The 57,671-nt window shown below is 45.5% G+C and carries 43 protein-coding genes (2 of these 43 cut by a window edge); 27 read left to right on the top strand and 16 right to left on the bottom strand.

Annotation, left to right across the window (positions count from 1 at the left end; genetic code table 11):
• From BLU80_RS00185 to obgE, 6 genes are all read right to left on the bottom strand, one after another.
• Positions 1-289, bottom strand: the 5' portion of a protein-coding gene (locus BLU80_RS00185; protein ID WP_091391939.1) for a pyridoxal phosphate-dependent aminotransferase. It extends 902 nt beyond the left edge of the window; only the first 289 of its 1,191 coding nucleotides appear in the window; it begins with the start codon at positions 287-289; its stop codon lies beyond the left edge, outside the window.
• A gap of 109 nt (positions 290-398) precedes the next feature.
• Positions 399-1,148, bottom strand: coding sequence for a DUF4397 domain-containing protein (locus BLU80_RS00190; protein ID WP_091391941.1), 750 nt, complete (start codon positions 1,146-1,148; stop codon positions 399-401).
• Between the two features lie 63 nt (positions 1,149-1,211).
• Complete coding sequence (locus tag BLU80_RS00195; protein ID WP_091391942.1) at positions 1,212-2,642, bottom strand: L-serine ammonia-lyase; 1,431 nt, start codon at positions 2,640-2,642, stop codon at positions 1,212-1,214.
• A gap of 188 nt (positions 2,643-2,830) precedes the next feature.
• Positions 2,831-4,057: a pyridoxal phosphate-dependent decarboxylase family protein gene (locus BLU80_RS00200; RefSeq protein WP_091391944.1), complete on the bottom strand. Its 1,227-nt coding sequence runs from the start codon at positions 4,055-4,057 to the stop codon at positions 2,831-2,833.
• A 321-nt stretch (positions 4,058-4,378) separates the two neighbouring features.
• Positions 4,379-5,281 (bottom strand): ribonuclease Z, encoded by a 903-nt coding sequence (locus BLU80_RS00205; RefSeq protein ID WP_091391946.1) that lies wholly within the window; start codon positions 5,279-5,281, stop codon positions 4,379-4,381.
• A gap of 112 nt (positions 5,282-5,393) precedes the next feature.
• Entirely contained in the window at positions 5,394-6,395 is a 1,002-nt protein-coding gene (gene obgE, locus BLU80_RS00210) for a GTPase ObgE (protein WP_091391948.1), read from the bottom strand.
• A gap of 183 nt (positions 6,396-6,578) precedes the next feature.
• On the opposite strand from obgE, the gene BLU80_RS00215 reads away from it, so the two are divergent.
• The 10 genes from BLU80_RS00215 to BLU80_RS00265 all read left to right on the top strand — a co-directional run bounded on the left by BLU80_RS00215 (position 6,579) and on the right by BLU80_RS00265 (position 23,575).
• Positions 6,579-10,976: a hybrid sensor histidine kinase/response regulator transcription factor gene (locus BLU80_RS00215; protein WP_091391950.1), complete on the top strand. Its 4,398-nt coding sequence runs from the start codon at positions 6,579-6,581 to the stop codon at positions 10,974-10,976.
• A gap of 435 nt (positions 10,977-11,411) precedes the next feature.
• Positions 11,412-14,333 carry a glycoside hydrolase family 31 protein gene (locus BLU80_RS00225; protein ID WP_091391953.1) on the top strand — a complete coding sequence of 974 codons (2,922 nt, stop codon included), beginning with the start codon at positions 11,412-11,414 and terminating at the stop codon, positions 14,331-14,333.
• Between the two features lie 138 nt (positions 14,334-14,471).
• Complete coding sequence (locus BLU80_RS00230) at positions 14,472-17,624, top strand: SusC/RagA family TonB-linked outer membrane protein (RefSeq protein WP_091391955.1); 3,153 nt, start codon at positions 14,472-14,474, stop codon at positions 17,622-17,624.
• A 29-nt stretch (positions 17,625-17,653) separates the two neighbouring features.
• Positions 17,654-19,234 carry a RagB/SusD family nutrient uptake outer membrane protein gene (locus tag BLU80_RS00235; RefSeq protein ID WP_091391957.1) on the top strand — a complete coding sequence of 527 codons (1,581 nt, stop codon included), beginning with the start codon at positions 17,654-17,656 and terminating at the stop codon, positions 19,232-19,234.
• An 18-nt stretch (positions 19,235-19,252) separates the two neighbouring features.
• On the top strand, positions 19,253-20,146 hold the full coding sequence (locus BLU80_RS00240) for a hypothetical protein (protein ID WP_091391958.1): 894 nt from the start codon (positions 19,253-19,255) through the stop codon (positions 20,144-20,146).
• Between the two features lie 546 nt (positions 20,147-20,692).
• The gene (locus BLU80_RS00245; RefSeq protein WP_091391960.1) at positions 20,693-21,172 is read left to right on the top strand and encodes a hypothetical protein; all 480 of its coding nucleotides are present in this window, start codon (positions 20,693-20,695) and stop codon (positions 21,170-21,172) included.
• A gap of 189 nt (positions 21,173-21,361) precedes the next feature.
• Positions 21,362-21,871: an ankyrin repeat domain-containing protein gene (locus BLU80_RS00250; RefSeq protein ID WP_091391962.1), complete on the top strand. Its 510-nt coding sequence runs from the start codon at positions 21,362-21,364 to the stop codon at positions 21,869-21,871.
• A 224-nt stretch (positions 21,872-22,095) separates the two neighbouring features.
• A complete protein-coding gene (locus BLU80_RS00255) occupies positions 22,096-22,581 on the top strand; it encodes a hypothetical protein (RefSeq protein WP_091391964.1) in 486 nt (161 codons plus the stop codon).
• A 39-nt stretch (positions 22,582-22,620) separates the two neighbouring features.
• Complete coding sequence (locus BLU80_RS00260) at positions 22,621-23,034, top strand: hypothetical protein (protein ID WP_091391966.1); 414 nt, start codon at positions 22,621-22,623, stop codon at positions 23,032-23,034.
• 103 nt (positions 23,035-23,137) lie between these two features.
• A complete protein-coding gene (locus BLU80_RS00265) occupies positions 23,138-23,575 on the top strand; it encodes a hypothetical protein (RefSeq protein WP_091391969.1) in 438 nt (145 codons plus the stop codon).
• Between the two features lie 365 nt (positions 23,576-23,940).
• On the opposite strand, the gene prfA is transcribed toward BLU80_RS00265, so the two are convergent.
• Positions 23,941-25,011, bottom strand: coding sequence for a peptide chain release factor 1 (prfA, locus tag BLU80_RS00270; protein WP_091391971.1), 1,071 nt, complete (start codon positions 25,009-25,011; stop codon positions 23,941-23,943).
• A gap of 228 nt (positions 25,012-25,239) precedes the next feature.
• Complete coding sequence (gene tsaE, locus BLU80_RS00275; protein ID WP_091391973.1) at positions 25,240-25,662, bottom strand: tRNA (adenosine(37)-N6)-threonylcarbamoyltransferase complex ATPase subunit type 1 TsaE; 423 nt, start codon at positions 25,660-25,662, stop codon at positions 25,240-25,242.
• 147 nt (positions 25,663-25,809) lie between these two features.
• Between tsaE and BLU80_RS00280 the strand changes: the two genes are divergently transcribed.
• The 8 genes from BLU80_RS00280 to BLU80_RS00315 all read left to right on the top strand — a co-directional run bounded on the left by BLU80_RS00280 (position 25,810) and on the right by BLU80_RS00315 (position 35,484).
• A complete protein-coding gene (locus BLU80_RS00280; protein WP_091391975.1) occupies positions 25,810-26,460 on the top strand; it encodes a gluconate 2-dehydrogenase subunit 3 family protein in 651 nt (216 codons plus the stop codon).
• A 162-nt stretch (positions 26,461-26,622) separates the two neighbouring features.
• Positions 26,623-28,323 carry a GMC oxidoreductase gene (locus tag BLU80_RS00285; RefSeq protein ID WP_091391977.1) on the top strand — a complete coding sequence of 567 codons (1,701 nt, stop codon included), beginning with the start codon at positions 26,623-26,625 and terminating at the stop codon, positions 28,321-28,323.
• 117 nt (positions 28,324-28,440) lie between these two features.
• Complete coding sequence (locus BLU80_RS00290) at positions 28,441-29,598, top strand: Gfo/Idh/MocA family protein (RefSeq protein WP_244518628.1); 1,158 nt, start codon at positions 28,441-28,443, stop codon at positions 29,596-29,598.
• A gap of 21 nt (positions 29,599-29,619) precedes the next feature.
• Entirely contained in the window at positions 29,620-30,675 is a 1,056-nt protein-coding gene (locus BLU80_RS00295) for a sugar phosphate isomerase/epimerase family protein (RefSeq protein WP_091391981.1), read from the top strand.
• Positions 30,676-30,710: 35 nt separating this feature from the next.
• The gene (locus tag BLU80_RS00300) at positions 30,711-32,186 is read left to right on the top strand and encodes a Gfo/Idh/MocA family protein (protein WP_170831087.1); all 1,476 of its coding nucleotides are present in this window, start codon (positions 30,711-30,713) and stop codon (positions 32,184-32,186) included.
• Between the two features lie 155 nt (positions 32,187-32,341).
• Positions 32,342-33,586, top strand: coding sequence for a nucleoside permease (locus tag BLU80_RS00305; protein WP_091391984.1), 1,245 nt, complete (start codon positions 32,342-32,344; stop codon positions 33,584-33,586).
• A 20-nt stretch (positions 33,587-33,606) separates the two neighbouring features.
• Positions 33,607-34,515 (top strand): hydroxypyruvate isomerase family protein, encoded by a 909-nt coding sequence (locus BLU80_RS00310; RefSeq protein WP_091391986.1) that lies wholly within the window; start codon positions 33,607-33,609, stop codon positions 34,513-34,515.
• Between the two features lie 75 nt (positions 34,516-34,590).
• Complete coding sequence (locus BLU80_RS00315) at positions 34,591-35,484, top strand: sugar phosphate isomerase/epimerase family protein (protein ID WP_091391988.1); 894 nt, start codon at positions 34,591-34,593, stop codon at positions 35,482-35,484.
• Between the two features lie 150 nt (positions 35,485-35,634).
• On the opposite strand, the gene BLU80_RS00320 is transcribed toward BLU80_RS00315, so the two are convergent.
• The gene (locus BLU80_RS00320) at positions 35,635-36,426 is read right to left on the bottom strand and encodes an alpha/beta hydrolase (RefSeq protein WP_091391990.1); all 792 of its coding nucleotides are present in this window, start codon (positions 36,424-36,426) and stop codon (positions 35,635-35,637) included.
• Between the two features lie 971 nt (positions 36,427-37,397).
• On the opposite strand from BLU80_RS00320, the gene BLU80_RS00325 reads away from it, so the two are divergent.
• On the top strand, positions 37,398-38,360 hold the full coding sequence (locus BLU80_RS00325) for a TolB family protein (protein ID WP_091391992.1): 963 nt from the start codon (positions 37,398-37,400) through the stop codon (positions 38,358-38,360).
• Positions 38,361-38,425: 65 nt separating this feature from the next.
• Here BLU80_RS00325 and BLU80_RS00330 read toward each other — a convergent pair whose 3' ends face one another.
• Positions 38,426-39,862 carry an AAA family ATPase gene (locus BLU80_RS00330; protein WP_091391995.1) on the bottom strand — a complete coding sequence of 479 codons (1,437 nt, stop codon included), beginning with the start codon at positions 39,860-39,862 and terminating at the stop codon, positions 38,426-38,428.
• 270 nt (positions 39,863-40,132) lie between these two features.
• On the opposite strand from BLU80_RS00330, the gene BLU80_RS00335 reads away from it, so the two are divergent.
• From BLU80_RS00335 to BLU80_RS00365, 6 genes are all read left to right on the top strand, one after another.
• Positions 40,133-42,328 carry a heavy metal translocating P-type ATPase gene (locus BLU80_RS00335; RefSeq protein WP_091391998.1) on the top strand — a complete coding sequence of 732 codons (2,196 nt, stop codon included), beginning with the start codon at positions 40,133-40,135 and terminating at the stop codon, positions 42,326-42,328.
• 196 nt (positions 42,329-42,524) lie between these two features.
• Positions 42,525-44,411, top strand: coding sequence for a glycoside hydrolase family 35 protein (locus BLU80_RS00340; RefSeq protein WP_091392001.1), 1,887 nt, complete (start codon positions 42,525-42,527; stop codon positions 44,409-44,411).
• 176 nt (positions 44,412-44,587) lie between these two features.
• Positions 44,588-45,733 carry an endonuclease/exonuclease/phosphatase family protein gene (locus BLU80_RS00345; protein ID WP_091392003.1) on the top strand — a complete coding sequence of 382 codons (1,146 nt, stop codon included), beginning with the start codon at positions 44,588-44,590 and terminating at the stop codon, positions 45,731-45,733.
• 223 nt (positions 45,734-45,956) lie between these two features.
• The gene (gene cysS, locus BLU80_RS00355) at positions 45,957-47,465 is read left to right on the top strand and encodes a cysteine--tRNA ligase (protein WP_091392008.1); all 1,509 of its coding nucleotides are present in this window, start codon (positions 45,957-45,959) and stop codon (positions 47,463-47,465) included.
• Between the two features lie 45 nt (positions 47,466-47,510).
• Positions 47,511-47,912: a cupin domain-containing protein gene (locus BLU80_RS00360; RefSeq protein WP_091392011.1), complete on the top strand. Its 402-nt coding sequence runs from the start codon at positions 47,511-47,513 to the stop codon at positions 47,910-47,912.
• A 225-nt stretch (positions 47,913-48,137) separates the two neighbouring features.
• Complete coding sequence (locus BLU80_RS00365) at positions 48,138-50,576, top strand: ABC transporter permease (RefSeq protein WP_091392013.1); 2,439 nt, start codon at positions 48,138-48,140, stop codon at positions 50,574-50,576.
• 140 nt (positions 50,577-50,716) lie between these two features.
• Here the strand turns inward: BLU80_RS00365 and BLU80_RS00370 are convergent, their stop codons facing one another.
• The gene (locus BLU80_RS00370; protein ID WP_091392016.1) at positions 50,717-52,816 is read right to left on the bottom strand and encodes a peptidylprolyl isomerase; all 2,100 of its coding nucleotides are present in this window, start codon (positions 52,814-52,816) and stop codon (positions 50,717-50,719) included.
• A gap of 91 nt (positions 52,817-52,907) precedes the next feature.
• Between BLU80_RS00370 and BLU80_RS00375 the strand changes: the two genes are divergently transcribed.
• Positions 52,908-53,192, top strand: coding sequence for a hypothetical protein (locus BLU80_RS00375; RefSeq protein WP_091392019.1), 285 nt, complete (start codon positions 52,908-52,910; stop codon positions 53,190-53,192).
• Positions 53,193-53,241: 49 nt separating this feature from the next.
• Here BLU80_RS00375 and BLU80_RS00380 read toward each other — a convergent pair whose 3' ends face one another.
• A complete protein-coding gene (locus BLU80_RS00380; protein WP_091392021.1) occupies positions 53,242-54,150 on the bottom strand; it encodes an ATP-binding protein in 909 nt (302 codons plus the stop codon).
• 69 nt (positions 54,151-54,219) lie between these two features.
• Here BLU80_RS00380 and BLU80_RS19355 point away from each other — a divergent pair, with 69 nt between their 5' ends.
• Positions 54,220-54,480: a hypothetical protein gene (locus BLU80_RS19355; RefSeq protein WP_139188057.1), complete on the top strand. Its 261-nt coding sequence runs from the start codon at positions 54,220-54,222 to the stop codon at positions 54,478-54,480.
• A gap of 33 nt (positions 54,481-54,513) precedes the next feature.
• On the opposite strand, the gene BLU80_RS00385 is transcribed toward BLU80_RS19355, so the two are convergent.
• The 4 genes from BLU80_RS00385 to fabF form a co-directional block, all read right to left on the bottom strand.
• The gene (locus tag BLU80_RS00385; RefSeq protein ID WP_091392023.1) at positions 54,514-55,284 is read right to left on the bottom strand and encodes a Bax inhibitor-1/YccA family protein; all 771 of its coding nucleotides are present in this window, start codon (positions 55,282-55,284) and stop codon (positions 54,514-54,516) included.
• A 114-nt stretch (positions 55,285-55,398) separates the two neighbouring features.
• Positions 55,399-56,403, bottom strand: coding sequence for a polysaccharide deacetylase family protein (locus BLU80_RS00390; protein WP_091392025.1), 1,005 nt, complete (start codon positions 56,401-56,403; stop codon positions 55,399-55,401).
• A gap of 207 nt (positions 56,404-56,610) precedes the next feature.
• A complete protein-coding gene (rnc, locus tag BLU80_RS00395; RefSeq protein ID WP_244518629.1) occupies positions 56,611-57,324 on the bottom strand; it encodes a ribonuclease III in 714 nt (237 codons plus the stop codon).
• 5 nt (positions 57,325-57,329) lie between these two features.
• A protein-coding gene (gene fabF / locus BLU80_RS00400) for a beta-ketoacyl-ACP synthase II (RefSeq protein WP_091392028.1) crosses the window boundary here: on the bottom strand, positions 57,330-57,671 show its 3' portion. It continues 912 nt past the right edge of the window; only the last 342 of its 1,254 coding nucleotides appear in the window; its start codon lies beyond the right edge, outside the window; its stop codon occupies positions 57,330-57,332.

The raw sequence follows: 57,671 nt of genomic DNA on the forward strand, positions 1-57,671 counted from the left end.
TAGAAGCAACAATCTGCGTCGGTTCATAACTCAGATTATTATCTCTTTTTAATTTAGTCACCACGGCTTCTCTTAAGTCCAGAAAACCCGGTACCGGCGTATAATGGCTCCAGTTATCCTGGATGGCTTTAATAGCCGCCTCTTTAACATGTGCAGGCGTGTCAAAATCCGGCTCTCCAAGACTCAGATCAATGACATCGATTCCCTGCGCCCTGAGTTCGCGACCCAGTTTGGCCATTTTTAGGGTTTCCGGCTCTGCAAACCGGTCCAGTAAAGAAGAAAGTTGCATAGTTTTTTATTTGCTTATTGATGATTGGTGCAAAGATATACATTATTTACGCTTCCGGGCCGCCAATCTTTGTCAGAAATCAGACAAAACCGGAGGCTGCTGACGGTCTTTATTGTTCAGAAACAATCACGACCGGCTTACGCATATAGTCTCCGGTATTCAGGCTGTCATAGCCTTCATAATAACAGGTATAGAACTTACCTTTCTCCACAGGCATGGAAAAGGAGTCAATAATCACGCCCGGGTCGTTGGTCTTTAAAAATAAAAACAAATACTCCGCCTGGAAAGGATCTGTATAGATGGATTTATATTGCCCCAGCGTACTGTTCAGGCTATTATCCAGATAGGTCCTGCCAATACCCAGATAGGGGAAAATGGTATCATAACTGGTGGAGATACCCTTTCTTTTCAGACGCACAACGGACACGGACGTCGTATCGGGGGCAAAATTAAAAAAGCGGAACTTGGCAGAGTCATATAAAGGCGCGGTTTCATTATCGGTAACCACCGAGAGCTTTACGCCATCTACCCGGTTACTGCTATCCGGAATTAAAAACAGGGAATATTTTTCTCCCGCCTGCAGATACTGATTGCCATTGATCAGCGTATCCGTACTGCCGTTTTCATGGATTAGTAATTTATAAAAACCGGCAGGTCCGTTTAAAAACGGTGTCGCGGAATCATAGGGGATATTATCCTGCAGGGTCTCGCTGTTTAACACCAGGTCAAAACTTTTGGCCGGCATGGCATTAATCAGCCTGATCCTGGTCGGGGACTGGTTGCCCGTTACGGATGATTTCGTACAGGCCCATAGTGTGAGCCCGATAAAAACAATAAGTAATAAATAGATGCGTCTCATCGCTGGATTTAAGAGAATCAATATTTGCCTAGCAAATATAAGGCAGAAAACACCGACTATCCGCTAACATTCACTTAAACCTAAGGGAATATGCACGGCCAGCCCGCCGTCGGAGGTCTCTTTATACTTGCTGTTCATATCCAGCGCCGTATCCCACATGGTTTTTACGACCTTGTCCAGGGAAACTTTCGCATAATCCGGGCCGCTCTGCAGTGCCAGCTGGCTGGCCGTGATGGCTTTGATGGCACCCATGGTATTTCTTTCAATGCAGGGGATCTGCACCAGCCCGCCGATAGGGTCGCAGGTGAGTCCCAGATGATGTTCCATGGCGATTTCTGCTGCCATCATACTTTGTTTCTGCGTTCCGCCCAGCGCTTCGGCAAGCGCCGCCGCTGCCATGGCTGAAGAGACGCCTATCTCTGCCTGACAGCCGCCCATCGCCGCAGAGATGGTGGCGCCCTTTTTAAAGATGCTGCCGATTTCTGAAGCGGTGAGTAAAAACTGAATGATCTTTTCGTCGTCCACATCCTCGCAAAAAGCGATATAATAGCATAAAACGGCAGGGATAACCCCGGCTGCGCCGTTGGTAGGCGCCGTTACGACGCGGCCGAAAGCCGCATTTTCTTCATTCACCGCCAGGGCAAAACAACTGAGCCAGTCCAGGATCTCATTAAAATTTCCTTTTGATTGCCTGACAATGGCCAGCCACTGGTCAAAGCCCTCATAGGTTTGTTTTTTGGTCAGCCTTTTATTGAGTTCGAAAGCTCTTCGTTTAACGTTCAGGCCTCCGGGCAGCACGCCCTGGTGATGACAACCTCTGTATATACAGGCTTTCATGGTCTCCCAGATATGCAGTACGCCGGCCTTGGTTTCTTCTTCCGGGCGCCAGGCGGATTCATTTTCCAGTACCACGTCGTGAATGGACATACCGGTTTTCATGCACCAGAATACCAGGTCTTTGGCATCCTGAATCGGGAAAGGAAGCTCCACCAGCTGACTGGCATCCGGGCCTTTTTGTCCCTCTTTGACCACAAAACCGCCCCCGATGGAATACCAGGTTTCACTGATGGCCTCTGCCGTTTCAAACTGAATCAAAAAGGTGAGCGCGTTGGGATGAAAGGGTAAAGATTCACTGAATAAAAAGGAAATATCCGTTTTAGGATCAAAATCAATATAATGACTGCCTGCGAGTGCCAGCTTTTTCTCCCGGGCCAGCTGGTCCATTTTCTCTGTGATCAGACCTACATCCGTGGTCTCGGGATCTTCTCCCAGCAGGCCCATTTTGACAGCGATATCCGTACCATGTCCATGCCCGGTTTTGGCAAGTGACCCATATAAAAGCACTTCAATATGCGTTACCTGACCGGTCAGGTCCTGCTCTTTTAAATCTTCCAGCACCTTTAAGGCAGCCTTCCAGGGGCCTAATGTATGGGAACTGGATGGCCCTACCCCAATCTTAAACATATCAAAAACCGATATCGCCTCGTTTGCCATATATAAATGACTGATTATTTATAGTTAGTATATTATTGAACCTGAAGCAGGTCTGTCCTGACAGAGAATGCCTGCACAAAACTAACTATTGTTTTTGTATTTCAACCAGCGGGCTGCGTTAAATTAAAGATTTAGCCCCTTAAAGACCGGGAGCTGTAATTTTTAACTGGATTTCTCTGCTGTATTGATCAGCGGTCTATATCTGAAAGGAATTGTAAAAGTCTTGGCCTATCCACATGATCCATCACAACGATCTTAAACCAGTCCGCCGGGCCGGTATGCTGATCCGGGACCAGGTAATATTTCTCAGCGGTGCGGGGATCCAGGTCCTCACTGTTTATCGTAACAATATTCATGTCCGGATGCCGGTAAAACCGGATCTGCCTACGGGTCAGCTCCTGACAGAGCCAGTTTGTTCTGTCCAGCAGCATTTTTATCTTTTCCTGCCAGCCGTAATAGCCATAGGTTTTTAAAATCATCCAGACAGCCACGGCATTCGCGCCGGAGCGGCTGCCGGACAGCGTCAAATCCATCCCGTTTACATAGGCTGCCTGTTCAGTATAAACATACCCCATCAGGTTTTTTCTGACTAAAAAAACGCCGGTGCCATAAGGCGCCTGTAACATCTTATGGGCATCAAGGGTAATGGAACTGATATCGGGGTTAGAAAAATCCAGCTGACTTTGACTGGCCGTCATGGGATAGATAAATCCGCCGAAGGCGGCGTCCACATGCAGTTTAAAGGGCAGGCCTGCCGCCTGAAGGCGCCTGGTATATACCCCCGGGTCATCTATACTGCCAAACATGGTAGTGGCCATATTGGCCACCACAATAAAGTAACGGATGCCTGCCTCAGATGCTTTTTCAATCATCTTTTCCAGGGCAGACTCATCTATGAGCCGCGTCTGAAAATCCACCGGAACGCTGTAGTACGTAAGCCCGAAGATCCCGGCTCCCTTTACCATGGAATAATGTGCGTCAGCTGATGAGATCACGGCGATCTGGGCGCAGTCGGCACCATATTCCTTTTGAAAGTAATTACGGTAAATCCAGATGGCCTGCAAGTTAGCCTCCGTCCCTCCGGCCGCAATATACCCATCCGTGCTGTCCGCTGCCGCTGCTAATAAATCTTCGCTGAGTAAACGGATGACTTCCGTTTCCAGGGCCTGGGTTCCTTTAAAGAAAGGCTCTGAATCACCCAGGGTATGACAACCGATATGATTGGGGTTTTGGACATAGAGCCTCAGCCAGGGCGAATCCTTTAAAAAACTGGCCTGACCATAGAAGACCTTATCATCGAGTACCGAGGCAGGAACACCCAGAGAGCCTCCGTCCTGATAATTGACATTCTGCCTGAGCGCTTCTGTTATAATGAGATCCTGCTGGGCGCTGGAAAGTTTATTCCAATATTTCATGGGAAGAACCTGTTTTTCTTTTCTTAGTTAATACGCTTGCTGACCCTAAAAGTAGGGAAAAAAATAATGTGCGTGCTTACAAATCCTCCCTGGTTTTACCGTGGCCATTCCCTCCGCTTACGTTTCAAATCCGGCGGTTGCAGTTGGCGGCTGAACCAGGAACTGTTTACAAATAAAAACGGTGTTCAGTGTACTTAATTATTGCTATGTCCATACTGCACTTTTTTGGGTGTACCCGTAAATAAATAATTAAATGAATGGCTTTGTTTTTCAATATTACCGCTGCCAGCCGCTTTTTTCAACGCCTGTCAGCGTTTACGCTTACACCAGATAGGTAACGCCTTCCTGGCTCAGATCGGTATAGGGAAAGACTTCTCTGGCCTCGGCCTCAAACGCCTCCACATATTTAAACTTACTGCTGAAATGACCCAGCAGCAGATGTCCGGCACTAGCCTTCTCTGCAATCATGGCCGCCTGTCTGGCAGTGGAATGAAACCGGTCTTTTGCCTGCAGTTCAAAATCATCCAGGTAAGTAGACTCATGATAGAGCAAATCCACATTCTGAATATATGGTAAAAAGCTGTCCGTGTATAAGGTATCGGCGCAGTAGGCATAACTGGCATTGTTTTTACCGGGCAGCGTCAGCATCTCATTAGTTAGCAGCCTTCCATCCTTGGTCTGATAGTCAGCTCCCCATTGCAGTTTTTCAAAGTAAGCATGCGGGATCTCATATTCTCTGGTTTTCTGAGGATCGATCTTCCGGGGTGCATGGTTTTCTCTGATCAGAAAACCATAGCATTCTATTCTGTGTTCTACCGGGAAAACCTCTACTTTGTATTTAGCCGTCGTAACCAGCGTTTCTGCTCCACTCAGCGGATGAAAAATAAGTTCATAAGGTAAAACACTGTCGGAGATACTGAGCTGCAGATCGATCAGCTCCTTTAAGGGCGCAGGGGCATACAAATGCAATGGCGTAGCGCGGTTGATCAGGGCCATGGAACTGATCAGGCCTATCAGGCCAAAATAATGATCTCCGTGTAAATGGGAGATAAAGATGCGGGTAATCCGGCTACGTTTGACAAAGTAGTTTTTAATCTGCAGCTGTGTTCCCTCCCCGCAATCCAGCAGTAAGACTTCACCCGCAATGGTAACAGCCTGTGCGGTCGGGTGCCGGTCATGGGCCGGTACAGCAGAATTGTTTCCTAATATCGTTACGCCAAACATAGTTATTACTTAAATGTTTTTACCCCCCTGGACCTGTAGTACCAAAGAAAAGTAAACTGATCAGCGGCGGCACCCGGGTTATGGCAAATAGCTCCCTGGTTCGTCCCTGCTATTATTTCTCCGTTTGGTTCAGCTTGGCCCAAAGCTGATCTTTCAGCTGCAGGATGCCCTGGCCGGTAACTGAAGAGATAAAGATATGCGGCAGATCTGTCGGAAGCTCTGCTGCAATCTCCGTTTTCAGTTCCTCATCCAGCATGTCGGATTTACTGATGGCAATCAGCATGTCTTTTTGCAGGAGTTCCGGATTATACTCTTCCAGTTCATTATACAATACTTTAAACTCTTTGCCGTGATCCTCACTGTCGGCAGGTATTAAAAACAGCAGGACCGCATTGCGTTCAATATGTCTTAAAAACCGGTGTCCCAGCCCCTTGCCTTCAGATGCGCCTTCGATGATACCGGGTAAATCTGCCATGCAAAAAGATTTGCCGTCCCGGTACTCCACCATCCCCAGGTTGGGTATTAAAGTGGTAAAGGCATAATTGGCGATTTTGGGTTTAGCCGCACTGACAACGGACAGCAAGGTTGATTTTCCCGCATTGGGAAAGCCAACGAGTCCGACGTCAGCCAGGACCTTTAACTCCAATAGCTTATAGCCTTCCACCCCTTCCTCTCCGGGCTGGGAGTGCTCAGGTACCTGATTGGTAGGTGTGGCAAAATGCTGGTTACCCAGACCGCCACGGCCTCCTTTCAGCCAGATAATCTCCTGGCCGTCTTCTAAAATCTCTGCTTCGATTTCTCCGGTCAGCTCATCTCTGGCAATCGTGCCCAAAGGCACTTCAATAATCACATCTTTCCCAAATTTACCGGTACAGTTATTTTTCATCCCGTTTTCACCATCCTCGGCGACTACGTTTTTAAAATACCGCAGGTGTAAAAGGGTCCATAACTGTTTGTTGCCTTTTAGAATTACATGACCTCCCCGGCCTCCGTCACCACCATCAGGGCCCGCCTTGGCATTAAATTTTGTCCGCATAAAATGCGTTATGCCTCTGCCGCCCTTGCCACTGTGGCAAAAGACACGGATATAATCAATAAAGTTCTTTTCTGACATGAATTCGTCTTTCTCTGTGTTATTAGCAGCGAAGATAAATCAAAAATGGCCGTTTTTAGCTTTTAGCGCAGCTTTTAACCGAACCGGTTGCCCGGAGCCGGCGCCGGGAAGGACTAAAGGATTATCAAAAAAAGAACTATTTTTAACAGCTCCTTTTAATTCAATCCTAAACAAAAATAAAAAATGGTGCTGGCAAGGCGTAAATGGCGTTTTTTACTCACTGGTTGTGTTCTTCTGGAAAGTATCAGCTGTTTAGCGCTGCAGCGTCAGCTTAGTTTTACGCATCTGGATATCGGAGACGGGCTTATCCATAATCAGGTCAACTGTATTATAAAAGACACCAAGGGGTTTGTCTGGATGGGCACACCTTCAGGACTGAGTCGTTATGACGGGAAACATTTTATCAGTTTTGGCCATAATAGCAGTGACAGCACAACACTGTCGGACAACTACATAGAGGATCTTTTCAATCTGCCGGGAGGCAAACTATGGATCAAATCAAGATCGGTCAGTGATATTTTTGATCCCCGGGAGATGACTTTTGCCCATAATGAGAACGCCTTTTTACAAACGCTGGGACTGCCGGCAGGCGTCGTTACCCAGATTAAACAAATCTCAGCCACCAAGTATCTGTTTATTTATCCGGATAAAGGCGTAGCCATTTATCAGATGCCGGGAGCCCTTAGCCCACTGCCTGAGGTGCAGTGGTTCGGCGCGGCGGCGGGCTTTCTGACAGCCGACGCCGCCATAGACAGCAAGGGTAATCTATGGGTCATCTCCCAATCTGGCGTACTGCTGCAATATAATACCGCTACCCGTCACTGGCAGCGGGGTGGCCGGCTGCCAGCGGGCGCTGCCCGGTCCTTTACTAAAAATGCCGGCCAGGGCACGCAGCCTTACCGCATTTTTTCTGATAGCCGTGGCAGTATCTGGATTTATAATGACGGAGTGCCCGGCCCATTATATAATCTGGTGGCGGGAGATTCCACCTTTACTATTTATCAGCAGGGCAGCCTCAGCCGGACCGGGGCCGCCCTGAACAACAATATTATTAATGCACTGACAGAAGACGACCAGGGCAATATCTGGGTAGGCACCGATCACGGCGGCGTCAATATTATCAATCAGCAAAAAGGTACCGTGCGTTATCTGATGAATAACCCGGAGAACCAGAAGTCCCTGGCACAGAACTGTGTCTATGATTTATATAAAGACGATAACGGGCTGATCTGGGTAGGCACCTATAAAAAAGGTATCTGTTATTATAATGAAAGAATGGACCGGTTTCCTTTATATAGCCATGACCCCAATGCCACCCACCCGGACAGAACCCTTCCCTATGAAGATGTTAACCGGTTTCAGGAAGACGAGCTCGGCAACCTATGGATCGGCACCAACGGCGGCGGCCTGATTTATTACAACAGAAAGGACTCTACCTTTACCCGTTATACCCATAACCCTGCTGACCCGGCAAGCCTCTGTGCGGATGTGATTGTAGGTCTTTGTTATGACAGTCACCACCGGCTCTGGATTGGTACCTATTACGGTGGCCTGGATCTTTTTGAAAACGGTCATTTTACCCATTTCAGGCACCAGATGGGAGAGCCGGAAAGTTTAAGCGATGACAGGGTCTGGGATATTGTGGAAGATAAAAACGGCGGTATCTGGATTGCCACCCTGGGCGGCGGTTTACAAAAGCTGGATCCCGTCACCGGAAAGTTCACGACTTATGCGCCCGGTAAGCCAGGGCTTGACGGCATAAAATATGTGCTGATCATGGATCAGCTCAAAAACGGAGACCTCTGGGCCGGGACAGCCGCAGGCATAGACATCTATCCGGCGGGCAGCCTGACAGCCACGCATCTGGGCAGTACTCCCAGGGACAAACATACCCTTAGCAACGATAACATCAACGCTATATATGAAGATGAGAAAGGTTATGTCTGGGTGGGCACCAGAGAAGGACTTAACTGCGTGGATCCGGCCACCCGGCAAATCAGAAGATATACCACCAGGGACGGACTTCCGGACAATACGGTGTTGACCATTTTAGAGGATAAAAACGGCTATTTATGGATGAGCAGCCCCAGCGGGCTGATCCGTTTTGACCCGCCCGATTCCTTTAATGACAGCATAAGACCTTCCGCTTTTCGTAAATTTGATGAATCCGACGGGTTGCAGGGACGGGAATTCAATGAAAAATCTGCTTTTAAAACCAGGTCCGGCTTATTGATTTTTGGGGGTGCCGGCGGCTTTAATCTGTTTAACCCGGACTCTGTGAGTATTGATTATCATACGGCACCCATTGTCTTTACAGAACTGCAGATCGGCGGCAAGCCTGCTGCCATAGCAGAGAAATACGGTGGCCGGGTGATTTTATATCAGGCCGCTTCCTGGACCAGTCATTTGACACTACCTTACGGTGCCAGTGATTTCTCTTTATCTTTTATGGCGCTCGGCTATGGTCATTCACCCCGTATTAAATACGCTTACCGGCTAAAAGGCTTTAACGACGAGTGGATATTAATTGAAAAGAGTGCGGACAACAGGGCCACCTATACCAACCTGAACCCGGGGGATTATACGCTGGAAGTCAGAAGCTGCAATCAGGACGGCATCTGGAATAAGGTTCCGGCCACCATGCAGCTCAGCATCCTTCCTCCCTACTGGAAGACCTCCTGGGCTTACCTGATTTATCTGCTGGCACTGGCAGCGCTGTTATATCTGGCCAGAAGCATCCTGCTCTATAGGGCAAGGATGCGTTTTGAACTGGAGCAGCAGCGCCAGCAGGCCAGCCACACCCATGATATGGATATGCTGAAAATCAGGTTTCTGACCAATATCAGCCATGAGTTCAGAACACCTTTGAGTTTGATACTGGCGCCCCTGGATAAAATCATGACCGAGGTAAGGGAACCCGGGCTTAAAAACCAGCTGGATATGGTGCGCCGTAATGCCAAAAGGCTGCTGCACCTGGTCAGCCAGTTACTGGATTTTCGTAAAATGGAGGTCCAGGAGATACAACTCCACCCAAGGACGGGAGATATTGTGGACTTCGTAAAAGAGACCGCCATCTCTTTTACCGATATCGCCGAAAAGAAAAATATTGACTTTACGATTATCAGTGAAATCCAGGACCTGAAAGCCCGTTTTGATCCGGACAAGCTGGAAAGGATCTTATTTAACCTGCTATCCAACGCTTTTAAATTTACCCAGGAAAAAGGGAAAATAACTCTTTTGATGACCCAAGCATCTCCCCCTGCAGATCCTGCCCGGCCGGAAGGAGCGGGTCCCTGCGACTGGCTTAAAATAAGCATTACCGATAATGGCATCGGGATCCCGGAAGATAAGCTCCATCAGATATTTGAGCGTTTTTTCCAGCATGACCTACCCTATCAGATGGTGAACGCCGGCAGCGGCATCGGTCTATCCATAACCCAGGAATTTGTCCGGCTGCATGGCGGTAAAATAGAGGTTTCCAGCAAAGAAGGGCAGGGCAGCTGTTTTACGGTGTGGCTGCCATTATTAAGCGCCGCAGATCAGGCCGAAAAGACACCGCAACCCGCCACTCTCACCACCACGGCTTTAACAGCCGCAGATCAAGAGAGCATCCACACTGCTGCCACAGACCCTGTGAGTTTGCCACAAAGAAAGGAGCAAACAGCCGCAAATGCCGCAGCCGACCGGATAAAGGAATCGAAAACGGAAAAAATACATATTGAAGCCCTGAGCGCCGACAGATCTTCTGAGCTGCCCCGGGAGACATTCAGGCTGGATGGCCGCAAAAAAACGATCCTGCTGGTCGAGGATCATGAAGATTTCAGGTTTTACCTGAAAGACAACCTGAGTGTGCAGTTTAATATTCTGGAAGCTTCTAACGGTCAAAAAGGCTGGGAACGCTGTTTACAGTCCAGGCCCGACCTGGTCGTCAGTGATATAATGATGGAGGAACTGGACGGACTGCAGCTCTGCCGTAAGATTAAAAAGGATCCCAGAACAGCTGCCATCCCGGTCATCCTGTTATCAGCCAAAGCCAGCCAGGAGCAGCAGGTGGAGGGGCTTAAACAAGGGGCGAACGACTACATGACCAAGCCTTTTAATTTTGAGGTGCTGCAGGCAAGAATCCTTAATTTATTGCAACAAGCCAAGCAGACCAGAAAAGAGACACCGGCCAAAATAGATATCCAGCCCACACACTCAGCGATAGATAGCCAGCAGGAGCAGTTCCTGCAGGCAGCAAAACAGGCCGTTGAAGCGTCCATGGAAGACAGCGACTTCTCCGTAGAACACTTAAGTCAGGCCCTGTTTGTCAGCCGGGTAACCTTATATAAAAAGCTGGTCGCCATTACCGGCAAAACGCCTATTGAGTTTATCCGGACCCTCAGAATCAAAAAGGCAGCCGAGTTCCTGCAAAAAGGCATGAATGTGGCCCAGGCCGCCTATGAAGTCGGATACAACAATCCTAAAAACTTCACCAAGCACTTTAAACAGGAATTCGGGATTTTACCTTCCGAGTACAGTAAAAACCAAAAGTTAAGCGACCTGCTGAGCTCCGGCGATAAAACGAGTCCGCAAGACTAATCCCGCCTGGTCACAAATATGGTCGGGAGCCCTCAGATACCGTCTTTTTTGTTGTATCTGAAGGCTCCTGTTTTTTTATGCAACCGGAATATCTATGCCGGCCTTCCTTTTTTCGGGGACCCGCCCCCCTTTTCTCTGCTTATAACGCTGATGGCCTTAACCTCAGCTTTGCATATGCTCCGCACTCTTAACAAAAGATTTAACCCCTATGACTATCCTTAAAATCTGCTGATTCTGGGGTAAAATTCCACCGGTTAACAAAAAAGACCCCTTAAAGCAACAATACACACCTCTTACTTTACAAAAGAGACCCCTATTGCGAACGCAGAAACCGATTGTTAGTCTTTGTTAAGGATAGCTTTGGAATGTTAATAGAAATTTAATATACAGCCCTTTAAAACGGCTTTCATCATTATCCTAACAATCTTATAAAGCATGCGAGGCAACTTATCCTTAAAAAAGAAGAAAAACGGGAAGCTTACCTGGAAAACAGCCCTGGGGCTGATGGCCATGGCCACCTTCAGTTATTGCAGTGGCCAGGTAACCGCCCAAAACCTTCACCCCACCTATACCAAAATCCAGAACGGGATTATCCTTCCCATTCATCAGGCAAATAACGGCGCTCAGTTTCTTAAACTCCAGTTTGTAAGCCCTGACATCCTGCATGTGATGGCAAAACCTGATACCAATTTTGCCCTTCACAACTCCATTATGACCCTAAGTCAGCCCCTTAAACCGGTTGAATTTCAGATCAGCCATCAAAAAGGCGGCAGGCTGCTGCTTTTAAAATCCACGCAACTGCAGGCTACGGTAGATCTTGTAACAGGCCAGATCAGATACCTGGACAAAGACGGAAAAACTTTACTGGAAGAAACCAGTAAGGATGCCCGCAGTCTTGATCCCGTTGCCATCGGTGAGCCCGGATACTACAGCGTGGTTCAGCAGTTTAATAATTTACAAAATGCACCCTTATATGGCCTGGGCGGCAACCAGCTGGGTTATACCGATATGCGGGGCAAGGACCTGGAGATGATTCAGTACAACTCCAATGTCTTTAACCCCTTACTTGTCAGTACCGGCCATTTTGGTATATTCTGGAATAATACGTCTATTACGTATTATGGCCATCCGGAGCAGTTCCGGTTTTTAGAAAGCCTGCAGCTCTTTGATAAAAACGGCAAGGCCGGAGGCCTCACCGCTACCTATATATCTGACAGCAGCCGTCCCCGTGAATCCTTTAGCCGCAGGGAATCCTCCATTGGTTATCAGTTTGCCAAGGACACGGCAGCCTTACCGGAGGCCTTTGTCATGAATACGAAATCCAAGGTCATCTGGGAAGGTCAGATCAGCAGCAGTGAGCCCAAAGCCGTCCATGACTTTATTTTAAAATTCGGCGGGTATATTAAAGTATGGCTGGACAACAAACAGGTGGCAGACTGGTGGCGTCAGGCCTGGAATCCCGCAGAAGTGCCTTTCCAGCTGGAAATGGAACCCGATAAAAAATACAATATAAAAGTCGTCTGGAGTCCGGACGGCGCGGCTTCTTTTGCCGCCATCCGGCAAAAGAAGGCTGCCCATGATACAGACCGTCAGATTCGCTTCCATTCTGAGGCCGGCAAACAAATCGATTACTTTGTGCTGACCGGTCAGAACATCGATAGCCTGATCAGCGGCTACCGGTTACTGACCGGGCGTGCGCCGCTGATGCCTAAATGGGCCTATGGCTTCTGGCAGAGCAAAGAGCACTACAACAGCCAGCAGGAGATCCTGGAAACGGCAGCCGAGTTCAGAAAAAGACAAATCCCCATCGACAATATCGTGCAGGACTGGTATTACTGGAAAAAAGATGACTGGGGCTCGCAGCGCTTTGACGCGGACCGCTATCCCGATCCGGCCAAAATGATCAGCGAACTGCATCAAACCTATAATCTGCATTTCATGATATCCGTCTGGCCTAAATTCTATCAGGGCAGCAGATATTTTAAAACCTTCTGGGACCATAACTGGTTATATAAACAAAATGTCAATGAAAACAGACAAGACTGGATGGGTTATGTCTCTACCTTCTACGATGCCTTTAACCCCGAAGCCGGCAAGGCCTTCTGGGATATCGTCCGGGACAATATCTATAGCAAGGGAGTAGACGCCTGGTGGCTGGATGCCACCGAGCCCGACATAGTAGATAATATTACCAATGAGCGGCGCATGGAACTGATGACTCCTACCTACAGTGGAGCGCCGCAAATTAACTTCAATGCCTTCGCTCTGGCCCAGGATAAAACCTTCTACACGGAGCAAAGAAAGGCAGATCCTAATAAAAGGGTCTTTATTTTAACCCGCTCCGCCACCGGCGGTGCCCAGCACTATGCAGCCTCCACCTGGAGTGGGGACATAGGCGCCACCTGGCAGGAGATGCACCGCCAGATTGCCACAGGAATCAGCTTTTCCATGACGGGCATTCCTTACTGGAGTATGGATATAGGCGGATTTGCCGTGGAAAGCAAATACCAGCATCTAACTCCTGCCTTAAAAGCAGCCTGGCAGGAGCTGCAGACCCGGTGGTTCCAGTTCGGCACTTTTAGTCCGATCTTCCGCTCACACGGACAGGCCCCGGCAAGAGAGATGTTCCATACTGCCAGTAAGGGCGAACCGGCTTATCAGTCCATGCGCTATTACGACCAGCTCAGATACCGGCTAATGCCTTATATCTATAGCCTGGGCGCGGCTACCTATTTTAAAGATTATACCCTGATGCGGGGACTGGCCATGGACTTCTCTTATGATCCTACGGCCACCGAAATTTCTGATGCCTTTATGTTCGGCCCGGCCCTGCTGATTGAACCGGTCACGACTGCCGGCGCCACCACCAAAAAGGTCTACCTACCGAAACCCGAAAAGGGAGCCGGCAACTGGTATTGCCTCTATGACGGCAAAAGCTTTAAGGGCGGTCAGTCCATCACTGCTGAGGCCCCTTATGAACGGATGCCGGTTTTTGTTCCTGCCGGCACTATTTTACCCTTAGGTCCTGTTACGCAGCACACGACGCCGCTCAGTGATTCTCTGGATCTGTATATCTACCAGGGTAGTGACGGTCATTTTACCCTCTACCAGGATCAGGGCACGACCTACGACTATGAAAAGGGCGACTTCCAGAAAATAGCCATGCATTACGAAGACCAATCAGGGCGGTTATTGATCGACAGCGCTACCGGCAGCTATACAGGTCCCGGCAGCGGCCCTAAGACCTTCCTTATCCATCTGGTCTCCCCACAAAACCCGGTCGGTATTGACAGTAAATCTCCCGCAACAAAAGTGGTCCGCTACCAGGGTCAGGCCCTCGAGTTGCAGCTCCGGTAAAATTTAAATCACCCTTTTTGATCCATAAAACAACGAGCTACACACCCACCTTATTTCCACCCACTCATCCAATCCATTAAAAAAGCGAAAACTATCATTAATCCAATCAATTATCCAATTATTAAAAGCGATTCAATTATGCCGAATTCAAAATTCCATTTTAATAAGGTAAGCAGGCAGGGAAAAAAGTCCGGTGCCTGCCGCCTCGGCCTAAGTAGACTACTGCTGGCGCTGCTGCTGTTTGCCATCAGCGCACTGCCTGCGGCCGCCCAAAAAGCCATACACGGCAAGGTTATTTCCAAAACAAACGGTGAACCACTCAGCGGCGTATCCGTTCAGATAAAAGACGAGGCCGGCAGTTTCGGCCACGGAGCCATTACCGACGAGGACGGTTTATTTAATATTTCGGCGGCGGATGATCAAACTGTCCGCTTCACCCGCGTGGGCTATTCCGCTGTTGAAATGCAGGCAGGCTCCATCCCGGACCAAGTCGTACTCACAGAGACCAGCCAGGACCTGGACGCTGTTGTAGTCGTTGGTTATGGTACCCAGCGAAAAAGGGATCTGACCGGCGCTACCGTTCACTTAGGAGGGGATAACCTGGCAGAGAACAAAAGCATCAACACGCTGACCAACCTGCAGGGTAAGGCACCGGGGGTACAGGTAACCTCTACTTCCGGTCAGCCGGGCGACGGTGTAAAAATCCGTATCCGCGGTATCGGCACCAACGGTAATACCAATCCGCTTTATGTAGTGGACGGCATGCCTACAACCGATATCTCTTATCTGAACCCATCAGACATCGCCAGCCTGGATATCTTAAAAGACGCTGCGTCTGCTGCTATCTATGGTACCAGGGCCGCCAACGGGGTGGTACTGATCACCACGGTTAAAGGCAATACAGGCGGCATTCGCACGGCCCTGCACGCCTATTACGGGCTGCAAAACCCCATTAAAGAACAGTCTTTACTCAGTGCCAAGCAGTATGCCATCATCATGAATGAGGCAGCCGTGAACTCGGGAAAATCACCTTACTATTATTACAGCCAGCAAGAGATTGACTCCATGGGAGCAGGCACCGACTGGCAAAAGGCGGCAACCAATTCAGATGCACCCATTCAGAACTATGATCTAAGCTTCTCCGGGGGTAATGGCATTTCTAACTATGCCAGCTCTGTCTCCTACCAGAAGCAAGAAGGCATTATCAGCCTCGGCAAATCCTATTACGAACGCTTTGGCTTTAGAATCAACTCAGATCACAAAGTCTATAAAGACATCTTAAAATTCGGGGAGAACCTCTCCTTTACCCATTCCAATCAAAGCGGTATCGGTACAGGTAACATTTACGGCAACTCCATCAGAGGACTGCTAAATACCAGCCCCACCTTCCCGGTATATAATGCTGATGGCAGCTTCGGCACCTCCGGCATGAGCAGCGAGGAAGTAAATCCGGTTGCAGCCATTGCCACCTTAAATCAGAATAAAACCATCACTGACCGCATTTTTGGTAATACGTATTTAGAAGCGACGATTCTTAACCATTTTAAACTTAGATCATCTTTCGGGATCGACTTATCGTTTTATTCCACCAATAGTTTTATTCCGGTATATGATTTAGCGGCTAACAGCTCTTCCACCACCTCTGAAGCGGATCAGGGCATGTACCGCAACTTCACCTGGACCTGGGATAATACCCTGACTTACGATAACCAGTTTGGCCGCCATAAATTAAATGTACTGGTTGGAACCAGTGCACAGGAGTTCTCCGGCTTTAATGTCAGCGGCAGTAAACAAAACCTGTCTATTGAAGACTTTGACCACGCCATCATCAATAACGGCATGGACGGCACCCAGAAAGCCTACGGTACGAGAAGTGAGGACGCCATGAACTCCTATATGGCCCGTGTGAACTATAGCTTTGCAGATAAATACCTGCTTTCCGCCATTATCAGAAGAGACGGCTCTACCAAATTCGGTTCTAACCACCGCTGGGGTAATTTCCCTTCCTTCTCCGCGGGCTGGATCCTGAGCAATGAGGACTTCTTAAAAAACGCCAACTGGCTGAACTTCTTGAAACTCCGTGCCGGCTGGGGACAAAACGGTAACGACCAGATCCGGTCTTTTGCTTACCTGGCTACCGTATCCTCTTCGCAGATGGGCTATTATTTTGGCGGCGAGGATGCCACCTCCATCAGCGTAGGTGCTGCTCCAACCAATGTGGCCAACCCGGACTTAAAATGGGAAGCTTCCGAGCAGGAAGATATAGGCTTGGATGCCACCTTGTTTAATCATTTTAACCTGACCTTTGACTGGTATCAGAAAACCAGTAAAGACTGGCTGGTTCAACCCCCTATTCCTGCGTTGGTCGGGACCGGTGCGCCCTATATCAATGGCGGAGATATCCAGAACAGAGGTATAGAAATCGCGCTGAACTATAACGCCCAGCTGGGAGATGTTAACCTTTCCGTCGGCGGTAATATAGCCTTTAACCACAATGAAGCCAGAAGCGTTCCTAACAACGATGGCATTATCCATGGAGCCACTAACTTACTGTCTTCCAGTACTGAGGAATTCTACCGGATTCAAAACGGCTTCCCAGTGGGTTATTTCTGGGGATATAAAACAGCAGGTGTCTTCCAGACCCAGGCTGAAGTAAATGCTTATACTGGTGCAAATGGCCTGATTCAGCCAAATGCGGTAGCAGGAGACGTCAGATTTGTTGATCTGAACGCAGACGGGTCCATTACCACCGCAGATAAAACCATGATTGGCGATCCTAATCCCAACTTCACCTATGGAGGTTCCGTCTCTGCCAGTTACAAGGGCTTTGATCTGAACCTGAATATTTCTGGCGTCAGTGGTAACCAGATTGTGGATGGCACCAGAGCCAATGATCGTTCCTATAACAACTACAGCACTTCCATTTTAGACCGTTGGCACGGAGAAGGCACTTCCAACAGCACACCCAGAGTCACCTTAGGAGATGAGGCCAATAAGAACTACAAAAACTTTTCTGACCTCTATGTTCAAAACGGTGATTTTATGCGCTTAAAAAGCCTTTCCGTAGGTTATGACTTCAAAAAAGGCCTGCTTCCTAATCTGCCTTTTGATCAGTTCAGATTTTATGTATCGGCTACGAATCTGTTTACCATTACCAAATACACCGGTATAGATCCGGAAGTCGGCTATGGTAACACCGAATCTGATGGCAATAACTGGTCTTCTGGTATTGATTTAGGTTACTACCCTCAGCCCAGAACCGTTTTATTCGGCCTTGATGTTCGTTTTTAATCCTAACCTCACACAGAAAAAAAGACAAAATGAAAAAGATATATATCATTATAGCGCTCGCCATGGCTTTGACAGGGTTCTCCTGCTCCAAAAGCTTCCTGGATAGAACGCCAATTGATCAAAAAGTTGAATCTGATTTTTATAAAACTCCAGATGATGCCTTCGAGGCGCTGGTATCCGCCTACTCTGTACTGGATATCAGTGGTAACGGTAATATCATGCTGAGTGCCGAACTGGCCTCGGACGATTGTTTTGGCGGTGGTGGTACGGCCGATGACGGTGTTATTCAATGGGATAAATTTAAATCCTATAATGACCATAACGCAGATGCCTGGACCAAATATTACCAGGGCATTTACCGCACGAATCAATTCCTTAAAAAGGTAGACGGCGTAGATTTTAGTGCTGACCCGGATCTAAAACAGCAGTATATCGGGGAAGCTAAATTCCTGAGGGCTTATTTTTATTTTGATCTCGTACGCATGTTTGGCCATGTTCCGTTAATTACCGCTCCGATTGAGGGAGATAATTACAGTATTCCCCAGGCAGATCCAGATAGTGTTTACGCACTGATCAGTTCAGATTTGCAGGAAGCCATCACGGACTTATCTGCCACTGCTGTCCCCTACAACCAGATAGCCGCCTCTGATTATGGCCGCGCCACTAAATGGGCGGCAGAATCATTAATGGGCAGAGTTTTCTTATACTACACCGGGTACTACAGTAAATCCGCCCTGCCAGACGGTTACACCAAAGACCAGGCGACCAAAGCCATTGATGATGTAATCACTAACAGCGGTTATGGCCTGGTGGAGCATTATAAAGATCTGTGGCATGCAGCATCTCTCTCTGATTTTGCGGGACAAAACAATAAAGAAGCTGTCTTTGCCATTCAGTATACGAGTGCCGGTCATGGCGACTGGAATCTGCAAAACGGGAACCGCTTCCAGGTAATGGTTGGTATCCGCAACCAGGTTTTGGATCCTTATTATAAAGGCTGGGGCTTTGGGCCGGTTAATCCCAAACTATGGAATGATTATAAAGACGGGGATACCCGCAAAACAGCTTCCATCATTTCTATTGATGGGGAAGGCTACACTGGCACCTATGCGGTAGGCGACCAGGCACAGTATACCGGTTATTTCTGGAAAAAATACACACCGGTTGGTGGTGCAGACAGACCGGATGCCAATGGGGGTGATTTTCAAATTGACAACTATGACAACTATGTGGTTATCCGTTTTGCTGACATACTGTTAATGGGGGCAGAATTAAACCTGAACAACAATCTGTCTAAAGCGCAAGGGTATATCAATCAAGTAAGAGACCGCGCCTTTGAAGATGCCAGTCACAGGGTAACGCTGGTCTCTGGTGCGCAAGGCATCAAAACCATTATGGAAGAACGCCGGCTGGAACTGGCACTGGAAGGACAGCGCTACTGGGATCTGCTCCGCCAGGGTCTGGACGTAGCCAAAGCAGCTATTGATAACAGCTCCACCGATCCGGATTTTCAGATCACTTTCCCCACAGACACCAAGGGCTTATTTGAGATCCCACAGACTCAGATCGGCCTGTCCAACGGCACCCTTATTCAAAATGCAGGTTATTAATCTTCCAACACTAAAACAATGATGATGAATCCACATATTAATAACAATAATAAAGGCGGCTTTAAAAATACCCGGCAAAGAGCTGCCCGGCTTTTGGGCGGTCTGACAGTAACCGCTGCACTGATGACGCTTTCCGGGCTTTTTAGCTGTAGTCCTTCCACTAAAAGCATCTCCCTGCCTGCTGCCATGAGCAGCAGTGCCCTTAGCTATAAGGTCAGCCAAAATCCTGATAAGGACAATGAAGTCTATCTGGAAAGTACGACCATAGGCGCTATTCCATTTTGGGATTTTGGAAGTGGTACGTCCACCAACCAGTATGACACCATTATTTTCCCCTTCTCAGGAGATTACACCATCCATTATAGTGTAAGCTCAGCAGGCGGATTTGTTCCGGGTGATTCTACCGTCATCCATGTATCCAATACCGACCTAAGTTACCTGACAGATCCCAGCTGGAGTTATATCGCCGGAGAAACCGGCAAGACCTGGGTACTGGACATGTCAAAACCAATAGGATGGTACGGAGCTGATTATCCTAAACACAATGGCAGTGCAGATGACTGGTCCTGGCATCCGGATTATGCAGGCAATGAATGGGTCATGACAAACAGAGATTATGGCAGCATGCATTTTGACCTGGATAATGGAAAGAATTACTCTGTTACCTCCATTGCTGAAACTGGAACTACTACCACCAAAACAGGGGCATTTGATATCAATACATCCACGGGTATGATTAAACTCATAGGGGCAGAACTTCTTTATGGCGGGGACTACCACAGTCAGGTATCCAACTGGCAGAACATTTGTATTCTGGACATGAGCGAAACTTCAATTACCCTTGGTGTCTGGAGGGATCAATCTTCAGAGGGAACCTGTTGGATCGGATTTACCTATAAATTACAGCAATAAAATAATAGCAAGATTTTATAGACCAACCATGAATGCAGGGCCGCCTCAATTAATATTGATGGCGGCCCAATTTTTTGGAATTAATAAACTCTATCGATAAAAAAGACCAGCATCCTATTTCCCGAACATAGGTTAGGATTTGTTGTGGATGTTGCTAATGACCAGAACAGCACGCTCTAGGGTTTTACATATCCCACTCAAACCAAAAATAGTTCTACCGTCGATTACAAATATGACGGCAATAGTAATATGACAGGTGAACAGAACAAAAATATATCTGTAATTACCTATAATATCCTAAATTTACCCTATCAAATTTGAGTAACTGGCAAGGGGACAATATGGTATTACTATGATGCTACCGGTAATAAATTACAAAAATGCACCATTGACAATAACATTTAGTCTGACAGTTCCCAAAATCACCATTTATATCGATGGTGCAAATACTGCAACAAATAATTAAACCCCTCCGTGAATTGGAATCAACCTCAATTACCTACTTAATTTTATCTGGACAACACTTGTAAACAATAATAACTTCTTATGATTAAAATGCTTTTGATATTGGGACTTCTGAATTTATTTATAGGGTGTAAACCACAATCAAAAGATGAGAAAATATTAGCGACTTCCTCCAAAATTGTCGAATCAATAAGGAATGAAAATGTGGAGGAATTCATTTCATTTATTGCTTTCAAAGATTTGAGTGATATAAGTAAAGACAAGGAGCTTGTTACTGCGGATATAAAGAACTACAACAGTCTCTTTAAATCGTATATCGGGAAAAACAAACCAATAATCGAGGTCACTGATTTATATAATTATTTAGGCCAACAATGTGTAAGAGTTGAAATTTATAACAATAAAATCGATAGTTCTGTTTCAGAACTGCATCTAGATTTATTATTTGGGCCAGAATCATATTTTGGGTTAGAGAAGATATCCGGATATGCATTAATAAAAAACAATTCTGATAGTTCGGATTTTAAGTCATATTCATATTGGCAAGGAAGAGGGCAGTAATCTTATAACCATGTTTAAATGATTGACCCGAATACTGTTAAAATTTTAGATTCTGATAATACAGATACAGGTCATAAAACAGGAAATGAATCGAGAACAAGAAAAAAAACACATCGACAAAAAGGTAGTCTCGAAAACAAGTTATTGAAGAAGAAAATAATCCTGATTTATAGCAACTAGAAGATAAACATGAAAATAGAAGTCATAAACATGAAGACAAATCAAACAAATGACTTATCGGAAAAAATAATAGATGCCATTTATGGAAATAATTTAATGGAAATTGAACAATGGCAAGATATTCAAACTATCAATGACCTGGATAGAGAAAATAGAAGTGCTATTTTTTATGCAGTATTAAGTAAATCAATGAAAGTGGTGCGACAGTTGCTTAAAAGTAACCCTTGTCTTAATTTAAATGATAAAAAAGAATGGGCTCCTTTACATTATGCAGCTCAAAATTATTTAACTGATATCGCAAAGCTCTTAATAGATAAAGGGGCAGATATCGAAATAAAAGATGACTATGGGAATACCCCGCTCTGGAAGGCAACTTTTGCATCTCAAGGAAAAGGGGAAATGATTAAATTTTTGCTTTCAAAAGGCGCAGACCCGAACAATTTTAATGACTCCGATATTAGCCCTTTGGAATTAGCAAATACTATTGCAAATTATAATGTTAAACAATTTTTCTGTTGATAAAAATTATTTTATGCCACTAGACCCATTTATTATTTTTTTCTAGGATTGAATAAATCTGAATGGCAAGCGGTAAATTATGAAAATATAATTCAAGGACAAACCGGAATACTTTTTCTTCTTCAATATGGATTACAAAATAATGGCACGATCTATACAGGAACAGGTCTTTCTTTATAACGCCTGCGATTGTTCCAATTAATTATCAAATACAATAATAACCGATGAAAAAAACAATAATAATAATTCTTGTACTGGCTGGAGTAGCTATGAATTTATATGCTCAGAAAGAGGCTGTTTTTTGTCAAGGCAAAGATTACAGAGGTTATATATTCGATACAAGTTATTTGATTCTTAAATCAATAAACGGACAACAAAGTAGAGCTACTATCTCTTGTGATGAAATAAAAATCGCAGAGAATATATTGAAAAACAAATTGGCAACTTTGAACGCCAATAGAATCAATCAACCCAAAGGCTGTCCCAATATTTGTAAAAAACTATACAAATACTATCGACAATATTTTGGGTTTATAAATTCTAAAGGCGAAAAAGTAATCTGGATAAATATGTTTTGGAATAAAGAGCTTAACGATGAATCAAAACATGAGTTGATAAGTGTAAATGACGGTTGTAGTTATTATTGGAATATAGAGGTAAATATAACAGCACAATCTTTAAGTAGTTTGCGGATTAACGGAGAGAGTTGATACCGCCCAGTGCAACCGCTCTAAACTTTCCATCAAATTATGTTCGGGTATCCGCAAAGAGAGTATCTTTCTTCCATCGAAAATGAAGTATTTTTACGATTCGAAGGTAGCGTTGCAGGAATTGCTTTAAAAAAAGAAGCAAAAATTATCGAGCATTGTAATTGTAAAGACACAATAGCCTCATGCTTATTAAAAGGAATTGAAAGTAGTTCAAGAACAGTAATAACTCATATTTTACTTACTAAGTTATTTGAGCCTTCAAATGCACAATTAGAATATAACTATTCAAAGGACTCTAAGGTTACGGGAGTTACTTTTGTTTTTAATAGGCTTAGTTGGCAATGGGATAGCAAGGCTGGAAATACAATTAAAATTGACGATATTAATCGTATAAAAAGATATTGGACGGAAAAACTTATTTCTATAGAGTTTCTCAAATTATTAACTTCGTAAAAATTTTCCGATTTAAAGGGGGCCAAACACCGAGCTGCACAGCATTATAAATGCCACGAATGTATCTGTTAAACCCGTTGGCTACCTAAATAAATTATGGATTATGAGCAAATCATTATGGGTCATTGTTTTATTTTTTTTATTTGCTTGCACCACGAGCAGAACAACAGTAAGGATTAAATGTAATTTAAATGCAAGTTCAGTTAAAATAACAATCCCGAAATATCACAATCATCAAATATTAAAAGCCGATGCGGAAAGTGGTGTTGAATATATTTATTGGTATCGCGATTCAGCTGCTTTCTATATAAGTACATTCAAAGGAGGATCATCTTTAAATTATAATAATATTAGAAATTTGGAAGGAGCTTATTCTGAACGTTTTTTAAGAGATAGTATTAATCTTAATGGGATTGATTCAAAGGGTAAATATTGGAAGGAGTATAAGTATAATAATATATATATTGGCTATTGTAATGTAAAAGCTAAAGACCATCTGCTGTTTGATAATAGCTTAGAGTCTCTTGTATTTAAAAAATAGAAGAATCACCTAATTCGACAAATCAACTGTTTCAGGACTCTCAATCACAATATTTCAAATATTTAAGGGACAATCATTTGACACTGTTTGACTTATAACGCAACTATCAATTCTCAAAACCGATATTTCTACTAAAAAGAAAACTATGTGTTTTTATTTATAGCTATCAGGGACAAGGTCACATTTGTATCTATAAGAAAAGAAACTCCAGCTGGAATTTATTCAAGGAAATCGCCACTTTTTCAACCCAAATGGGCTGGTCAGAGTAGAATTATTATATAAATAGCCTGCTTTGAAAAAGAAATTTTCAAAGCAGGCTATTTATATAATTGCCATTTTCTCTTTCGGGAAAACAGGTCGCTCTTTTATTTATTCTCGTTGCCAGCCATTTTCTCGGCATTTTCCGCTACCTGCAGGGCGTCGATAAATTCATCCAGCTCGCCTCCGATTACCGCATCCAGATTATAAGAAGTCAGGCCGATCCTATGGTCAGTCACCCTGCCTTGTGGCCAGTTATAGGTTCTGATCTTAGCACTTCTATCTCCGGTGGATACCAGCGTCTTTCTTTTTCTGGAGATTTCTTCTTCCTGCTTGCGGACCTGCTCTTCATAAAGCTTGGTACGCATCATCTCCATTGCCTTCAGACGGTTACCCAGCTGCGTACGCTCCGTCTGACAGATAATTACCGTACCCGTCGCAATATGCGTCAGCATTACTTTAGTTTCTACCTTATTAACGTTCTGTCCACCGGCACCTCCGCTTCGGGAAGTTTCCATTTTTACATCACTGTCTTTAAGTTCAAAGTCAATTTCTTCTGCTTCCGGCATAACAGCCACTGTAGCCGCCGAGGTATGTACCCGTCCTTGAGTTTCCGTGCTAGGCACACGCTGCACGCGGTGTACCCCACTTTCAAATTTAAGGGTGCCATATACATCTTCGCCGATGACCTCAATCATAGCTTCCTTATAACCCCCGACAGTGCCCTCACTGGCGCTCGCAATGGAAGTCTTCCAGCCTCTTTTATTACAATACCGTATATACATATCCAACAGGTCTCCGGCAAATAAAGACGCTTCATCTCCTCCGGTTCCTGCTCTGATTTCTATAATCGCATTCTTGTTATCCTGTGGGTCCTTTGGAATAAGCAGTTTGGTTAATTCTGCTTCCAGCTGCTCCTTTTGCTCCTCCAGATCCGGCAATTCCATTTTAGCCAGCTCCCTGAGGTCTTCGTCTGAGCCGTTTATAGCCTCTTTGGCAAAGCTCAGGTTATCCAGCAGGTTCTGGTATTTCTTATAAACTACCACGACCTTTTCCAGATCTCTGTATTCCTTGCTGAGTTTACTGAATTCCTTTTGATTACTGATAATCTCCGGATTGGTCAGTGCAACACCCAGTTGGTCAAATCTGGCACTTATCGCTTCTAATTGATCTAACATATTACGTTTTAATTATATCCGGCAACCCTAATCAGGCCCGGACAGGGCGCAAAATTACTGTTTTGTTCCCTGAATTCATCATCCCTTCGGAACAATTCCCCTGAATTATGGGCTTGCCCACACTATGCTGCTTACCAGCCGGCCTAAAATGTGCTTTCCTGATGGGTTCGGTCCCAGGTTGCCCCTTATTAACCCGGCCTATAACACACTTTATCCCCTATTTTATTCTTACTCAGGACTTTTATCAAAAACACGACGCTCATCTGCCGGTAAAATATCAATTTGAAGCAGCAGCGCATCCTCAGGTAATAACAAAGGGGCACGCTCCGGCCATTCTACAAAACACCTGGCTCCGCTGTTTAGGGTTTCTTCCACGCCGGCGGCTACGATTTCCTGTTCATCCGAGAGCCGGTACCAGTCCATATGATAGATACTTCCTTCTTCCGGGCTGATGTACTCGTTAACGATGGCAAATGTGGGACTGGAAACAACATCCTTGCAACCCAGCACCTTACTGCACAACTCCTTGATTAAGGTTGTTTTACCGGCACCCATGGGCGCATAAAAAGCCCATATTCTCTTATCTTTATGTTCCCGCCATAAATGAGCCGCTACTTTGTCTATTTGGGATATATGATAGGTTATTTCCATGACACAAATATCTAACAAAAAGCCGCAGATTGAAAAATTGTTAACAGATTTTCAATAGAAATATATATGATTTCTTAAACTGATAACATTAATTTTTTATATTTTTAGCACAGCAAAATAATTTCTTCTAACAAAATCCAAAAAATTATGCAGAGACGAGAGGCACTTAGAAATGTAGCTCTATTAGTCGGTGGCGGCATCGTTTTATCGGGAACCACGATGAGCGTGCTGTTCGATAGCTGCTCCAGCCCTAAAAAGAAAGCCGGTGCACTGGTAACAGAGGATCAGCAACAAATTATCACCGAGGTCGCGGATATTATTATTCCCACCACTTCTTGTCCAGGTGCCAAAGAAGCCGGCGTAGGTCCTTTTATCACTTTAATGATGAAAGACTGCTACCCCGAGGATGTACAAAAGGACTTTGTTAGCGGACTGGAAGCTTTTATAAAAGATGCCAAAAGCCAGTTAGGCAAAGACTTCCTGAAAGCCAGCCGGGCTGAACAGGAAAAAGCAGTAGCCACACTCAGAGAAAAGACAATTGAACAAAAGAAAGCTGATGATAAAGACCCCAACAATACGGTTAAAATCGATGTTCCTAACGCAGGTTCTTTTGTACCAACAGCCGCCAGTACCAGTAAAAAGAAAAAAAGTTATTTCTTTGAACTGACCAGAGATCTGACCCTGCTGGGATATTTCTCCTCAGAAATAGGGGCTACAAAGGCCAGAGCCTATGTAGCAGTACCCGGCCGCTTTGACGGTTGTGTGGATTTAAAACCTGGACAAAAAGCCTGGGCTTAATTCTATCGACCCGCTTCATTAAAGGCGAACGCTACTACAATGAATGGGAAAAACGATTGTTTTATCCCTTTTCGAATCAATAAATAATAGCTAATCGTTATTATTTATCCTCATCTTTTCTTTTCTTTTATTTCTATTCTAAGCTAGAAAAAACCATTATTCATGAATTTAAATACAGAAGCAAAAAAAGGCAGCACCTATGACGCAATCGTTGTCGGATCCGGAATCAGCGGCGGCTGGGCTGCAAAAGAGCTTACCGAAAAAGGTTTAAAAGTATTGCAGCTGGAACGCGGCCGCAATATTGAACATATTAAAGATTATACAACGGCCACCCTTCCTCCTTGGGAGTTCCCGCACAGAGGCTGGCTGACAGAGGAGGAAAAAGCCTCCCACAAAGTACAATCCAGAGACTATCCCTATTCAGAATACAACGAAAGCTACTGGGTGAACGACGAAGAGTGCCCTTACACGGAAGTAAAGCGCTTTGACTGGTTCAGAGGCTATCACGTTGGGGGTCGTTCGCTGATGTGGGGCCGTCAGAGCTACCGGTTGAGCGATATGAACTTTGAAGATAATTTAAAGGATGGCCACGGTTGCGACTGGCCCATCCGCTATAAAGATATTGCCCCCTGGTATGATTATGCAGAGAAATTTGCCGGTATCAGTGGCTCTATTGAGAACTTTCCCGGATTCCCCGACGGCAAGTACATGCCGCCCATGGAAATGAACTGCGTAGAAAAATCCGTTAAACAAAGAGTAGAAGAGCATTATAAAAGAGCCAGAATCGTAACGATTGGCCGTACCGCCAATATTACAGAAAATCACAACGGACGTACTGCCTGTCAATACAGAAACCTTTGTAGCAGAGGCTGTCCATTCGGGGCTTATTTCAGTACGCAATCAGCCACACTGCCAGCAGCAGTAGCGACCGGCAATCTGACACTTCGTCCTTACTCCATTGTCAATCAGATCTTATATGACAAAGACACCAAAAAAGCAAAAGGGGTCATGGTCATTGATGCTGAGACCAATGAAACAATGGAATTCTATGCCAAAATCATCTTTGTCAACGCTTCTACCTTAGGAACTACTTTTATTTTACTGAACTCTACTTCAGAAGCCCATCCTGAGGGACTGGGTAATGGCAGCGGTCAGCTGGGACATAACCTGATGGACCACCATTTCAGGTGTGGTGCTTCCGGCAGAGCCGAAGGGTTTGATGATAAATATTATTATGGTCGAAGAGCCAACGGCATCTATGTTCCGCGTTACCGCAATATGGGCGGCGAGAAAAGAGACTATGTTCGTGGCTTTGGCTATCAGGGCGGTGCCAGCAGAGGCACCTGGCATGACAATATCCCTGAAATGGCCATCGGCGGCGAATTTAAAGATCTGATCAGCACACCGGGCAACTGGAGTATGGGTCTTGGCGGTTTTGGAGAAATGCTGCCCTACTACGAAAACAAAGTCTATATCGATAAATCCAAAAAGGATAAATGGGGACAGCCTGTACTGGCCATTGATTGCGAGTACAAGGAAAATGAGAAAAAAATGCGCGTAGATATGATTAATGATGCCGCAGAAATGTTAGAAGCTGCCGGCATTAAAGATGTTCATACCTATGACAGTGGTTGCGATCCCGGAATGGCGATCCATGAAATGGGTACCGCCAGAATGGGCAGAGACCCGAAGACCTCCGTTCTGAACGGCTTTAACCAGATGCATGAAGTGAAAAACGTATTTGTAACAGATGGATCCTGCATGCCTTCTACGGCCTGTCAGAACCCTTCTCTTACTTATATGGCACTTACGGCAAGAGCCTGCGATTACGCAGTAAGTGAGCTGAAAAAACAAAACATCTAGTCGTTATCCGTTATCCTAGTGTTCTGCTCAAATGCAGACGATCTTTTTTAAAAATAAACAGATTAAAACACCCGGGCGGGTATGGCAACATACCCGCTTTAAAATTACCTATCTATTTTGAGCGAAAAGTTAAGAATGGGCATGATTGGCGGCGGTAAGGGCGCTTTTATAGGTGCCGTTCACAGAAAAGCGGCCGCCATGGACGGATTAATTGAGCTCTGCTCGGGCGCATTCAGCAATAATGCGGAGAAATCCCTGGCTTCCGGGCAAGAGTTGGGGCTTGCGGACAGCCGGATTTACCCCGACTTTAAAACGATGATTGAAAAGGAAAAGCAGTTGCCTGAAGATCAGCGCATGCACTTTGTCTCCATTGTTACCCCCAACTTTGCCCACTTTGAGCCCGCCATGCTGGCGCTGGAAAACGGATTTCACGTAGTTATAGAAAAGCCCATGACTTTTACACTGGACGAGGCCAAACAGCTTTCAGCCAAAGTAAAAGAAACAGGGTTACTTTTATGTCTGACCCATACCTATGCCGGATACCCAATGGTAAAACAGGCCCGTTATATGGTCCAGCAAGGCATGCTGGGCAAGATCAGGAAAGTCTATGTGGAGTATCCACAGGGCTGGCTGAGTCAGCTCTCAGAAAAAGAAGGCAACCAACAGGCTGCCTGGCGCACGGACCCTTCCAAAAGCGGTAAGGCAGGCGCCATGGGAGATATCGGTACCCATGCGGCGCATCTGGCAGAATATATCACCGGTCAAAAAATCACCAGGCTCTCCGCAGATATTCAGACCATCGTTCCAGGCAGACAACTGGACGATGACGGAGCCGCACTGCTCCGTTTTGATGGCGGCGCCAGCGGTGTACTGATCGCCACCCAGGTCGCCACCGGCGAAGAGAATAACCTGAGCATAAGGGTTTACGGTGAAAAAGGCGGTCTCAGCTGGCACCAAATGGAGCCCAATACCTTGGAAATTCTCTGGCAGGACAAGCCTAAAGAGATATACAGAGCAGGCCAGGGCTATCTGAGTCCCGTGGCCCTGCATAATTGCAGAACCCCGGCAGGCCACCCGGAAGGGTATATTGAAGCCTTTGCCAACCTTTACCGGAACTTCGCACTCAGCTTACAGGCCCGGCTTGATCATCAGCAGGCGGATCCTGAACTACTGGAGTTCCCGGACGTTCAGGACGGTGTCAGGGGGATGGCCTTTATAGACAACGTGATTGCCTCCGGCAAGTCAGCCGAGAAATGGACAGATTTTACGATTTAAATTATCAGAAATACGCACGATATGCAGACAATTAAAGGACCCGGTATTTTTCTGGCACAGTTCATTGGCGATGAAGCGCCCTTTAACAGCCTGGACAGTATTTGCGCCTGGGCAGCAGGCCTTGGCTATAAAGCCGTCCAGATACCGACCACAGATGACCGTTTTATCGATCTTCACAAAGCAGCAGAGAGCAAAACCTACGCAGATGAGATCAAAGGTACTGTTCAGCGGCACGGTTTAGAAATCTCTGAGCTCTCTACCCATATCCAGGGGCAACTGGTGGCAGTACACCCCGTATATGACGATCTTTTTGACGGGTTTGCCCCAGAGGCCTACCGTAAAAATCCCAAAGAAAGAACAAAATGGGCCATATCCCAGCTCCATGACGCAGCTAAAGCCTCTGAGAACCTGGGGTTAAATGCGCATGCGACCTTCAGCGGCTCTTTATTATGGCCGCTGGTCTATCCCTGGCCGCAAAGACCGGCAGGCATTGTAGAAGAAGGCTTTAAAGAACTGGCTGCCCGCTGGCTGCCCATTTTAGACAGCTTTGACAAGGCCGGTGTAGACCTTTGTTATGAAACGCACCCCAGCGAAGATCTCCATGACGGCATCACCTTTGAGATGTTTCTGGAAAAAGTCGGTAATCACCCCAGAGCCAATTTATTATACGATCCTTCTCACTTTATATTGCAAGGTTTAAAATATCTGGATTTTATTGATATCTATCATGAACGCATTAAAATGTTCCATGTAAAAGATGCCGAGTTTAACCCGACAGGTAAACAAGGCGTTTATGGCGGATATCAAAACTGGATCGACAGAGCCGGCAGGTTCCGTTCCCTGGGTGATGGCCAGGTGGATTTTAAGAGCATATTCAGTAAGCTCTCTCAGTATGATTATAAAGGCTGGGCAGTATTAGAATGGGAATGTGCGCTGAAAGACGCCCAGGTGGGCGCTGCCGAAGGCGCTGTTTTCATCAAAGAGCACATTATCCCGGTCACCAGCAAAGTCTTTGATGACTTCGCTTCCTCTGGCACAGACGCCAGCTTCAACAAGTCTTTTCTAGGTCTTTCATAATTCTTATTCCTTTCATCTTAAATCTGAATTACGCTATGAACAAAAATGACGATAAAGGTATTCAGCAGAAAAATGCTGACTCCCGTCGAAAATTTATTAAAAATGCCGCCGCCATCGGCGCCGGCGTCTGGATCGTACCCAGGCATGTATTAGGGGGTAAAGGTTTTATTGCCCCAAGTGACAAACTACGCGTAGCCGGCATCGGCGCCGGCGGTAAAGGACAGTCTGATATTGCCATGTTTGCCAAAAGCGGTAAGGCGGATATTGCCTTCCTTTGCGATGTGGACGACCGCCGGGCTGCAAACAGCGTCAAAGCTTTTCCGAAAGCCAAATATTATAAGGACTGGCGCGTGCTGTTTGAAAAGGAGATCAATAATTTTGATGCGGTCTCTGTATCTACGCCCGACCACAACCATGCTATTATTGCACTGGGTGCCATGCAAAGAGGCAAGCATGTCTATGTACAAAAACCACTGACCCATGATATTCATGAAGCGCGTGTGCTGACCGCTGCGGCCAAAAAATACAAAGTCGTCACCCAGATGGGTAACCAGGGCGGCTCCAATGACGGCACCCGCTTACTTAGTGAATGGTATGACGCCGGACTGATCGGAGATGTCCATACCGTTTATGTGTGGACGGATCGCCCGGTATGGCCTCAGGGTATTCCCTGGCCTTCCGCCAAAGCAGATATCCCAAAAGAACTGGACTGGGACTTATGGCTCGGCACCGCCCCTCAGGCAGATTATGTCGACAAACTGGTTCCTTTTAACTGGAGAGGCTGGTGGGACTATGGTACCGGCGCTTTAGGGGACATGGGATGTCACCTGATGGAAGCGGCTTTCCGCACCCTGAATCTAAAATATGCCACAGAAGTACAGGCCAGCGTCGGCTCTGTCTATGTAGATGAGTTCCAAAGAGGTTATTTCCCCAAAAGCTGTCCTCCTTCCAGCCATGTCACCCTTAAATTCCCTAAAACGGATAAAACCAAGGGCGATATTGAGGTGCACTGGATGGATGGCGGTATCCAGCCGACACGTCCCGAAGAACTGGGCCCGAATGAACCTTTCGGAGATGGCGGTAACGGTACACTCTTTATCGGTACCAAGGGTAAAATGCTGGCAGACACTTATAGTGAAAATGCGCGCCTGCTGCCTTTAAGCCGCAATGAAGAAGTGAAAAAAATGAATATCCCTCAAAAATATGCACGTGTTCCGGATGGCGCCAATGGTCACTATCGTCAGTGGGTAGAGGCAGCTATCGCCGGTTATGGCAAAAAAGAGGTCAGTTCTCCATTTGAAACAGCAGGCCCTCTGACGGAAGCCCTGCTGATGGCTAACCTGGCCATCCGCGGTTTTGATGTTAAGCGTACTGTTGGCGATAAAACTTCTTTCCCGGGTCGTTACGTCAAACTACTTTGGGATAACGATAATATGCGCATTACCAACTTTGATGAGGTCAACGCATTTGTTAAACGTGATTACAGAGAAGGCTGGAGATTAGGTATGTAATTCAGCGATCCGTCATTGAATGATTTTTACGAGTCAGTTAGACAGATAAAAGTCAAATAAAAGAAGTTTAATATTTAATATTTTCAATAAATATCAATAATTTAGCAGGGGGCCAAGCGCCCCCTCGCTTTTTTTCATTAGCAAAATTCATTCACATGAAATCATCTATCAGGTTTAAGCTTTCCTTCATGATGTTTCTGGAGTTCTTTGTCTGGGGCGGTTGGTTTGTAACCCTGGGTACTTTTCTGGGCTCCAACTTAAGTGCCGGAGATGCCCAGATATCTTCTGCCTTTTCCACACAATGTTTTGGTGCCATTATCTCCCCTTTTATTATCGGGCTGATCGCTGACCGGTATTTTAATGCAGAAAAGATTTTAGGCGTTTTACATCTGATAGGCGCCGTACTGATGTTCCAGATGTATAACAGTGCGGATTTTGCAGCTTTCTACCCCTACCTGTTTGTATATATGATTTTATATATGCCGACGCTGGCCCTGGTAAACTCTGTTTCCTTCAACCAGATGTCCAATCCCGAGAAAGACTTCGGTAATATCAGAGTCTGGGGAACTCTTGGCTGGATTGCCGCAGGGCTGTTGATCAGTTATGCGTTTCATTGGGATAGCGAGGCCTCCTTAAAAGAGGGCCTGATGAGAAATACTTTTTTAATGACAGCCATTGCTTCTCTGGCCCTTGGCCTGTTTAGCTTTGTCCTGCCCAAGACGCCGCCTAAAGCGGTAAAAGGAGAGAAGGCCAGTGTCCGGGAAATTCTAGGTCTCGACGCTTTAAAACTGCTTAAAGACCGCAATTACCTGGTCTTTTTTGTGGCTTCCGTACTGATCTGTGTACCGCTGGCTTTTTATTACCAGTATGCCAACCCTTTCCTCTCTGGAATAGGCCTGGAAAACCCGACCGGTAAAATGACTTTCGGGCAGATGTCAGAAGTACTGTTCATGTTATTATTACCCGTCTTTTTCACCCGGTTTGGTCTGAAAAAGACACTTGTACTGGCTATGGCGGCCTGGGTACTTCGATATCTTTGCTTTGCCTACGGTAATGCCGGTGAATTGTCCTTTATGCTGATTATCGGTATCGCCCTGCATGGTGCCTGTTATGATTTCTTCTTTGTTACCGGTCAGATTTATACCGATAATAAAGCAGGAGAAAAAAACAAGAGTGCTGCACAGGGGCTCATTACGCTGGCCACCTACGGTGTAGGTATGCTGGTCGGTTTTTATATTGCAGGTGTAATCGCAGAAATGTATAAGGCGCAGGGCGGAGATACATTAGAAGTCTGGAAACATATCTGGACCTTCCCTGCCATCATTGCCTTTATTGTGATGGCCCTATTTGCCATCTTCTTTAAGCCGGAGAAAAAAACAGTTGAAGCAACAAATATTTAGACGAATTAAAACCAACCATTATGCAAAAGCAAGATAGAAGAACCGCCTTAAAAAATATTGTTACCGGCACTGCCGCCATCGGCGCGGCGGCCATTCTGCCCGGCCTGAGCTCAGGGGCCGCCGCTGCAACACCCAAGGAAATGAAAGAAAATACCTCCGGCGCCCTAAAAGGCAATATCAACCACTCCGTATGTGCCTGGTGTTACGCTGGGATCTCCCTGGACGAACTCTGCCAGTTTGCCAAAAAAATAGGCATTAAAGGCATTGACCTGATGGGGCCTAAAGAGTGGCCTACCCTTAAAAAATACGGCCTGGATTCCCCTATGTGTAACGGCGCAGAGATTAACCTGACGGACGGATTTAATGACACCAAATACCATGAGCAGCTGATTAAAAACTATACAGAGATGATCCCTAAAGTAGCCGCTGCCGGCTATAAGAATCTGATTTGTTTTAGCGGCAGTAAAAGAGGGATGGACGATGAAACGGGTTGGCAGAACTGTGTGGACGGACTTTCTAAAATTTTGCCTTTAGCCGAAAAACACGGTGTGGTACTGGTGATGGAGCTACTGAACTCCAAGGTCAACCATAAGGATTACCAGTGCGACCGTACCAGCTGGGGAGCCGAGCTCTGCAAAAGACTAGGCAGCGAAAACTTCAAACTCCTTTATGATATCTACCACATGCAGATAGATGAAGGAGATGTTATCCATACCATCAATACCCACCATCAGTTTATCGCTCATTATCATACCGGCGGCGTGCCTGGCAGAAACGAAATCGATGATACACAGGAACTGTATTATCCGGCCATTATGCGGGCCATCGCAGCAACAGGTTTTAAAGGATATGTAGCTCAGGAGTTTGTTCCAAAAAATCCGGATAAACTGGCCTCTTTGCAAAAAGCCATTCAGATCTGTGATATATAAATAGCGAAAGGCCTAAACAAAGCGCTTCAGGCGCCATCAACATCGCTCCTATAACTTCATCATAAAATTTAAAACATGACAACAAGAAGAAGTTTTTTAAAACAAGCAGGTATTGTTACCGCCGGCGCCTGGCTTATGCCGCATCTGGCCTGCACTTCTGGCGCACCTAAAGGTGAGGTCGGTATTCAGCTGTACACCGTCAGAGACGTCCTGGTCAAAGACCAGAAAACGGTCCTGGCACAGGTGGCAAAAGCAGGGTATACTTTAGTTGAACCCTTCGGTTTCAATAAAGACAATGGTTATTTTGGAATGTCCACCAAAGACCTTAAAAAAGTACTGGATGACAATGGCCTGAAGGCTCCCAGCGGACACTATGACATCAACAGCTACTTTACCAGCGGTGCTACGGAGGATCTGGATGCCTGTATTCAGGCCTGTCATGATCTGAGCAGCGAGTTCTTAACCATCCCCAGTCTTTCTGAAGAGGCCAAAAAGGATCCGGACACCTGCAAAAAAACAGCAGAAACCATGACCAAAGTGGCAGAAATCCTTAAAAAAGAAGATCTGAAACTGGCTTATCACAACCACAATACAGAGTTTACTCCCTTTGGCGATACCTATGGCTATGAGATTTTCCTCAAAGAGTCCGATCCGAAACTGGTCTTCTTTGAGATGGATCTTTACTGGCTGGTCAGGGCGGGCAAAAAGCCGGATGATCTCTTTAAAGAATTCCCCGGCAGATTCCCCATGTGGCATGTTAAAGACATGGATAAAGCAAATCCGGATCAGAACACGGAAATCGGCAATGGCAGCATCAATTTTGTCGATATTTTTGAGCACTCAAAAGAGTCCGGCATGAAGCATTTCTTTGTAGAACAGGAAAACAATTACAAACCGGATATTATCGGATCTATTGCTGCAAGCAATAAATACATAAAAGAAACCCTGATCCCCAAGCTGCCTAAATAAGATCAGAAGCAGGCCTCAGATAGGGATTAGATTATGCCTTTTAGAAGGCTGCGTCCTGATTGAACATAAAAACCGCGTCCGTCCAAATGATTAAACTCATAAAGACTAACGCGGTTTTTATATGGAAATATACGCCCTTTAAAACGCAGTTCATTTAGCCTCCGCCGCCGCCATAATCACTTTAGCGACCTCCTCAGGCCTGGACATAAAAATCACGTGATTGCCTTTAAGTTCGGTAATTTCGGCTCCCGCTCTCTTATACATATTTCTTTCCGTAACAGGACTGATCGCCTTATCCTCCCTGGCCACAACGGCGTAAGTAGGCTTTTGTTTCCAGGAAGCATTTTCTACGGTCTCATCAAAACATTTACCGGCTATAGGCGCCTGTGATTTACACATAAAATCACTTTGCTCGGCACTCAGATCCGCGGCAAAACCACTCGGAAACTTAGCCGTTTCAAAATACACCAGTCCGTATTTATCCGGCTTTGTAAATCCTGCTGCAGCGGTTAACGGCACCTCACTTTCAAGGCCGCCTGCAGACTCTCCCAAATCCGGCGCAAAAGCGGCCACATATACCAGGGAAGCCACTTTAGGATCGTTTCCGGCTTCAGTGATAACCATGCCGCCCCAGGAATGGCCAACCAGCACCACCGGTCCCTGCTGCCTGTCCAGGACACTTTTAGTATGTTTCACGTCATCATTAAGGGAAGTAAGCGGATTTTGCACAATAGTTACATTAAAGTGCTTTTTAGTCAGGATATCATAGACCGCCTTCCAGCCGGAGCCGTCAGCAAAGGCTCCATGCACGATAACAATGTTTTTGGCAGGCCTTTTAGCCTCCTTTGTCTGGGCCTTCGCAGGAAGTATGGCCATCCAGCACAAAGCAGTCAAAAAGAACACTGTGGTTTTAAGGAAAAAGGAGCTTTTAATGATTTGCATGATTTTCTTTTTACAATTGTTGAATAATTTTATATACCCAATTAAGCAAACAAGGATCTGATACTAAAAACCATTTGTAGATGATTGATTAGTCAATATCCAGGTCGTGTCATTTCTCTGCTTTTAATTGACAAGTCAAAAGTATAACAGGGGCTTTTCTGGCAGAAGGACGATTGCTTTCAAGCGGACAAAATCATGGCTCAAACGGAAATTTAAGGAGATGAATAAAACAAGCAAATTACCCTTTGATAAAACATTATCTGTCTACTAATTTTTTATTCAACAGTTTATGGATCTTACGGCGTGTACCCATAATCAAGATTACTATATTTTACCAAGTTGCGGCATAACAAGGTCTTCGAGACTTCTTTTTATCATTTTCATGTAATACTGACTATTTGTTGACTACATTGCGATCAATATTGTCAATATATTGACAACACGAATTAAAAACACTTTAATTAATTGATTTACAATATATTACTTTTAGGATAAATGTAAAAATTGTTGCTGAATCAAGAATAATCAGGCTTTACCCGCTTCTCTTGCACAATATTTTATCTGTCTTGAATCCTTTGCTGTAGATCTGCTTTTAAACGGTCATTTTCGGCTGTAAGCATTGATATTATTGAGTCTTGTCTTTGATTGCATTATGAAGGACTGAAATGGTTGATTCTTGTAACTCATTAACCTTTAGTAGACTACTATGGGTCCGGCCGACGGTATCTTCTTGTTTATACGCAGTAAAATTTGATTGATCCATCTAACCAGTCAGTTTAATTGCAATTGACGGCTCTAATGATCCGTTCCTTTAATCAGGGCGGGACAATTTTAAATGTTTATTTTCAGCAATATATTGACAGCAAAAAAATAAAAGCCCAACTACGATATTGTCCTTAAATTTGACATACATCTTACCCGGGCTGGTTATAACCTGTATAACCGGCACTCGACACCTAAATTTGCGCGCTATGAAACGCTTAAAAAAGACGCCTTTATGGATGCTCGCGGCCTGTATATTATATAGTCTATTGGCCTGCAGCAAGACAAGCAACGGAAACCCTGATTCAACGAACAATCCCCTGGCAGCACTTCCGGGAACCATCTATTATAGCTGGTCAGACGAAGGGGTTTATAAGTATCCGTTTAAAAGCCAAAAAAGAAGCACATTTTTAGCCGAAGACCTGAACCGCAACAGCTGGGATATCAGCCGGGATCAAAATTATGTCCTGGAATGCTCAGGCGCGGATGGAGATTACGATGCCAGTCTTTTTACCCTGTCCACCATCAGTGATGGACAACTGTACAAACAATTTAGGTATTACGCCACCGGCGGCGATATTGCCGTTGGCAGTTTATCGGCAGACGGCAGTAAAATAGTCATGCAGCCTACCTTTAATGACGGCATTGTTGTCACGGATCTTACCGGAAAAGTCATTCAGAAAATACAAACGGTCAATAGTGAAAAAATAACAGAAAACCCTGCCTGGACAAAAGACAGCCGGCTTATTTTTCAGTTTAAGCAGTTACTGCTCCAAACCAATCAGCAGTTTGATCAGGTCAGTACGGTAAAAACATTTGATAACACCAACTGGAATACGCCTGTTCCTTCCAAGGATGGCGGGAAAATAGCCCTGGTAAAAGAAGGTCATATTTGGCTGATGGAAGCTGACGGAAGTTCGCTTCAACAAATCACCAATAGTCCGGCTGAAGAATTACCCCTTGATTTTTCTCCGGACGGAAAGTACTTACTGATCGGAACGGATTATCACACCACCGGCCCATTTGGTAAAATGTTTTACCTCAAAATTATTCCGGCAGATGGCCGGCTTTATCAGGTAGCGGACAATAAAGAGTCCGAAGGCGTAATCCCGGTTAAAGCACCAGGCAGCAGCAAAATTGAGCCTGCCAACAATAAAGCCGTCTGGCGATAAGCAGCATGGCGATGTAAAACATTTCATTGTCCAAAATGATCCCCAAAAGGCATTTCACCTCTCTTTTATGACAACTGGATAAACAAATCAGATAAGGTCAGACTTTTTTGAACAATGGACTTTGCATAAGTGTTATCCTTTAGACCAAAAGGGGTTATAAAGGTTAAAAATATTGATTTATTTGTCCCTGTGGCCTCTCTAAATACATGAACTTTGTCTTGTAAATCCTCTGCATATTGCTTACTAATAACAAAGGCCTTATGGGAAAACTTTATCTCACATACATTGACAACATCATCTCTTCTGTCTATTAATAAATCTATCTGACACCCTTTATCATTATGTACTCCTACCCAAGAGGGGGAACTAGTCTGAACCGAACCAATATCCATGGCTTTTTTTATTTGGCGAATATGTTGCATGCAGACCATTTCAAATGCATAACCGCTCCATGCTCTATATTTTGGATCATCAATGGATAATAGCCAGTCTTTTTTCTCCAGGTTATCTGGATCTTCCATAAAACTTAAATAAAACAGGCTAAAAAAGTCCACCAGCTGAAACAGTGCATTTTTTTTTCTGGCGCCAAATGGTAAATACGCTTTCACAAAACCGCTTTCCATCAGCTCCTTAAATAACCTTGTGGTGCTGCCTGCATCTGGGAGCTGGGTAATTTGTAGTATCTCGGTTCTGGTTAGACCCTTTCTTTTAGTACTCAGTGCCCGGATAATCGCTAAATGCTGTCCTGAATTTTTAAAAAGAGAACTGTAAAGTTCATTAAATTCATCCAGGAGTTTCCCCTTGCGGTTAAAACAAAGATCCTGAATATTTTGCGTTGCACTCTTGCTCGTATCAATAAGGTCTAAATAAAATGGCACCCCTCCAAGCGCCATATATAGCTGAGTAATCTGATAATTTTCAAACCCTCCCCCCCTTAACTTAAAAAAAGAGGCGCACTCAGCTAAATCAAATGGTTCCATTTTTATTTTTGAAGTCAGTCTGTTATGCAAACCGCCCCTGCTTCTGATCAACCGATGGATCATCCATGACGCAGAAGACCCACAAACAATCAACAGAATTTTTTTGGTGCTGGCATAAGAATTCCAGAAAAACTCCAGCGCTTGAATAAAATTAGACCGAGGCGTATCAAACCACGGTAGTTCATCCAAAAAAACAATCAGTTTCTCCTTTTGAGAGATGGATTCTAATAGCTTTTCCAGTAATTCAAATGCATCAAACCAATCCTTTGGCATTTCAGGTACAAATTCATCATTGAAATTATATTTTAAAATGGCTCTATAAAACAGCTTAAGCTGCACCTTCATCGGTAAATTCGCTGTCCCTGTAAAGTAAAAATCAAATTTATGGGCAAACAGTTCCTTCACTAAAAAGGTTTTCCCAATTCTACGCCTACCATAAATGGCAATAAATTCAGGGCGGTTAGAGCTTTGAGCTCTTTGAAGCTCTTCCATTTCTTCTTTACGACCAACAACTTTGTCCATCCTATTGTTTCTTTTAATTTTTCTATTCCTGCTTACCTACTCATTGGGTATTGGATCTTTTCCTAAGCTATATTTGGCGGAATCTATCTTTTTTTGACACATTCCGCCAAATATACACTATAATTGGCGGAATTATATTTTAATTAACATACCTGATCCTCCCCAATTCCTTTTCCTTTTGCCAGACTAACAGCAAAAGCGAATCAGGCAACCGGAACACACAAATAGCCGTACTTTTGTATCCGTGGGAATCGACAACATAATTAGCTAATGGACAATCAAATCGAATGGAAAGTCCGCGGCATGACCTGTACCAACTGTGCCATGTCCGTAGACAAACAACTCAAATCATTAGGCCTTAAGGACGTAGAAGTAGATTTTATGCAGGGTCTGGTCCGCTTTCAGGACACAGATAAAATTTCACTGGATAAAATCCAGGACGGGATACAGGGGCTGGGATTTAAAGTAGAAAAAACAGCAGATCAAAATAATCCGGCCGAAACAACCCTTGCAGAAAAACTGCTGGGAACGCCCTTTAAACGGTTTATTTTCTGCCTGATCTTTACGGTTCCCTTATGGTTGCATATGGTGCTCCACCTGGGCATATTACATAACCCTATATTTCAATGGGCATTATCCACAGTTGTCCTTATTATTGGATTGGCGTATCTGGGCAGAAGCGCCTGGCACAGCCTTAAAAGCAAGGTCGCCAATATGAATGTCCTGGTTATCCTGGGAGCGCTGGCTGCCTATGGATACAGCCTGTATGGAACCCTTACGGGAAGACCCGAAAACTTTATGTTCTATGAAACCAGCGCCACCATTCTGACCCTGGTTTTTATGGGTAATTATCTGGAATCCAGGACCGTTGCCAAAACCCAGGCCTCCATTAAAAGCCTGATGCTCCAGCAAACCATTATGGCAACCATGCTGACCTATGGAGCGGACGGCACAGAGATGACCTTTCAGGTGCCTAGTGAAGACCTGAAGGTCGGCGATCTGGTCTTAATTAAATCAGGGGAGCTGGTTCCCACGGATGCCAAGATTTTATCCGGCCAGGTAGAGGTTGATGAGTCCATTCTGACCGGAGAGTCCCTTCCTGTCCATAAATCCAAAGCAGACATCTTAATAGGTAACAGTCAGATTGTCTCCGGCAACGTCAGGGCTTATATCAACGCCACAGGCAAGGATACGGTCTTACAACACATGCTGCGGCTGGTGGAAAAAGCCCAGCAGCAAAAGGCCCCCATGCAGTTGCTGGCAGATAAAATTAGCGCAGTATTTGTGCCTGCTGTATTAATACTGGCGCTAGTAGGCTTCTTACTGAATTATTTTATAGGCGCTGGCGGTTTTACCGAGGCGCTGATGCGCTCCATTGCCATGCTGGTTATCGCCTGTCCCTGCGCCATGGGGCTAGCCACGCCGGCAGGCATCGCGGTAGGTCTTGGAAGGGCTACCAAAAAAGGTATTCTTTTTAAAAATGCACACGCCCTGGAAAACTTCCGCTATATTAAAAACATTGTTTTTGACAAGACGGGGACGCTGACTACGGGCAAATTACAAATAGACGGCTTTCAGCATATAGAGACCATAACGGACGAAGGTTTTAAACAGATTTTATATAACCTGGAAAAATATTCCAGTCATCCACTGGCTACAACCATCCTGCAGGCTTTTAAGGCACGGCCGGGAACAGCTGTAAGCAGTGAGCAGGATATCCGGTTTTCTAAAGTAGAGGAGATTAAAGGAGAAGGCATGCGGGGCGTCACCAAAGAGGGCGTCACCTATTACGCCGTATCCGCAAGAAAAGCCAGAACACTGACGGCAACAAATGCCGGGACAGGTACCGATGCCACTGCCATGACCATTGACCCCGCCCGTCATTTATACCTGCTCAGAGAAACAACCATTATCGGCTGGGTCAGCTTTAAAGATGAGATCCGGCCGGAAGCCGCTCAGACCATTCAGACACTGAAAGCGGCCGGTTATAGCACCTACCTTGTTAGTGGTGACAGTAATGCGAACTGTCAGGCGGTGGCCGGCACCCTGGGGCTGGATCATGTCTATAGCGAACAAAGCCCGGAGCAAAAGCAAAAAACCATCCGGGACATCAAACAACAGGCACCGGTCGTTATGATTGGTGATGGCATTAACGACAGCCCGGCCCTGGCGGAAGCCACCGTAGGGGTCTCGCTCAGCAGTGCTACCCAGATTGCCATGCAGACGGCTGACGTGCTTTTAATAAGAGAAGGCATCACCCATCTGCCATTAGCCCTGGGACTGGGCAAGCATACCTATACCACCATCCGGCAAAACCTCATCTGGGCCTTTACCTACAATGTGCTGGCCCTGCCTGTGGCAGGTCTCGGACTACTCAGCCCTTCTTTTGCGGCCCTTGCCATGGGGCTTAGCGATGTGGTGCTGGGTTTTAATTCCATCAGACTTAGCTGGAAAAAGGTCATATAATTCTAACAAAAACGTTTTTGCGGCACCCCTGCCCAACTTTAACCTTTTTATGCAAACGTTTGTCCTGGTTAAATGCGACGCAGGTCCTAAACATTTATTATTTTCATGGGTCACACATAATCACTTTATAACTTTACCGGGCACGGCCGGCATTTTCCTTTCCCAGCCGCCCCAAACATTAACTATTTAGGACACGATGAATCAAAAGAAGAGTTTTCTGACACTTGCATTCGGCCTTTTTGCGCTATGTGCAAGCAGTTTTGCACAGAAAAAAACAGCCAAGCACAGTTTTGAAATCAAAAACGGCGCCTTTGTTTATGACGGCAAGCCTATCCAGATCCATTCCGGAGAAATGCATTTTGCCAGAGTACCCCATCAGTATTGGCACCAGCGCTTACAAATGATGAAAGCCATGGGTCTGAACACAGTAGCCACGTATGTTTTCTGGAATTTTCAGGAAACGGCTCCCGGTGTCTGGGATTTTAAAGGAGACCATGACCTGGCAGGGTTTGTCAAGGCAGCACAAGAGGAAGGCATGATGGTTATTTTACGCCCCGGCCCATACGCCTGTGCAGAATGGGAGTTCGGCGGTTTCCCCTGGTGGCTGCAAAAAGCACCCGGCATGGTCGTACGTACCAACAACCAGCCTTTCTTAGATTCCTGTAAAGTATACTTCAGCAAAATTGCCGACCAGGTGCGTGATCTGCAGATTACACATGGTGGTCCCATTATCATGGTGCAGGCAGAAAATGAATTTGGCTCTTATGTGGCCCAGCGTAAAGATATTCCTTTAGAGGAGCATAAAGCCTATTCCGCTGCCGTTAAAAATATACTAGATGAAGTAGGCTTTGATGTGCCTTTATTTACTTCGGATGGCAGCTGGCTGTTTAAGGGCGGCACCATCGAAGGGGCCCTGCCTACCGCCAACGGAGAAGATAATATCAAAAACCTGAAAAAGGTCGTGAATGAATACCATGGCAATAAAGGTCCTTATATGGTGGCAGAGTTTTATCCCGGGTGGTTAGACCACTGGGCTGAACCCTTCCCTAAAGTGTCCGCAGAATCAGTGGCCAAACAGACAGAAAAATACCTGCAGGACACCGTTTCCTTTAACTTTTATATGGTGCACGGCGGAACCAATTTTGGATTTACTGCCGGCGCCAACTATGACGGTAACCATGATATCCAGCCGGATCTGACCTCTTATGATTATGATGCACCCATTAGTGAAGCGGGCTGGGTGACCCCAAAATATCAGGCCATCCGTGAACTGATGCAAAAATATGCGCACTATGAGATCCCGGCCATCCCTAAACAAATCCCCGTTATAGCCATCCCTTCTATTCAGCTGACGCAGTCTCAGAACCTGTTTGACCTTTTAGCGAAGAGTGAGCCGGTTGAAAATGATACCCCGATGACCTTTGAAGATTTAAATCAGGGTTACGGCTATGTCGTATACCAGAAAAAGTTTGTACAACCCATCCAGGGCACCTTAAAACTCGACGGCCTGAGAGACTATGCCATGATCTATGTCAATGGCAAACAGGTAGGAGAACTGAACCGGTATTTTAAAAATTACAGCATGGACATTGACATCCCGTTCAATGCGACACTTACCATTGTCGTAGAAAACATGGGACGTATCAACTACGGTGCTGAGATTGTCCATAACCTGAAAGGGATTATTAAACCGGTGACCATTAATGATATGGAAATTACCGGTAACTGGCAGATGTATAAACTGCCCATGGAATCCTTCCCGGAAATTAACAGCGGTAAATCGGCGGTTACGGGCAATCCCGCTCTTTATAAAGGCAGCTTTGATTTAAAAGAAGTAGGAGACACTTTCCTAGACATGCAGGACTGGGGCAAAGGTATCGTCTTTGTCAATGGTCATAATTTAGGACGTTACTGGAAAGTGGGTCCGCAGCAGACCCTGTATCTGCCCGGCTGCTGGCTGAATAAAGGTAAAAATACCATCCAGATTTTTGAACAGCAAAATGAAAAGCAGCACACGGAACTCAAAAGTATAAAAACGCCGGTTCTGGAAACTTTGAATCTCCCGAAAAAATCGGACGCTTAAATCTGCTTTAATACTTATAAGTAACTAAGAGCCTGACTATTACAAAATATAGTCAGGCTTTTTTTATGTCTTTTAGGGGACGGGATAATTAAACCCTTCGGCCTCCTAAAGTCATCTTTAACATTACTGGCGTCATAAGGCAGGGATTCTGAGTAAAAATTGTCTAAATTTGGCTTATGCCACTGAAGTTCATAAGACGGTTTACCAGAAGTATTCTACTGATTCCCACGGTTTTAGTAGCACTGCTGTTTGTGCTGGCCTGCCTGGCTTCAGAACTGAACCCTGAACGCTGGTGGTTTATCGGGGCATTCAGCCTGCTTTTGCCCTATCTTATTATCATTTTAATATTCGCCTTTATCTTTTGGCTGATCACCAAACCAAAAGCTTCCCTGATTCCGCTACTGGCTCTTTTGATTGGCTGGCGCCAGATCAAAGTCGTGTTTTCTTATCACATGTTCAGCAGCTTTGATACGGAGCATAAAGATCCAAAGACCATCCGGCTGGTCAGCTGGAATGTAGCCTCCATGTACGGGATCAGCCAGCAGAAGTCCAATAAAAAATATGACCGCAAGGAAATTGCGGCTACCATCCAGGGATTACAACCGGATATCATCTGCCTGCAGGAGTTTAACCATAGTGAGACCCAGGGGCCTTATGCAGACAATATCGGTCTGTTTTCCGAGGCTTATCCTTACCATTATTTTTCTAAGGATGTTAACCGCAAAAATGGCTTCTATCAATCCGGCAGCATTATCTTTTCTAAATACCCGATTATCCGGGCTGAGAAGATTGCCTATCCCAAAGGGATTTCTGAAAGCTTTATCTATGCGGATATCTTACACGGGATGGATACCGTAAGGATTTTCAATGTCCACCTGCAGTCCTATAAGTTTAACGCTCAGGACTATCAGGATATTCAGTCCATTAAACACCAGTCAGACTCTACCTTGCAGGCCTCCTACAGTATCTTAAAGAAGATGCAGCTGGCTTATTCCAGAAGAGCCGTTCAGGCATCCATGATCAGAAATGCGGCAGATACCACAAAACTGCCCAGTATTATCTGCGGGGACTTTAACGATGTACCTGCCTCTTACGCCTATTTCAAAATCAAGGGCACCACGAGAAATGATGCTTTTTTAAAGAAAAGCTGGGGAGTGGGCCGTACGTTTTACGCCATTGCCCCAACCCTTCGCATTGATTATATCCTGCCTGAACTCCGCTTTGAGATCAAACAGTTTGATTTAATTGATGAAAACCTAAGTGATCATCTGCTACTGGTGGCTGATCTCAGCCTGAAAAAGGATCCCGAACCTAAATCCTGACCGTAAAAGCCGGCCTCTTTTCATCAAAGTAGCCCCCTTTAGACCTTTTCATGGGAAAAGATCTGTCAAAACTCCCGGTTCACCGACCTATTTTATATAATTTAAAAGTAACTTCGCAGCTGGTAAGCAGCCGGGGGACCGCTTGTGAAATTCAAATCAATTTTACCTATTGGATTCCCTGCATCAGTAATAACCGGCTGCCCGCCTATTTAAACAGTCCTTCATGGAAGCATTACAGATCTATAATTCGCTGACGCGTAAAAAAGAAGTATTTAAATCTATTACACCCGGTTATGTGGGCATGTATGTCTGCGGCCCTACGGTAAGCGGTGAATCCCATTTAGGGCATGCCAGACCTTATATCACCTTTGATGTCGTGAACCGTTATTTGCAGCATTTAGGCTATAAAGTACGCTATGTCCGTAATATAACGGACGCCGGTCATTTTGAGGAAGAAGGCAGAGAGGCAGAAGATAAGATCTCCAACAAGGCTTTTTTAGAAAAGCTGGAACCCATGGAGCTGGTTAAAAAATATACCGATTTGTTTCACTGGGGCATGAAAGAGTTCAATACGCTCTCTCCCAGCATTGAGCCGACGGCTACCGGCCATATTGTAGAACAGATCGAAATGATTAAAAAAATCATGGCAGACGGCTACGCCTATGAAGTAGACGGGTCTGTATATTTTGACGTAGAAAAATACAACCGGGATTTCTCCAAAAAAGATTTGCCCTATGGCATCTTAAGCGGACGTGTGCTGGAAGACATGCAGGAAAGCAGCCGCGAATTGGAAAACCAGGAAGAAAAAAGAAACAAGGTGGATTTTGCCCTTTGGAAAAAGGCCCCTGCTAAACATATTATGCGCTGGATGAGCCCCTGGGGTGAAGGTTTTCCCGGCTGGCACATCGAGTGCTCAGCCATGAGTACCAAATACTTAGGCAAAGAATTCGATATTCACGGCGGTGGCATGGACCTGCAATTCCCCCATCATGAGTGCGAGATCGCCCAAAGCGCCGTCTGCAATGACAAAATCCCTGCCCGTTACTGGATGCATAACAATATGATTACCATTAACGGCCGTAAAATGGGAAAAAGCTACAACAACATTATTAAGTTTACGGAACTCTTTAGTGGTAACCACCCGATGCTGGATCAGGCCTATCACCCGATGGTGATCCGCTTTTTTATCCTGCAGACCCATTACCGGTCCACGCTGGATTTCAGTAATGATGCCCTGAAGGCAGCAGAGAAAGGGCTGCGCAGACTGATGGAAGGTTTTGAGACGCTGGGCATCCTGAATGTTGAAAGTCCGGAAAATGCAGCGGATGCGACGCTCGATAAAAAGGTCCGAAGTCTGATCACAGAGATGGATGATTTTATGAATGACGACTTTGGCACCGCCAAGGTACTGGCGAACCTCTTTGAACTGGTACCTGTCATTAACGGCATCAAAGACGGGCATATTAAAAAAGACGCGATCAGCCAATCCACCATGGAGCTGTTTAAAAAACAAATGCAGTTGTATGTGGAAGATATTTTTGGGCTGAAAAAAGTTTCTGAACATGCAGGAGAACAGCTCAATGGCGTCATCCAGGTCTTAATTGAGCTGCGTAAAGAAGCAAAAACCAAAAAAGACTTTGTAACAAGCGACCGTATCCGTAATGAGCTGGCGGCCCTGGGCATCCTGCTCAAAGACGAGAAAGGCGGTAACGTCTCCTATCAGTTTGAATAGGCGGCCGGCATACCATTATTTTACGATCTAAGCCCTTATAAAAAGATGAGTAACCCACTACAGGTTGTGGACAGCAAAAATATCGATACCCCTTCTTACCAGTGGGGGCCGGGGTGTCTTGCCTGGGTACTCAGCCAAACAGCCGGATGTACGATCAAAGAAGAACAGATGGCTCCAGCCACCAGAGAGCAGCTGCACCTCCACAAAGCGGCCACCCAGTTTTTTTATATACTGGAAGGGGCAGCCGATATGTATGTTGACTCAAAAATTTTCTGCCTAAGGGCTGGTCAGGGCCTGGAAATCTCTCCCATGTCCACACATTATATCGCCAATAATACAGAAAATCAATTGCGTTTCTTAGTGATAACCACTCCGGGAGAACCGGCGAAGGGTAGCCACAGCAGCGACCCCAATGGCGACAAAGACCGGGAAAATCTGCCCGGATAAAGTTAACAATCCCTGATTAGACGCCGCTATCTAGTCAGAAAAGGCGATTTGCTACCGGAAAGCGACCAGACAAGTCAATATGCCCGCTGCCGAACACTTTTTGTCCGGTTTTGATACACCTCAGCCATCCCAGGCCACGCAAGCAACACATAATCAATAAAATACATAACAGGCATGCTTTTATAGGCGAATGCGGAAGAGTAAATACCGTTAAAAACATCGCATATGCGCTTAAATCTCCGCCTGGCAATCAGAAATGCTAAAAAGAACATCGCTACAACGGCCATCCATGTGTTAGGACTGGCGGTGGGCATTAGTGCCTCCATCGTCATCTTTCTAATCGTTCGCTATGATTACAGTTTTGATAAATGGGAACCCCAGGGTCAGAATATCTACAGAGTATATACCTCTTTTGCGGACGGTGGCGGCAATTATGGCATTTCCATGTTGGCTCCGCAAACAATCGATGAGCAGGTAACCGGTATTGATGCATTGGCACATATCCTGGTTGATCCCTTTTATAATGCCACTATCAGAACAGACCTGCTAGCCAATAACCGGCCGGGTGTATTCATGAATGTGCAGGGTATAGTCGCTGCCGACCCCTATTATTTTAAAATTTTTCCACGTCAATGGCTGGCCGGATCGGCTGCCGGCCTAAGGCAGATCAACTCAGTGGTGCTTACGGAGTCTATGGCGCAAAAAATGTTTGGCAACACTTCGCCCCAGGATCTGATTGGCCGGTCCCTGGTTATACAGGACACCATTAATACAGTCATTAAGGGCGTGGTTGCCAATATAAATGCAAATACAGATTTTAACTACCAGTTATTTATTTCACTGGCCACTATCACCCAGACACCCCTTATCCACCAGGTAACCAACACGCCTCACTGGACCAATGTGGATGGCAGCTCACAGTGTTTTGTCAAGCTCCTGCCGGACGTTGACCCGGCAAATGTGGACCTTCAGATTAAAAAACTTTATATTGACCACCAAAAGGATGCAACAGCCAAAAGCCTGCAGACCGGTAAATTGCAGCCTTTAAAAGACATCCATTTCAATACTGACCTGGACGGCAGTGTCAGCAAAACCTCTCTCAGAAATCTGGGTATGCTGGCTATATTGCTGCTGTTGCTGGCAGCCATTAATTTTATCAACCTTTCTACTGCCCAGTCTACACTCAGGGCCAGGGAAGTGGGTGTCCGGAAAACCTTTGGTGGCAGGGGTCTCCATATTTTCAAACAATTCTTATGTGAAATCTTAGTGATCACCTGTCTGGCGGCCATGCTGGCACTGCTGCTGGTCCCCCTATTGCTGCATATATTTGCAGACTTTATGCCCAGTGGATTATTATCCGCTAACCCATTGCTGGACCCTGTCATTCTTCTATTTTTAATCCTTCTTATTCCGGTCATTACTCTGCTGGCGGGTGCTTATCCGGCTTTTATTTTAACCAGGTTCAAGCCTGCCCTCGTTTTAAAAAATAAACTTTCCAATAACGGGAAAACGAGTGTTATAAGAGAGGGTCTTATCGTATTTCAGTTTGTACTGGCACAGGCCTTTTTGATCGTTGTGTTCGTTACCTGCAAGCAGATTCATTATGAACTCAATAAAGATATCGGTGTTAAAAAAGCCTGCATTGTCTCTATATTTATTCCCGATTTTACCAAATTGCACGCAAGCAAGAGTCAGGTACTGCTCAGTGAGTTACGCCAACTGCCACAAATCGCGCAACTGACATTATGTACAAAGGCACCGGTTTCAGATGGCTGGTCCAGCACGGCGATTCAATGGTTCAATAAAGGAGATCAAAGAGTGTTTGATAATGTGCATGTCCGCTCCGCTGATGAGAACTATCTGCAGGTATTCGGACTGCAACTGGCCGCCGGTAAGAATATCCATATAGATAGCAGCGCAGCTGTTACCGATGTGCTGATTAACGAAAGCCTTTGCAGACAAATGGGCTTTCACGAGCCGGCGGACGCCATTGGAGAAATCATCAGTGGTGGACCCAGTGATTCTGCCAGGATTGTCGGCGTTCTCAAAGACTTTACTACCTTATCTGTTCATCACCCGATATACCCCACCACCATATTTGCGGGCAATAACGGATTTTCTCCGACGCTGGCCATAGCCCTGGCGGGGCATTCCGTGGGACAGTGGCAAGCAGCCCTGGCTAAAATTGAAACCACTTTTCGCTCCATATATCCTTATAAAGAGTTCAACGCAAAATTTTTAGACGAGACCATCCGCCATCTCTACCAAAGCGACATACGCCTGTCAAAGCTCCTTAAATGGGCCACCGGTCTTGCACTGCTCATTAGCTGTCTGGGCCTGGTGGGCCTGGTTAGTTTTATGACTGCCCAAAGAACGAAGGAAATTGCCGTCAGAAAAGTACTGGGAGCCTCCAGCCATCAGATCATCCGGATGTTATCCAAGGGCCTGATCCGGTTAATATTAATTGCGTCGATGATTGCACTTCCCATTGGTTGGTATTTTGCCCACCGGTGGCTTTCGGATTTTGCCTTTAAGACCTCTTTAAACTGGTGGATTTTTGGGCTTTGCATTGCCGGAACCCTCCTGCTGGCCCTCACGATTTTATGTCTTCGCTCCTATAAAACGGCAACCGCAAATCCAGTTAACAGCCTCAAAGAGACCTAGTATATTATTACACCGGGTCTTAAAATACAGAAGCGCTTAATATTTCCTGCTTCTTAACAATACCAAGGATGATCTACGTAAAAGCCCCCGGTAACCATTACCGGGGGCTTTGTTTGTCATATTATTTAAGCGCTTTTCTACTAAAAGAAAGTAGAGCGGTCATCTTCAATCTTGGCAGAAGTCTGAAGCGCTGCCAGGATACGGTTTTGAATCTGCTGGAACCAGGTTTGCTTCATCCGTCCTTCAACGGCTTCAGGTCCTTCTAAAGAAGATTTAGCAGAAACATTTAAAGGCTTGATGGCAAAAACACCCATCGTACCGGCAAATGGTTTGCTCACTTTATTTAAAAGGTCTTTATTGAAGGCGGCACCCACAAGCGCCGGTTCATTGCCCATTCTTGGAACAAAGGAGGCATCAAAAGTCAGGCTATCCAGGGTGGCTACTTCTACACCAGCGGATTTTGCGTAATCTTCCAGTGTGCTGCCTTTGAATTTGCTGTCTATGATTAATTTTGCTTTCTTTTTATTCTTTAACAGTTGTTCCAGATAGGGACGAACGGTAGCCGCTGATGGAAGTCCTGCTTTAGAGATATTGGTGATGGCTGCTACGACAAAGTTATCACCGATTTCAACAGGCTGAGAAACTTCTCCAACCTTGTGGTCATAAATCCATTTTACCAGATCTCTGCTCTCACCCAGATTGCCTACCTGGAAGTCATTTTGTTTAATGCCCTGAGCCGGTAACAATGCTTTATTATCCTTTTTAGCACCCGCTTCCATTTGGCTGAAAGTCTGGTTAGAGGCTACAAAGGTAGCCGCTACATTACTGACAGAATCGATGGTCTGCTGACTAGGGATAATCTGACGACCTACGCTGGCTATTTTATAGCCTTCTGTAGATCCTTTCTGTCCGAGGATTTCTACAAAATGATATCCGAAGCTGGTATGGATGGTTTTGGATTCGCCGGTATGGCCGGTAAACGCAAAATTATTAAACTCGGGAAGCATTCTGCCGGAGGTAAAATAATCGATCACCCCACCGGTGCTGGCAGAACCCGGGTCATCAGAATATTTTAAAGCTACAGAATCAAAATTAGCACCTGCCTTGATTTCTGCAATCGCGCTGTCCAGTCTTTTTAAGGCAGAAGAATCATCTCTTACCTGATAAAGCTGACCGGAAGACTGATCCTGCTGATGGGTAGCCACCAGGATATGTCTTACTCTCGCAGAGTCAGGTATTACGGTTTTAGCGACCATCTTAGAGACGACATAGTTACCGTTGGAAATATAAGGAGCAGATACAGAATCAACCGGTGTACCGATTACCAGCTCTTTATTAGGGAACTGCATGGCTGCAGCACTCATATAACCATCATAAAACTGGGTGTTACCATCTTTAGAGGCAACAAACGCAGCATTATCTTTAGCGGAAGCAAAATCACCGCTTAATTCCTGTAAGGTGTTTTTGATTGCAGCAGAGTCAGCAGTGCTGGCGGCTGCATTAAAAGTCAGGTAGCTGATATTGCGGGTTTCTTCTTTTTGTTCGAAGAGTTTTTTATGATCCTGCACATAGCTGTTGATATCTGCATCGCTTACGCTTACCGCGCTGTCGCTGATGGTAGAATAAGGTACAGCTACATATTGAACCTGTGCGATGGCATTATCATCAGCCATTGTTTTATTCAATAACCAGCTGGGGATATAAGCAGCACCAAAAACCATGGACTGGTATTTAGCCATCATGATCTGTTCCTGCTGCTGATCCAGGTACTCATTAACCATTTGTTTTTGCTGGCTGTTGCCGGATTTTTTCAGCTGTGCCAATGCGTTTCTGGCAGCATTGACATCATACTGACCCGTTTCGGGGTTCACGAAGTTTCTTAAGAACGGGGGCGGGTTATTGCCGAAAAGGGCTAGGTCCATATCCTTACTGGTAGAGACCAGGCCTAATTGCTCATAAGCCTGTTTCAGCAAAGTAGATTGAACAAAATAGTTCCATACACCGGTAATCACCTGTGAATGAGGCATGTTCTGAGAATTAGCATTCTTCTCAACATCAGATACCTTTTGTTGAAACTCATCTATTTTAATGGTAGTCCCATTAACTTTACCGACTGTCGTACTATTCCCTAAACCACCTCTGACAGAAGAATCCATCATGATAAAAGCGATCAACGCCAGTGCAATGAGAATAAAAACGATCCAGGCGCCTTTCTCCTGGATTTTCTGAATTATGGACATAATAGTTACCTTTCTATTTCTGGTTTTAAAGATGGCAAAAATAACGGAATATATGATTGAAACAAATGTATAACAAAACTAATTTTTTAATTTGCGTAAAATTTCGGGTAAAATTGCCAAAACCTTGTTATTAATCATTAAAACGACTCAAAAGGCCGCTGTAGCCAAGCGTTGTAGCTGGTCGGCAGCCCGCTTACCGGCCTTTCACCCTTTAAAATCCAAAAAAGCTAAGCGGCAGATCGGACCAAAAGATAACAGATTGATAGTCAGTAGGCTTTCCTTAAGATTATTGGCTCAGCGGACCTTTCCCCGAAAGCAGCATACCTGGGACAGCTCTTTAATTAAGTCACTGATGCTTAAGGCCCCTTATGGATAAACCGCAAGCCTTCCGGTAAATCCAAAAGGACGCTACTTTATTCCCCTTACTACCGCCCGTCCGGATAGATAAAATTAAAATCATCAGCCAGGCACTCGTTTTCTCCCATAAAGCTCTTATAATCAACCGTTATATCGGTTCTGATATTTAGAAAAACCAGGGTTCCCTGCCAGTAGGCTCCCTTGCAGACCCGGTATTGACCCTGCCTGAGTATGCCGTAATGCTCCGCCGAATATATCAGCAGTTCTCCTTTGTTGTGCATGGCAAACTGCCTGGTCGCATATAAGCCAAAACCCTGACCTTTTCCATTGGTTACCCCTTTTTCTACACATTGCCTTAAAGCCTGGCTGGCAGACAGTTGCCGGTATTTAGAGTCCGGGTGTCTGGTCAGGGCCCGGTGAATCCCGATTCCGGTATCCGCAATCATCAGCCGGACGCTTTTTAATGCGGGAAAATACTGAGCCGAACACCAACCCTCCGCCCTGACCTGCTCCGCATAAACGGCGTGGGTCAATACATTATCCATGATTTCAAATAAACAAAAATCCAGCATATACTGTACCGCCTTATCCACCCTGGCATGAGTAGCTACAATCCGGATAATCCTTGTCCCCACTTCAAAATAATTATCCTTATCAAAACGGGTCAGTTCAATGAAGCGGTCTTTACCCGGACGCCGCGTCAAGTTTTCCAAACCCGGGAATTGTGGACCCAGTTCCAGTAATCTGAAAAAATCTATCCTGCCGGCATACCGTATGCGGCCGTCCGTTATCTCTTTTTGAAAAAACTGTTCCGATAGGTATCCCCTGGTCTCTATACGCATTAGGCAGCCCCGGTCTCTAAGCTTTCTGACCGCGGTTGCGATGATAAGCAACTGATCCGCGTAGAGCATGGAGTTTACAGGATAAAAAAGCCCCGCTTCCGCACTGCCTGGCTCAGCTTTAGCCTCCTTTAACAATAAATGCAGATGAACCTGATCGGTTCCTTTCGCCTTTCCTAGCGGTCTTAGCGCAGCAATCAGACTGTTATGATCCTTTCATTGACTCAATTCCAGCGTCAGGTGTATAATGGCCATTCGGGAAATTTTAGGTGTTTACAGGTGTACAATGGCTTAAATCTACGGGAAAAATCTGTAACCCCTTCTGCTCGCCGGAACATCGCTGCTACCCGGGCCTCCCTTGTGGATAAAACAGGACACGGTTATGATAGGGAGCCATTCCCAATTAGTAGTATAGCCCGTAAAAAAACGCTCCCGAAGGATATAGGATATCCACCGGGAGCGCTGTAAAAATATTCGGTAAAAGACGGCTAACCCGTCCTTTTAGTTGTTTCTACCGGCAAAACGGGACAGTAACTTAAGGATTTCGATGTAAAGCCATACCATGGTCACCATCAGGCCGAAAGCGCCATACCATTCCATGTATTTGGGAGCACCCATCTGAGCACCCTTTTCAATCATGTCAAAATCTAAAATCAGATTCAACGCAGCAATCGCTACGATGAAAAGGGAGATGCCTATGCCCAGCAGGCTGCTGTCATACATAAAGGATACATTAACATGGAAAAGGCTTAAGATCCAGGTAATGACATAAAAAATCAAAATACCCAGGGTAGCAGAAAAAATAATCGCCCTGAACTTCTGCGTGGCCCTGATGACTCTGAAAGCATAAAGCGCCAGCATACCTAAAGCGACCGCAAAGGTCAGGCCCACTGCCTGCAGTACGATGCCTGGATATTTCTCGGCAAAAGCCGCCTGTATCACGACAGAAATGCCTCCTAAGGCAAAGCCTTCCAACAACGCATATAAAGGAGCGATATATTTTGCTAAATGCGGTTTAAACACAATAATCATTGCGGTAATCAGACCGCCGATAATACCGACCATCATCATTGTCTGTAGTAAAGAGCTCTGGCCTTTACCCAGCAGGTTCCAGGTATAGATCGCGCCGCCCATCACCATCAGTAATAAAAATCCAAACTTACCGATTGCACCGCCGATGGTCATAGTGCCGGCCGTGCTGTCAGCTGTGCCCAGGGAGTTCTTAAAGACTTTCTCTGCGACAGTTGGATTACTTGATTTAAATAAAGCCATAATATGTGGTTTTTTAATAGGGATAAAGATACACGTAATATTTTGATTTAGAAAAGGACCGGGATTAAACAAAGTCCTAAATCTGGTCCATTTCAACTCTTAGACTTCCCTGTATTAATTTCGTTTAGCTCCGGGGTAATTCTCCACCGTTTCAAATACATATTCAGGGTGTCTGGTTTTCAGCTCGTGGATAACCTTGTACAAAGAGTCTCTGTAGTTGTCGCGGTGAAACATCCGGTCATGGGTTAATAAGACCATCGCATTTCTTTTATGGGTATGATGCCCGCTGACGGCATTTTCCACCATCCGGATCATTTTGTCTGCCGACTGAACCGGAACAGATCCGGGGCCTAAAGGATCTCTTTTAAAAGACCATTCCAGATCCCAGCCAAAAACAGAATATCCTGCAGAGTCCAGGAGCTGACAAACCGGCCTTACCAGGTCATGGGCTTTGATGCCGGTGGAGAGCACCCAGCCGCTATTGCCCGGCAGGCGGATATATTTTCTTTCTACGCCCAGGCTTTTTTGTGCTTTCATGAAATCTTCAAAACAGGCCTGATGGTTATGGTAAAAGGACATATAATGTCCATTGGCATGTGTAAAGCTATGGTTAGCGAGTAAAATATCCGGATAGCCTGCTCTGATGGTATCCACGATGTCATGCCATTTTTTACCAAAGGTCTCATGGAGTCCCACCATAAAGAAAGTCCCTTTCACCCCCAGTTCTTTTAAGGTATGATAGACATTCATCGTCCCTGCCTGAGGGCCGTCATCAAAGGTCAGATAGATATATTTTTTAGTCGTATCCTGATCAAATGCCGCTGCCGGTGGCAGATCAGAACCGGCCGTAGTAGCCGCCTGCCCTTTTGCGGGCGGCAGGGTCGCTGTCGTATCCGTAGCTGCCGGGATAACGGTTTCTGATTTAACGCTCTGAGAGTCCAGATGCGCTTTGATTTGCTGATCTGTCGTTTGGTTATTAATCACCATCTGCGCAGAATCTGCCGTGGTATTTGCTTTTTTATCGCCGTTGTTACTTTGACAGCCGACCTGCAGGCCACCCAGGACCAGTGCAGTTAAAAGCCATAAACCGGCTCTTCTATTAACCTCTCTTGGGAACATATAAGGTATGATTCTTTAAGGTGTTTAAATGGATTTATGTATGATTCATTCGCCAGGACCTGATAAAAAATATTCTTTTATGAGCGTCCCCGGCTGCAAAATTATAAGAAACGAAGATAATTATTAATCAGCAAGTTGCTGTTAAATTTAGTGAAGATTGAGGGAGGGGTGTTAAGGGAGCTTTTTTTACATGCCGCCGGCCTGCCTTTATAAAGGGATGGTTTTAGCGGCCTCAGCGACGGCCATCTGACCGGCATCTTTTTTATTAAAGCCCCTGCCCTCCGCTATTTTTTCGCCATCCAGTATAATGGCTACCGTAAAGACGCGTCTTTTGCCCTCTGAGGACTCATCTACGGTCTCAAACTGGATATCCTTATTATTGCGGCCTGCCCAGCCAATGAGTTTGTTTTTCAGATTAATTTCTACCTGCTCCAGTTCATCTACAGAGAGATAAGGATTAAGGATCTGGATCATGATCCATTTTCTGGTCTTCTCGTATCCTTTATCCAGATAAATGGCGCCCACCAGTGCTTCCAGGGTATTGCCAAAGATCTGGCTGTTGCGCAGCGCATTATCCGCCGTATTAAAACGCGTCAGCGTTTTAAGCCCCATTTTTATCGCGATATCATTGAGCTGATGACGGTTCACCATTTTTGAACGCATCTCTGTTAAAAATCCTTCATCTTTATAAGGGTATTTTTTAAACAGATAGTCCGCCACGATGGTGCCTAAAACCGCATCACCCAGGTATTCCAGCCTTTCATTGTTTTCAGCGACCTCCTCCGAGACAGACCGGTGGCTGAGGGCACGCTCATACAACGCCACATGTTTAGGCTTAATCCCTAAAATCAGAGAGATTTGCTTTTTTAAACTGGGACGACTGGTCAACTTCCCAACAATATTTTGAACCGATTTTTGCAAAATGATTATGGAATATACTTTTTCACAATGACGGCTGCATTGTGTCCTCCAAATCCAAACGTATTACTCAGGGCCGCATTGACAATACGTTTCTGGGCCTTGTTAAAAGTAAAGTTCAGTTTAGGATCCAGGTTCTCATCATCCGTAAAATGATTGATGGTTGGGGGAACAATGTCGTGAACAACCGTCATGATGGAGGCCACGGCCTCGATGGCGCCGGCTGCTCCCAGACAGTGTCCTGTCATGGATTTGGTCGCGCTGATATTCAGCTTATAGGCATGTTCGCCAAAGACATTGACAATGGCTTTTACTTCTGCGATATCTCCTAAAGGGGTAGAAGTACCATG

Origin of the sequence: Arachidicoccus rhizosphaerae, assembly GCF_900107765.1 — a bacterium.
Classification (GTDB): domain Bacteria; phylum Bacteroidota; class Bacteroidia; order Chitinophagales; family Chitinophagaceae; genus Arachidicoccus; species Arachidicoccus rhizosphaerae.

What these genes read in the sequence shown, in the direction of transcription:
- BLU80_RS00230 (WP_091391955.1), top strand. Translation starts at nt 14,472, where the DNA reads ATGCCGAATTCAAAATTCCATTTTAATAAGGTAAGCAGGCAGGGAAAA.
- BLU80_RS00310 (WP_091391986.1), top strand. Translation starts at nt 33,607, where the DNA reads ATGCAAAAGCAAGATAGAAGAACCGCCTTAAAAAATATTGTTACCGGC.
- BLU80_RS00295 (WP_091391981.1), top strand. Translation starts at nt 29,620, where the DNA reads ATGCAGACAATTAAAGGACCCGGTATTTTTCTGGCACAGTTCATTGGC.
- BLU80_RS00205 (WP_091391946.1), bottom strand. Translation starts at nt 5,281, where the DNA reads ATGTTTGGCGTAACGATATTAGGAAACAATTCTGCTGTACCGGCCCAT.
- BLU80_RS00300 (WP_170831087.1), top strand. Translation starts at nt 30,711, where the DNA reads ATGAACAAAAATGACGATAAAGGTATTCAGCAGAAAAATGCTGACTCC.
- BLU80_RS00305 (WP_091391984.1), top strand. Translation starts at nt 32,342, where the DNA reads ATGAAATCATCTATCAGGTTTAAGCTTTCCTTCATGATGTTTCTGGAG.
- BLU80_RS00385 (WP_091392023.1), bottom strand. Translation starts at nt 55,284, where the DNA reads ATGGCTTTATTTAAATCAAGTAATCCAACTGTCGCAGAGAAAGTCTTT.
- tsaE (WP_091391973.1), bottom strand. Translation starts at nt 25,662, where the DNA reads ATGGAAATAACCTATCATATATCCCAAATAGACAAAGTAGCGGCTCAT.
- obgE (WP_091391948.1), bottom strand. Translation starts at nt 6,395, where the DNA reads ATGTCAGAAAAGAACTTTATTGATTATATCCGTGTCTTTTGCCACAGT.
- BLU80_RS00325 (WP_091391992.1), top strand. Translation starts at nt 37,398, where the DNA reads ATGAAACGCTTAAAAAAGACGCCTTTATGGATGCTCGCGGCCTGTATA.
- BLU80_RS00225 (WP_091391953.1), top strand. Translation starts at nt 11,412, where the DNA reads ATGCGAGGCAACTTATCCTTAAAAAAGAAGAAAAACGGGAAGCTTACC.
- BLU80_RS00265 (WP_091391969.1), top strand. Translation starts at nt 23,138, where the DNA reads ATGAGCAAATCATTATGGGTCATTGTTTTATTTTTTTTATTTGCTTGC.
- BLU80_RS00195 (WP_091391942.1), bottom strand. Translation starts at nt 2,642, where the DNA reads ATGGCAAACGAGGCGATATCGGTTTTTGATATGTTTAAGATTGGGGTA.
- BLU80_RS00345 (WP_091392003.1), top strand. Translation starts at nt 44,588, where the DNA reads ATGCCACTGAAGTTCATAAGACGGTTTACCAGAAGTATTCTACTGATT.
- BLU80_RS00360 (WP_091392011.1), top strand. Translation starts at nt 47,511, where the DNA reads ATGAGTAACCCACTACAGGTTGTGGACAGCAAAAATATCGATACCCCT.
- BLU80_RS00260 (WP_091391966.1), top strand. Translation starts at nt 22,621, where the DNA reads ATGTTCGGGTATCCGCAAAGAGAGTATCTTTCTTCCATCGAAAATGAA.
- BLU80_RS00365 (WP_091392013.1), top strand. Translation starts at nt 48,138, where the DNA reads ATGCGCTTAAATCTCCGCCTGGCAATCAGAAATGCTAAAAAGAACATC.
- BLU80_RS00190 (WP_091391941.1), bottom strand. Translation starts at nt 1,148, where the DNA reads ATGAGACGCATCTATTTATTACTTATTGTTTTTATCGGGCTCACACTA.
- BLU80_RS00330 (WP_091391995.1), bottom strand. Translation starts at nt 39,862, where the DNA reads ATGGACAAAGTTGTTGGTCGTAAAGAAGAAATGGAAGAGCTTCAAAGA.
- BLU80_RS00390 (WP_091392025.1), bottom strand. Translation starts at nt 56,403, where the DNA reads ATGTTCCCAAGAGAGGTTAATAGAAGAGCCGGTTTATGGCTTTTAACT.
- BLU80_RS19355 (WP_139188057.1), top strand. Translation starts at nt 54,220, where the DNA reads ATGATCCTTTCATTGACTCAATTCCAGCGTCAGGTGTATAATGGCCAT.
- BLU80_RS00315 (WP_091391988.1), top strand. Translation starts at nt 34,591, where the DNA reads ATGACAACAAGAAGAAGTTTTTTAAAACAAGCAGGTATTGTTACCGCC.
- BLU80_RS00280 (WP_091391975.1), top strand. Translation starts at nt 25,810, where the DNA reads ATGCAGAGACGAGAGGCACTTAGAAATGTAGCTCTATTAGTCGGTGGC.
- BLU80_RS00240 (WP_091391958.1), top strand. Translation starts at nt 19,253, where the DNA reads ATGATGATGAATCCACATATTAATAACAATAATAAAGGCGGCTTTAAA.
- BLU80_RS00370 (WP_091392016.1), bottom strand. Translation starts at nt 52,816, where the DNA reads ATGTCCATAATTCAGAAAATCCAGGAGAAAGGCGCCTGGATCGTTTTT.
- BLU80_RS00245 (WP_091391960.1), top strand. Translation starts at nt 20,693, where the DNA reads ATGATTAAAATGCTTTTGATATTGGGACTTCTGAATTTATTTATAGGG.
- BLU80_RS00340 (WP_091392001.1), top strand. Translation starts at nt 42,525, where the DNA reads ATGAATCAAAAGAAGAGTTTTCTGACACTTGCATTCGGCCTTTTTGCG.
- BLU80_RS00255 (WP_091391964.1), top strand. Translation starts at nt 22,096, where the DNA reads ATGAAAAAAACAATAATAATAATTCTTGTACTGGCTGGAGTAGCTATG.
- BLU80_RS00215 (WP_091391950.1), top strand. Translation starts at nt 6,579, where the DNA reads ATGGTGCTGGCAAGGCGTAAATGGCGTTTTTTACTCACTGGTTGTGTT.
- BLU80_RS00335 (WP_091391998.1), top strand. Translation starts at nt 40,133, where the DNA reads ATGGACAATCAAATCGAATGGAAAGTCCGCGGCATGACCTGTACCAAC.
- cysS (WP_091392008.1), top strand. Translation starts at nt 45,957, where the DNA reads ATGGAAGCATTACAGATCTATAATTCGCTGACGCGTAAAAAAGAAGTA.
- BLU80_RS00250 (WP_091391962.1), top strand. Translation starts at nt 21,362, where the DNA reads ATGAAAATAGAAGTCATAAACATGAAGACAAATCAAACAAATGACTTA.
- prfA (WP_091391971.1), bottom strand. Translation starts at nt 25,011, where the DNA reads ATGTTAGATCAATTAGAAGCGATAAGTGCCAGATTTGACCAACTGGGT.
- BLU80_RS00235 (WP_091391957.1), top strand. Translation starts at nt 17,654, where the DNA reads ATGAAAAAGATATATATCATTATAGCGCTCGCCATGGCTTTGACAGGG.
- BLU80_RS00200 (WP_091391944.1), bottom strand. Translation starts at nt 4,057, where the DNA reads ATGAAATATTGGAATAAACTTTCCAGCGCCCAGCAGGATCTCATTATA.
- BLU80_RS00285 (WP_091391977.1), top strand. Translation starts at nt 26,623, where the DNA reads ATGAATTTAAATACAGAAGCAAAAAAAGGCAGCACCTATGACGCAATC.
- BLU80_RS00320 (WP_091391990.1), bottom strand. Translation starts at nt 36,426, where the DNA reads ATGCAAATCATTAAAAGCTCCTTTTTCCTTAAAACCACAGTGTTCTTT.